This is a genomic window from Geobacter sp. (genome assembly GCF_030834625.1).
Lineage (GTDB): Bacteria > Desulfobacterota > Desulfuromonadia > Geobacterales > Geobacteraceae > Geobacter.
In genome coordinates this window covers 1-56,200 of the sequence record NZ_JAUQXO010000069.1, presented here as the reverse complement: position 1 = coordinate 56,200, position 56,200 = coordinate 1, and the positions used below count along the sequence as shown (strand labels likewise).

Sequence of the window (56,200 nt, the reverse complement as noted above, 5' to 3'; positions counted from 1 at the left end):
TTCTGGGTCTTGGTCATGGGCTGGGAGCAGCCGGTGATCGTTGCCATGGCGATGGTGAGTGCGCAGAGTGCAGTTCGTTTCATGATTCCTCCTTGGTGGATGGGGGTAGTGGTGCTCATTGATGCGGCAGTATACCACACGGGGACGGAGAGACAACCATAAGGACGAATCTGCTCCGGGATGGTCGTGCGTGGACGGCTTTGCAGAGTGGTTAACGGGGTAGGAGTAGGGCGCGCCCCTTCCCGGCAGGAAAAGAGGGGGCGCTGCGCCCTGATGCTCGCTATGCCGGGCTCTTGAGGGGAGCGGGGACGGCCTCTTCGGGCTTATGGTCCTCTTTCTCTCCGATGATGGAGGCAAAGCGGATGATCCCCGGGACAAGCTTGAGCGTGACAATGAGCGAGGCGAATCCGAGGAATCCGCCGGCAAGAAGGCCGTATCCCCCGGCTTCGGGTGCGGCCGCCTCCAGGGCGTAGGCTGCCACACTCAGGATGACGAGAAGGACGATGAGCAGGATGGCAAAACCAAATCCAAGATTTTTCATGACTGCCTCCTTTCGCTGCCGGGGACTGCATTATTAGTCAGGACCAATCATATCACCGTACATCATGTTTACAATATGCCTATTTTTTTCATGCGCCATTTATTTTTAGTTGGCTAAATGCCGCTTAATTGGGCAGATGTGTGCGCGGTCTGTTCAGAAGAGACGACCGCAGGGGAAATGATTGTGGAAGGGATGCTCTAAAAGTTAACTTGAATCGCATGGTTGCGACGGTGTCCCGATCAGGAATGGAACCTGCTAGGCAGGGGATATTCCGTAACGGTTTACATGTGGCGATGTCACGGTGTATGAAGGTGGGGGCAGCATGGTTCCCCGTTAAAAGGATGAGATATGAAATCCATAACTTCCCTGTGTGCCATGACGGTTCTTGGCGTGCTTCTCTTTGCCCTCCCTGCCCTGGCCGGTGAGCTTATGCTTGCGGTAGCCGCCAGCCTCAGGGAGGTCATGAACGACCTGACGGCGGAGTACGGGCGGAAAAAACCCGGTGTCACCTTCCGGATCAATTACGGTGGCTCGGGAGTCCTGGCCAGGCAGATCGAGCAGGGTGCCCCGGCCGATCTTTTCATCGCCGCCAACCGGGAGTGGGCCGGCTACCTGAAAGAGCGGGCTCTTCTGGATGCCGCAACCCTCGGCACCTTTGCCTGCAACTCCCTGGTCTTTGCCGGTACGACGAAGCAGCAGGTGGCGGGGATCAGGGATCTGGCGCGGCTCAAGAAGATTGCCATCGGAAGCCCCCGGAGCGTCCCGGCGGGGGAGTATGCCATGGAGGTTTTCCGGAAGGCGGGCGTCGAGAAGGAGCTTACCGGCCGGCTCGTCATGGCCAGGGACGTGCGGGAGGCGATGAAGTACGCCGAACTGGGCGAGGTGGACGGCGCCTTTGTCTACCGGACCGATGCGCTCCTTCTGGGGAAGCAGGCGCGCATCCTTTTCACCGTTCCCGAGGGACTCCACGACCGGGTGACCTACCCCATGGCCCTCACCGTGGCGGGGGCGAAGAAGAAGGATGCCCGGGAGTTTCTTCGTTTTCTCCAGTCGGCTGAGGCGAAAGGCGTCCTTGCACGATATGGCTTTGAGGTGAAATAATCCGCACATGCTCTCCTTCTCCCCCCTCGACATAGACGCCATCCTGCTCTCGGCCAAGGTCGCCGTGGCGGCTACCCTCGTCGCGCTTCCCTTCGGCGTCGCCGTCGCTTACGTGATGAGCTACCGCTCCTTCCGGGGGAAGACGGTCGTGGAGGTGCTCCTCAACTTGCCACTCACGCTTCCGCCGGTGGTGATTGGCTACCTGCTCCTTCTTCTGCTCGGGAAGAAGGGGTGGATCGGCGGAATGCTCGACGCGGCGGGGATCAGGATCGTCTTCACCTGGTACGCGGCGGTCATCGCCTCGGCCGTGGTGGGGTTTCCGCTCCTGGTCCGCTCCATCAGGATCGCCATGGAGTCCATCGACGAACGACTCATTCAGGCATCGCGCACCCTGGGGGCACGATGGAGCGATACCCTTGCCACCGTCATCCTGCCGCTTTCACTGCGGGGGATCGTGGCCGGCTCGTCTCTCATGTTCGGCCGCAGCCTCGGGGAGTTCGGCGCCACCATCATCATCGCCGGGAACATCCCCGGCGTCACCCAGACCATCCCCCTTGCCGTCTACGATTACGTCAGCTCCCCCGGCGGCGAGGAGGCGGCGCTTACCCTCTGCCTCGTCTCCGCGGGGCTCTCGCTTCTGGTCCTCTTTTTTCACGAATACCTGGCGCGCCGCATGACGAGGAGGGACTAAGATGGAGCTGCGGGTGAGGGGGACCAAGTCCTTCGGGGAGTTCCGCCTGGAGGCCGACTTCACCGTCGAGGGGAAACGGATCGGCATCTTCGGTGAGTCGGGGAGCGGCAAGTCGACGCTGGTGAACATGCTGGCGGGGCTCGAACGCCCCGATGCCGGCGAGATTCTGCTGGACGGCGAGCCCCTGTTTTCCGCCGACCGCCGGATCAACGCGCCGCCGGAGCGGCGGCGGGTGGCCCTGGTCTTCCAGCATCCCCACCTCTTCCCCCACCTTTCGGTCCGGGGGAACCTCCTCTACGGCTGGAAGCGGTGCGCCGTGGCGAACCGGCAGGTGGGGCTCGACGACATCGTTGACGTGTTGAAGATCGGCCACCTCCTGGACCGGGGGGTGACCAACCTCTCCGGCGGTGAGAAGCAGCGGGTGGCCCTTGGCCGCGCGCTCCTCTCCAACCCCCAGCTCCTCCTCATGGACGAGCCCCTCTCGGCTCTGGACGACACCCTCCGCTTCCAGATCATCCCGTACCTGCGGGGTGCCTGCGAGGCCCTCGCCATTCCGTACCTCTTCATCTCCCACTCACTGGTGGAGATGCGGCTCATGGCCGACCGGGTCATCGTTTTCAGCCAGGGATGCCAGGTGGCGGACACCACGCCGGACGCCCTGGCCCGCAGCCGCATGGAGGTCAATCCCGTGGGGTACATCAATCTCCTGCGGCTCGCCGATCCCCGCGACCATGACGGCCTCACCTCCTACGCCTGGGGGGGGAACCGGCTGTTCCTCACCGCCCCGCCGGGGGAGGGAGAACTCCTCTTCGAGCTTTCGTCAAAGGATATGATCCTCTTCAAGAAGCACCCCGAGGCGATCAGCGCCCGGAATCTCTTTCATTGCACGGTAACCGGCACCTTCGAGGCGGGACGAAAAGCGGGGGTGGAGCTGGAGTGCGGCACCGGGCGGCTGGTGGCCGAGGTGGCCGCCGAGGCGGCCCGGGAGTTGGAGTTGACGGTGGGGAGCGAGGTGTTCGCCGCGGTGAAGGCATCGGCTTTCCGGCGGCTGGGGTAGGGGCGGCGTCGGTTACTATTCCTTCGCAGCGCCGCAGGAGCAGGAACAGGAGCATGCCATGCCGTCTGCCTTGCCGAAGGCCTCACGCCCCTCCCGGAAGGAGAGCCATGCAATGGCCAGGGAGCCGAGGGAATCCAGGTAGCCGATGCCGGTCAGCTCGTAGCCTGCGCTTGATGCCAGGAGCGCCACCGACAGAAGGAGGCAGGCCCGGCTGCAGGCGGCGTCGGCCAGAATGGCCGGGGAGTTCAGGGCCTTCCCCACCCGCGTCTTGTGGTGGAGGAGAAGCCACATGAATGAGATGGATACCAGAGACACCACGATCCCCCAGACGGTGGTTTCCGGGCGGTGGCCGCTGTAGATGCTGAGCCCCGCCGTCACCACGAGCCCCGCCGCCAGAAGGTAAAACGCCCCCCCCGTGATCCGCAGCGCCCGCCGCTCGAAGGAGTCCCGCCGCTCCTCTTCTCCCCGCTGGAGCCGCCGCACCATGTGCCAGATCCCCACCCCCGAGATAACCTCCACGAAGGAGTCGAGCCCGAAGCCGAAGAGTGAGAGGGTCTCGTCCGCCGCGCCAAAGCCCACCGACACCACCCCCTCCACGATGTTGTAGATGATGGTGATGAGGGCCAGGAGGGCGGCTTTCCGATACAGTTCCTGGAGTCGAAGGAATTTGTCGCAGAGCATGCTTAATAGGTCTCCTTGAGTTTATTGTTAAAACGCCCGCCAGATGAACCATCCCCCGGCCAGGGCGATGATGAGGCCGCTCAGCCGCTTTCCCCAGAGGGAAACGCTGGCCATTCCTCGCGAGGCGGCGAAGGCCTCCACAAAACCGGTGAATGTGCCGGCCGCGAGCATGAGGAGGCAGTGACCCAGGGCGTAGGTGAAGAGGAGGAGCGTTCCGTACAGGATGGTCCCTTTCAGGGCAGCGAAGGAAAGGATGACGACGAGGACCGGCGTGGCGCAGGGTGATGAGGCGACCCCGAAGAAGAGTCCCAGGAGGAGAGCCCCCGCGAGCCCGCCCCGCTTCGGCCTGAATTGCGGCAGCGCCGGCAGCTGCAGCTCATAGAGCCCCAGCATCTGCAGCCCCATGGCCAGCGCCACGACGCCGACGGCCACGTACCACCACCCACCCACGGTGCCGAACATGGTGCCCAACAGGGCCGCCGCCGCGCCGAAGATGGTGAAGGTGAGCGACAGCCCGATGATGAAGGCAAGGGAGTAGAGAAACGCCTTCTTCCGGTTCCCCTCCGCATACCCCCCCACGAACCCGACCACGAGCGGGATGGTGGCCAGGACGCAGGGGGAGGCCGACGAGAGTATCCCTCCCAGAAAGACTGCGCCGAATGCCAGAAGCGGTTCTGCCGCGATAACCTGCTCGATGTTGTCGAGAAGGCTCATCGCACCCCCAGGGCGCTCAGTTCCTTGACGATATCGGCCTTGTCCATGAAGCCCATGTGCCGCTTCACTTCCTTTCCCCGGGCATCGAAGAAGATCTGGGTCGGGATCAGCTGCACCCGGAACCGCTTCGCGGCAGTCTTGTTTTCATGGACGTCGATGAACAGAATGCCGGCTTTGCCGCGGTATTGCGTTACCAGTGATTCGAGGATTGGCGCCATCTTCTTGCAGGGGATGCAGGACCTGGCCCCCAGGTCGATCACCGCGGGTTTGCCGGCTGCAAGGGTCTGGTTGATGGCGGCATCACTGGCAGAAGGGAGTTCCGCCCGGGAGACGGTTGCGGTGAGCACAAGGAATAGCGCGGCAAGAAAGCGCATCACAGCATTCCCCTGATCTCTTCCGGCGAGGCCACTTTGCCGGAGAACTTGACCACCCCGTCAACCACCAGCGCCGGTGTCGACAGTACCCCGTACTTCATGATCTTCGGGATTTCCTCGACCTTGACGACTTCCGCCTCCTTGCCGCTCATCTCGACGGCCTTGATCGTGTTTTCGTAGAGGGTCTTGCATTTGGCGCATCCGGCGCCGAGCACTTCGATCTTCATTGTCGTCTCTCCTTTCCTGTTGGCTACAGAATCGCGTTGAACAGATATCCCACAATGACGATGGCCGTTGCAACCGTGCCGAAAAAGACCGCCAGGAGCCGATTCTTGAGGACGTTCTTCAGGATGATGGCCTCCGGCAGCGACAGGGCCGTCACCGCCATCATGAAGGCGAGCACGGTCCCCATGGCCATTCCCTTGGCGGTCAGGGCCTGGACGATGGGGATCACCCCGGCGGCGTTGCTGTAGAGGGGCACCCCCAGGGCCACGGCCACCGGCACCGCAAAGGGGTTGTCGCGGCCTGCCCACCGGGCCAGGAAGTCCTGGGGGACGCAGCCGTGGATGAAGCCGCCGATGCCGATGCCGATCACCACGTAGGGCCAGATCTTCTTCAGGAGCCCGATGGTGTACTCCCGGGCGTAGCCGAACCGCTCCGGCCAGCTCTGCTTGGCTATCTCTGCATTCCCCACCTGCATCTCCCAGACATAGTCCTGTACGTACTTCTCCATCTTCAGCCGGCCGATGACTATGCCGGCCACGATGGCCACCAGGAGCCCCGTACCGATGTAAATGAGGGCGATCTTCCACCCAAACATCCCCCAGAGCATGATGAGGGCCACCTCGTTCACCATGGGGGAGGAGATGAGGAACGAGAAGGTGACACCCAAGGGAACCCCCGACTCCACGAACCCGATGAAGAGGGGGACCGCCGAGCAGGAACAGAAGGGGGTGACGATCCCCAGGAGCGCTGCCATGACGTTCCCCACGTACTCCCGTTCGTGGGAGAGGATGCGCTTGGTCCGCTCCGGCGGAAACCAGGAGCGGATGATGGCCACGGCGTAGATGATGACCGCCAGGAGGAAGAATATCTTGAGGGTGTCGTAGACGAAGAAATTGAGGGCCTCCCCCAGGTGGGTCCCGGGGGCGAGGCCGAAGAGGTCGAACACCAGGTAGTCGGCGAGCGGCTTGAACACGAAACGCTCTCCTCTCAGGCAACGGTCCGGAACCAGCGCCGCTGGAACCAGAACGCCACGTTCACCAGCGCGATCATCACCGGCACCTCCACCAACGGGCCGATGACCGCGGCGAAGGCCGCCCCCGAGTTGAGGCCAAAGACCGCCACCGCCACGGCGATGGCCAACTCGAAGTTGTTGCTGGCCGCCGTGAAGGCCAGGGTGGTGGTCTTCGAGTAGTCGGCCCCGAGCCGTTTCCCCATCCAGAAGGAGATCAGGAACATCACCACAAAGTAGATGAGGAGCGGAATGGCGATCCGCACCACGTCAAAGGGGAGCTGGACGATGAGATTACCCTTGAGGCTGAACATGACCACTATGGTGAAGAGGAGCGCGATGAGGGTGAGGGGGCCGATCCGCGCCACCACCTCCCGGTGGTAACGTTCCACTCCCATGGTTTTCACGCCGATGAGCCGCGTCAGGGCTCCAGCGATGCACGGAATCCCCAGATAGATGAAGACGCTCTCGGCGATCTGGCCGATGCTCACCTCAACGAGGCTGCCGGAAAGGCCGAAGAGTGGCGGCAGCACCGTGATAAAGAACCAGGCGTAGACGCTGTAGAAGAGCACCTGGAAGATGCTGTTGAAGGCCACGAGGCCGGCGGCGTACTCGGTGTTCCCCTTGGCCAGCTCGTTCCAGACGATGACCATGGCGATGCAGCGGGCAAGGCCGATCATGATGAGCCCAACCATGTACTCGGGCTTGTCGGGAAGGAAGGCGATGGCCAGGACGAACATGAGCACCGGTCCGATGAGCCAGTTCTGGGCCAGGGACAGCCCCAGGATCTTTTTGTTGCGGAAGACCTCGGGCATCTCCTCGTACTTCACCTTGGCGAAGGGGGGGTACATCATGAGGATGAGGCCGGCGGCGATGGGGATGTTGGTGGTCCCCACCTGGAAGCGGTTGATGAACTGCTCCACGCCGGGGACGAAGTAGCCGAGGCCGACGCCAAGGGCCATGGCGGCGAAGATCCAGAGGGTCAGCCAGCGGTCGAGGAAGGAGAGGTTGCGGGATACGTGTTCACTCATGGCCGACTCCTGTCAGGTGGGCAGTCAGTATTTTCCGCATTTCGTCCCGCACCCGGCGGAACTCGGCCATGATCTCCTCCTCGGTGCCCGTGGCCCGGGAAGGGTCGTCGAACCCCAGGTGCTCGCGCCGGACCCCGCCGACGAAGAGGGGACACTTTTCGTCGGCGTCGCCGCAGAGGGTGACGATCCGGTCAAAGGTCTGGCCCTCGAACTTGGCGAGGTTCTTGGAGCGGTGGCCGGAAATGTCGATCCCCAGCTCGGCCATGGCCCTTATCGCCCGCGGGTTGACGACGGTTGCCTCCGTGCCGGCGGAGCTGGCCTCCCACCGGTCGCCGAGGAAGTGGTTCACGAGCCCCTCGGCCATCTGGGAGCGGTTGGCGTTGTGGGTGCAGAGGAAGAGGACGCGCTGTTTCATGGTATCTCCTGCGTGGTGTATATGCGGATAGGCGGATGAATCTGTGCAAAAAAAAATCAGGCGCAGCGATTCCCCTGGCCGAAGCCGTTGAGCCGCTGGCGGTCGGCGCTGGCGACCGGTTCCGTGGCAAGGTGTTGTGCCAGGATAGCCTGAAGTTCCCGGCGCAGGGGAGAGTCCGTTGCGACCAGGGAGTAATAGACCCAGACCCCTTCCCGGCGGTCGTCCACCCAGCCGGCGTTCTTGAGCTGGGCCAGGTGCCGCGACACCGTAGACTGGGGGAGTTCCAGGGCCGCCATGAGATCGCAGACGCAGAGCTTCTCCTCCGCCAGGAGGAGCGCCAGGATACGGAGGCGGGTTTCGTCGGCAAGGGATTTGAAAAGGCGCGTCGCTTGTTTCATGGGGAAAACATATCCGGATAAGCGGATGCAGTCAAGGGACAATGTTGGGGCCGTTCCGGCACATGTATTGCTGATAAGCCGAATGCACCGAGATTACAGAAAAAATTCTCAAGTTGAACCGAATCTGTCCGATACCATCAATAGTCGGCAGTGACACGGCCGTTACCGGCCGGATTCGACAATACACCCGAGGGAGGATGGAAATTATGGGGAAGAACACTTACGGAAAAATGTGTCTGAAGATCGCGGCGGTTTTCGGTGCTGTTGCGCTGCTCGGAGCGGCGCCCTGCATGGCTGAAACCGTGAAGCTCCACGGCTCCACCACGGTCCAGAAGCGGATCATGGAGCCGGGCAAAGATGCCCTCAAGAAGGCCACCGGCATTGACCTGGAGCTGGTGGGCAACGGCACCGGCAACGGCCTGGAGGACCTGGTGAACGGCAAGTGCGATGCCTCCATGGCATCCGAGGAACTGGCCGACGCCGTCGACAGCATGAAGAAGGCCACGGGGAAGGATGCGCCGGCAAGCCTGAAGCCCAACGTCATCACCAGCGACGTGATCAAGGTGATTATCCATCCCTCCAACCCGGTGGCCAAGCTCTCCAAGGAGCAGCTGAAGGGGCTCCACACCGGCGCGGTGGAAAACTGGAAAGACGCGGGAGGCGCGGACTCGCCGGTCATCGTGGTGACCTCGCATCTCGGCTCCGCCACCCGGAAGGTCTTCCAGAAGGTGATCATGGACAACGAGAAGTACGTTGACGGCGCCATCGAGGTGAAGACCACCCGGGAGGAGATCGACAACGTGGGGCAGCTTCCCGAAGCCATCGGCGCGGTCAGCATGGGCTTCATCAACCTCCCCGGCAACAAGGAGAAGGTGAAGATCGTGGAGACCCAGGAGATCAGCCGGCCCCTCATGCTGATCACCAACGGCGAGCCGTCCCCCAAGGTGAAGAAGGTGCTCGATTTCTTCACCGGGGAAGGGAAGAAGTACATCAAGGATTAGACGCAGACCGTAGGGGCAATTCATGAATTGCCCCTACATCCATGCCTCACATTTTGCGACGGAGATTCCATGAAGGTCAAAAACAAGCTCTTTGTCAACATGATCGTCACCGTGGCCGGCATCGCTGTCATTGCCGGGGCGAGCCTCGTCGGCATGCGGTTCGTGCAGGGAAAGCTTGCGCTGCTCACGGAACGCTCGACCCCCTTCCAGCTGAAAACCATTGAGCTCCAGCGGTCCGTTCAGGAGCACACCGCCAACCTGCTCAAGGTTGCCTCGTCGGTGACCATGGCCGAGTTGACCGCAGGCCGGGGCGACGCCGAGAAGTCCCTGGCCGAGGTGGGACAGTCTTCCGCTGCCCTTGTGGCCCTGAAGGGGGGAGAAAGCGGCTCCGGCGACAGTGTGGCCGAGTTGACCGCCATAACCGGCGAGATGGTGAAAACCACGGAAAGCCGCATCAGGGCCGAGGCTGGGGCAAAAGAGGCGGGAGTCCAGATGAAGGCGAAGCTTCAGGGTATCTCCCAGAAGCTCCGCAGCCTCGACGCCAGCGTGCGCAAGGTGCAGAAGGGCTCCATGGCCCAGCTGAACTCCTCCAACGAGGGGGTCAAGCGGGTCACGGCCCGGGTGAAGAACGCCCAGGCGACCATGGGGGCCATCAATGACGTGAAGATTGCGATCCTCGAGATTGCCGCCGCCGAGAACAAGGCGGGGGTCACCCTGGGGCGCAGCCATTTCACGGTGGCGTCCCGCTGGGTGAGCCAGGGGGAGCTGGCCAAGGCGGAGAAGGATTCCTCGTCGGTCAAGCAGCTGATCGACAGCATGGCAGAGATCACCAAACGGGTCACCGGCGCCGGCGGGCTCGTGGAGCTGAAGAACAGCCTCATTGCCAAACCCGACGACGAGACGAAGAAGAAATTCAGCGAGACCCAGGCCCTGGCCATGCAGACGCTGGCCCAGATGTCGGTCCTCATGGGCGATATGGTGGAAAAGTCGGCGGATACCGTTGCCGCCGAAAACAGGAAGTTTGAGGATTCCCTGAAGGGGTCGGAGAACGCCGGAACCAAGCTGTCGTCCAACTCGGAGCTAGTGGCCCTGGGGGCGGACATCAACCTGACCGCCAACGAGATGTTCAGCGTCCGGTCCCTCCAGGAGCTGGAGTCGTTCCGCACCGCCATCACCGGCAAGTTTGCCGCCGCGGCCGCCATTCAGTCGAAAATCGCCGGCAGGGGAGCCAAGGGGGAGGACGCCCGCCTCATTGCCCAGGTGTCGGCATCGTTGAACGACATCAAGGGAGTGCTCTTTGCCACGGATGGTGCCTACGACAAGCTGCGGCTGAAGCTCCAGACCGAGCAGCAGGCCCTGGCCCTGAACCAGAAGCTCAAGGATCTGGTGGCCCGGGAACGGGAAGAGGGGCGCAAGGGGGTGACCACGGCCCAGGCCGAGCAGGAAAAGGCGGTGGGGTCCGTGAACAGCATGGTCAAGACCTTCGTGGTGGTGGTAAGCGTCATCGGGGCCGGAGTCCTCGGGTTCGGCATCCTGTTCAGCCTGTTCATAGCCCGCTCCATAACGGGCCCCATCGGCGAGCTGAAGGTTATTGCCGAGGGGTTTGGCGCCGGCGATTTCACCCGGCGGATGAGCGCCCGGAGCAAGGATGAATTCGGCGAGCTGGCGGTCCACTTCAACCAGGCATCGGACAAGCTGTCGGAGATTACCGGCAGGCTTTCCGGTGCGATCCGCAACCTTACGGAACATTCCCATCAGCTGTCGGAGACCGCCGAGGGGCTTGCCCAGGGGGCACGGGACCAGGCCATGCAGACGGCGCAGTCGGCATCGGCCATGACCGAAATGACACAGACGATCACCGAGGTGGCCGGCAATGCCATGGCTGCCGCGGATGCCTCCAAGGATGCCCTGAGTACGGCGGCCCGAGGAAATGCAGTGGTCGCCGAATCCGTGACCGGCATGGAGCAGATTGCCGCGTCGGTGCGGGAGTCCGCGGAACTCATCCAGCAGCTGGGGGCCAGCTCCGAGAAGATCGGCGAAATCGTGAGCGTCATCAACGATATTGCGGACCAGACCAATCTCCTGGCCCTGAACGCGGCCATCGAAGCGGCCCGGGCCGGCGACATGGGGCGGGGGTTCGCGGTGGTTGCCGACGAGGTGAGGAAGCTTGCCCAGCACACCACCGAGGCAACGGCCGAAATCGGCGGCATGGTCCGCGAGATCCAGTCCGGCATGTCCCGTTCGGTGAGCGCCATGGAGGCAGGCAATACCAAGGTTGAGGAAGGGGTTCGCAAGGCGGACGAGGCGCGGCAGTCCCTGGAGGCCATCGTTGAGGCGTCGAATCGCGGCGCCGACATGGTTGAGCGGATCGCCACGGCGGCCGAAGAGCAGTCGGCGACGGCCCAGCAGGTATCCTCCAGCGTCGAGAATATTGCCGAAATTACCCGTCGCAACGAGGCGGATACCACCGAGGTCATGCGTTCATCGGAAGAGCTGAAACGCATCGCCGATGAGCTGGCGCGGATGGCGGAGTGGTTCAGGGTAGAGGGGCAACGGGCGGCCTGACCTGCGCGACAGCCTTGTTTCTTTCTATGGTATAAAAAAGGCCGCCTTCGGGCGGCCTTTTTCAGTTGAGGAGGATAGTGACGCTGGCACTCACCTTCACCACTAACACCTTCATCGGGCTTCTCTTCTGACCAGTAGAAATCCGAGACGCATAGACCGGTCCGTTGAATATTTATACAACGATTGGACATAACGCGGCTGCAGTGCGTTCAGATCTGTGGGGGCAAGTCGAGTTGCAAACTCCCGCAATCTGTCGGGCATCTCTGCTCTTTTCGTCGCATCCCAAACTATGAGCCAGTCAGATTCGGTCTGATACCGGAAGAGCGGGACCTCCGGGGCCAGAACAACGCTTCCCGGGAAGAACATCTTCAGGTTGCCACCCATCAGCCTGCTTTGGGCAACAATAACGCCCTCCTTGAACCCCGCGTCCCGCAGTTGTGCTGAAAGGGCCGAATAGGGTGAATTCAGGCGATTGTATGTATCCAGTTGGGAGGCAAATATCGTACGCCCCGGCATCAACAGGAGCACAGCCATCGCAATGAGCACGGTAAACTGGGCGTATCTCCGGGCATTTACCGGAGTTAGCCGTGCCCAGGGGAGCGTCGCCAGATACACGGGAGTTGCGAAAAGAACAGGCTGCATCCAGCGGTCTTTAAAAAGGGTGACCTTAAAGAACAGAATCATCAGAAGGCAGAGCACTAAACCTGCAAGGAGCGTCCGTTGAATCAGTAACGGATAATCCCTGTCATCAGTGGCAACCGAGAGCGTCGTCCCTTTCCGATAGAAAAACAAGGCATAGACCGGAAGCAGTAACCCCACGAAAGATGCAACCGCCCTGATCAATTTTTGCAGTCCCAACAGATATGACGGGAGAAGCCCCAGTGATCGACTGATCTGGAACTTGTCCACCTGTGAAAGGGTCGCCTTCACGTTGGTAATCGCCCAGTACAGATGGGGGCTCGTGACCAAAAGCATACAGATAATACTGATTAATATCTTTCGATTCAGTAACTGCGCCCGCAAATTTTTCAGGGAGCAGAGAGCGAGCAGGAGCGCAACCAAGAAAACAGCATAATTATATTTGGATACTATTCCAAACCCGGCACATAAGCCCAATAATACATAGTACGCGGGCTTCCCCGTTTTGAGGAGCCGCATAGTAACAAACAGGGTACAGGACGCAACGGTGGTTCCCAGTACTGAATGGGTAAGATCGCGCTGCGATTCCCAGAAAATTTGCGGGATAAGCAACAACGACACCATCGCTATTATGGCGCGGTTATTGTCGTTGGTGATTTCCTTCGTGCTCGAATACACAAAGAAATAGGTCAGAAAAAGCAGGATGTTCTTCACCACTGCGAGAGCAAAGACGTTTGTCCCTAAAAGAGAAAAAACTCCCGCCTGCAGCCAGGTATACAGGGGCGGCTGTGATCCGTAGCCAAGACGCAGTTCCTGAGTGAGTAGAAGCTGTTCCGCCTCGTCAAGCTCAATGCTGTCGGACACGAAACAGCGAAATAGTAAATGGAGGGCAAAATAACCGGCCAGGAGCAAAAAAACATGCCGGGGGTTCACCTCTGACTTCAATGTACCTGTAGCGTCCAAAAATGACCCTCCCGGGATAATCGCAAACGAGACATGGCAATCTGGATCATTCCAGGCAACGACTCAATCAAGGGGAGGATTCGAGTATGCTTTCAATTTCTTTCTTTCACGCAGAATGAAATAAAGATTACGGAGATAGATAAAGAGTCCCGAGGCCTGTCCGACAATGAACACCGGGTCGCGCCGATGAATCGAATAGGTAAGCAGCGTAAGCCCTCCGAATATACTGAAATACCAGAAGGCTTCAGGCACAACGCTCCGACGCATCCGCTCACTTTGCAGCCATTGCACAACGAAGCGCATGGTAAAAAGAGCTTGACCCAGAAAACCAACCACCAGCCACACCTTATTTGTTTCCATTCGTATCTTATTCCTCGATTATTTTCGGAATTCTGGAACGACGCTGCAACCAGGCAACGCCGAGGATATCGACAATGCCGACCCAAAGACGATTGAACAAGCCATATTTCGAGGTCCCCCGGGTTCGCTCCCGGTGATTTACCTCTACGGAAACGACCGCTCCTCCACTACGCAAAAACAGTGCCGGCAGAAACCGGTGCATGTGGTCAAAATAAGGGAGAGAGAGAAATGCCTCCCGTGAAAACACCTTGAGACCGCACCCCGTGTCGGGGGTATCATCCTTGAGCAATGCGCTTCGAACACCATTGGCAACCCTTGAAGAAATTCGCCTCAACCAGGTGTCCCGGCGCGTACGCCGATACCCGCACACACAGACAAGGGGCTTCTCGCCGTGTTCCTTGCCACCCTTCACTTTCTCGAACATCTTAGGGATGTCCCCAGGATCATTCTGCCCATCACCGTCAAGGGTCGCAATCCAGGGCGCCCGAGCATGCCGGACCCCTGTCAGCACTGCGGTACTCTGACCACAACTGCGCTCATGGCGGATTACCCTCAACTGAGGGAATGATCTGGCAACATCGTGCAGACGGAGCAGCGTGTCATCGGTACTTCCATCATCGACATAGACAATCTCATAGGCTATCCCCTGCAGCGCATGACGGATTTCATCGATAAGAGGATCAATGTTTTCATCTTCATTTTTTACGGGGACGACGACAGATAATTCCATAGCAATTCCTTAACAGCTTTTGTCAGTCAATTACCTTCCCCCATTATTGGGCAAGGTTGGGGGAGGTCAGAAAGTAGCTGCAAATTCTTCAGGGGTCAAGTCGTAAACTGTGTAGTCTTTTTGAGGTGTAGATATGCCGCCAGTTCAAGATAATTCGGTTTGGGGCAGCTTCTCATCGATGGTTTGCTGGCGGGGTTCCGTTTCGTGGTTTCTGCTGGGGAGAAACCGCCTGAGGCCGAGGTAGAGCCCCAGTGCTGCACTCCAGCATATGCCGGCGGACCAGACCGTGTGGGAGAGGAAGTGGGCCCCCCTGGCCATCTGGGCGTAACCGTAAATGGTGCCGAGGGCAAGCCCCGCCGCGAGGCCGGCCCGGGCGATTGTGATGCGGCGGTCCCTCAGGGCGAAGTAGATCCCCATGAGGGAGAAGCCGCCCGCCGCGTGTCCCGCCGGGAAGCAGCGCCCCTTCTTTTCGCCGGGGGGATTCCCCTCCAGGAGCCGGGTATAGGGGACGGAGCCGCCGTAGCGCTCCATGGACCACGGGCAGTGGCGGCCGGTCATGTCTTTGCCGAGGGTGACGAGGCCGGTGCCGAGGCCGATGGCCAGGACGAGGTAAAGGGCGGCCCAGCGGAAGGGGCGCAGCCGCGGGACCTGGAACGACAGGATCCAGGCGATGAAGGAGAGGGATGCGGTAACCGCCACCAAATCCCGGCCCCGCTTGTGGATGAGCCACTCGGCCCACCACGACTGGCGGGCGGGCCAGTTACCGGCGGCGAAATCATAGAACCGGTCGGCCAGGACCAGGTCCATGTGGGTGATTTCGCAGGCCGTGGCAGCGAAAACGAAGAGAAGGAGCGGCACGGCCCCGTGCCACAGCCAGAAGGGGGCATCCAGGGGAGCGATTGAACGTGGTTTCATGGTTACGGGAGCCTGTTGAGCCTGTTTTTGTAGACGTAGGTTGCCCCCTGGTACCAGGCAAGGGCATTCTGCAGGAGCCGCTCGTCCATGGGGAGCGGCTCCGTGTCGCCGGTCTGACGGTCGAACCGGGAGAGGGTTGCCGTTTTTTGGGGACCCAGGATCAGCAACCGGTCACCCTCGATGTAGCCGAGCTTCTGGTAGGTGGAGATGAAGGCCCGCTCGGTCCGGGTGTCGGCCTTGAGGATGTCGCGGCCGAGGAAGTCGGTGGTGTAGCTCATGTTGAGGAGCCCGAGAACCGTGGGGGCCACGTCGATCTGTGCCATCATCCGGTCCACCGTTCCCGGCTTCACGTGGTGGGGGGAGTAGACGAGGAGCGGGATATCGTACTTCTTCACCGGCAGTTCGGTCTTGCCGGCGCTGTTGGCGCAGTGATCGGCCACGAAGACGAAGACCGTGTCCTTGAACCACGGCTCCTTCCGTGCCTCTTCGATGAGCTTCCCGATGGCGTAGTCGGCATACTTCACGCCGCCGGAGCGTCCTTTCTTGGGGGGGATGTCGATCCGCCCTTTCGGGTAGGTGTAGGGGCGATGGTTGGAGGTGGTCATGACCATGCTGAAGAAGGGGTGGCCCGCCTCGTAAGACTCCCGCGACTCCCGGATGGTCTTGCGGAAGAGGTCCTCGTCGCAGACCCCCCAGATGTTGGCGAAGGTGATTTCATCCTTGGCGAAGTTGTTGCGGTCGACGATGTCGAAGCCGTTGGCGGAGAAGAAGGCGTTCATGTTATCGAAGTAGCCGAACCCGGCATAGATGTAGCGGGTGTCGTACCCCTTCTCCTTCATGATCTCGCCCCAGGAGCGGAAGCCGCCGTTGTCGGGGCGCTTCACGATGGAGGTGCCAGGAAGCGGCGGAATCGAGAGGGTGAGGGCTTCGAGCCCCCGGACGGTCCTCGTGCCGCTGGCGTAGAGGTGGGAGAAGACAAGGGATTCCCGGGCAAGGCGGTCGATGTTCGGCGACAGTCCCCGCGTGTCGCCCCAAGCCCCGAGGTATTCGGCGCTCAGACTCTCCTCCACCACCACGATGACGTTGAGCCGCTTCTCCTTTCCCTCGCCGGCGATCAGTCGGGTCATGCGGGGGGCAGTGGTGGCGAAGTGGTTGTTCCGCTCTTCCACGAGGCCACGGAGTCGGGCCATCACCTGCCGGTCGTCGCGGCTCACATAGAAATTCTTGAAGTCCAGTTCGTTGTTGCGGAAGGCCGCGAACAGGCCGTACATACCGTTGCCGGCCAGTTCATTGGCGTAGCTGTTGGCGGAGATTGTCGTGCCGGAGATGTTCACGAGGAGAAGGGCCGCCAGGGGTGCTGCAAGGAGTGTGGCGCCGAGGCGGCGCCGGCGCCCCGTAAAGGTTGCGGTCGCAGCGCGGTCAATGGTGGTACGCAGCAGATAGATACAGGCCAGGGATGCGGCGAAGATTGCGCCGAGGATGGGGAAGAGGGGGTATGACTCGCGGATGTTGCCGATCACCTCGCCGGTGTAGATCAGGTAGTCCACGGCGATGAAGTTGAAGCGGGTGGCGAACTCATCGAAGAAGAAGTACTCCGCTACGGCGCCGAAGATAAGGGCGTAGAGGATGACGAAGAAGGCGACGCGGACCATCCAGCGGTGTCCCCTGCTTTCCACGAGCCGCCGCGGAGCAATGATCAGGTAGAGAGACGCCGGGATGAGGAAATAGGCGAAGGTGGCCGCGTCGAAGAGGAGGCCCGTCCCGTAGGCCTTGGCCACCAGGGGAAGCGTGAGCCCCGACCCGGAGGGAACCATGGTGAGGAGAACGGTCCGGGTGACGGTGGAGATGGCCAGGTAGATGAGTGCAAAGAGGGTGATGATGCCACAGGTACGGCGCAAGGTCATGGGGTGCTCCCGGTGCGGGCTATGATACGCTAACGCAGGATCATACCCGCGGGAACCTGACCGGACCATGACGGGAAGATGACAATTTCGTCATCTTCAGTGGGAATGGGGGATGTGAGGTGGCAGGAGGGAGAGCCCCCCCCTCCGGTACTTTCAGTGGTGACGGAATCCTATGCGGGGGGCGGAAACCGCAGCATTACGGAGGTCCCCCGGCCCGGCTCGCTGGATATCGCAACACTCCCCCGGTGGAGCTCCATGATGGACCGGACGATGGCAAGGCCGAGTCCGGTTCCTTCGGTGTTCAGGGTGCGGGCCTCATTGCTGCGGTAGAAGCGGTCGAAGACCCGGGGGAGGTCGTCCGGCACGATACCGTTGCCGGAGTCGGTGACGGTGAGGCGGGTGCCGCCGTCGGCGTCCCGGGTGAGGGTGATGGTGATCGTTCCCCCGCCGGGAGTGTAGCGGATGGCGTTTGAGAGGAGGTTCCCGACGGCCCGCTGGAAGAGGAGCGGGTCGGCCAGGAGCTGTCCTCCCCCGCTGCATGAGATGGCGATTCCCTTCTCCTCGGCCAGGGTGCCGTAGTAGTCCTGGAGCAGTTCCAGTTCACGCCCCGCGTCCAGGGGGATCGGCTCGATGCGCTGCTCGGCCCGGGCCAGGAAGAGGATGTTGTCGATGAGCCGCGAGAGGCGCTCGTACTCTTCCAGGCTCGACTCGATGACCCGCCGGTACTCTTCGGGTGCGCGGGCGCGGGAGAGGGCCACCTCCGCCTCGCCCCGCAGGATGTTGATGGGGGTCCGGATCTCGTGGGCCAGGTTGGCGGAGGAATCGGCGAGCCGGTCGAAGGAGGCTTCGAGCCGGTCGAGCATCCCGTCGAAGGCGGCGGCGAAGCGGGCCAACTCCCGGGGCCATACCCGGGCGTCGATCCGCTCGTTGAGGTTCGTCACGTCGATGCGGCCGGCCGTTGCGGTGATCTCGGCCAGGGGGCGCAGACCCCGCCTGACCACTACCACGCTGAGCCCGGCCGAGAGGAAGAGGCCGGCCAGGAATACGAAGGCCATCTTCTGTTTGTACCCTTCCAGCAACTCCTCTTCTTCGGTCACGTCGAGGGCCACCTGGATAAGGCGGGAGCCCGGGGCATTCACCTCCCCTGTCCAGGCGGCGTTTACCAGGAAGGTGCGTCCTTCAGGCCCCCGGAGCTTTTTCCCCCGACCGATGGCCTGGGTGTCCCGGGCCGGCGGGGGGAACACGCCGGCGGGGGCCATGCGGTCCATTCCCCGTGTCTCCATGACCTCATTCTCCTGGCGGTCGACGATGCGGACCAGATACCGGGTCTCTTCCCGCATGGTCCCTTCCCAGTGGACTTCCTGCTCAAGATGGGCTCTGTCGTCGGGGTGCCGGGTGATGATTGCCTCGATTACCCGTATTTTTTCGATGATGAAGTCGTTGTCCTCGAACTCCAGGTCGTCCACCAGGGCGAGGAACTGGAAGACGATGGCGAAGATGAGGACGCCGGTGGTGGCGAGGGTGGAAAGGATGGCGAGCCGCGCGGTGAGGGAGAGCGTCCCGGGGCGGGTTCCATCATGCATCGTCAAGGACATAGCCTGCTCCGCGGACGGTCTGGATCAGTTTGCGCTCGAAAGGGTCGTCCACCTTGCGCCGCAGCCGGCGGATGGCCACGTCGACGATGTTGGTGTCGCTGTCGAAGTTGATCCCCCAGACCTGCTCGGCGATGAGGGTGCGGGAGAGAACTTCCCCCTTGCGGCGGAGCAGGAGTGACAGGAGCAGAAACTCCTTGGCGGTTAGATCGAGGGGGGTCACTCCCCGCCGGGCCTTGTGACCCACGAGATCCATCTCCAGGTCATGGGCCCGAAGCCGCTCCGGCTGGCGCGCCGGCCCCCGGCGGAGGATGGTGCGGGTCCGGGCCAGCAGTTCCGAGAAGGCGAAGGGCTTCACCAGGTAGTCGTCGGCTCCCAGCTCCAGGCCCCGCACCCGGTCCTGGACCGCGTCCCGGGCCGACAGGTAGATGACCGGCACCTCGCTTCCGCCGGCCCGCAGCTCCTCCAGCACCGACCAGCCGTCCCGGCCGGGGAGCATGATGTCGAGGATGATCAGGTCATAGGCTTCGGTACGGGCCAGGTGGAGGCCATCCTCGCCGCTGGCGGCCGTGTCGGCCGTGAAGCCGTTCTCCGTGAATCCCTTCTGGAGGTAAGCGGCGGCCTTTCTTTCGTCTTCGATGATCAGGATGCGCATGGGAATCCCGGGGTGAAGCCGGTGGATAGGGGATTGATTTCCTGCTGATTCTATCGTTCGCACGGGGATGCCGCAACTGTTTTCACGGACAGGTCAGGACACCCCAAACGGCAGCGGGCGGGTCCGTGGACCCGCCCGCCGGCGAAGCGACATGAAGAAGGGAGTGATCACTTCCAAGTGAATTTCTCCAGGGGGAAACGGATGTCGCGGGAGAATTCCTGGGAAGAACCGTCGTACATTGATACGTTTTTGTAGCCGAGCGTTTCGGAAAGGACGAACCACCAGGCCGAAGCAAGCCGGCCGGTATCGCAGTAGACAACGATCTCCCTGCCGGTGTCCGTGCCCACGACGCCGGCCGCCATGGCCGTGATCTCATCGGCGGGGCGCAGGGTCCCTTCCTTGGTGAAGAGCCAGGCCGTGGGGAGGTTTACCGCACCCTTGATCCGTCCCGGGCGCTCCACGAAGGGGAATTTTGCCGCACCGAAGAAGAACTCCGGGAGTCGGGCATCCACGAGGACTGCCTTTTCCCGCTTGGCCAGCACCTGCTCCTTGTCGGCCTTTATCTGCTTTGCAAAGGCGGGCTTGTTGTCAGCGGCCTTCACCACCACCGCATCGGTGGAGAGGGGTTTCTTCTCGGCGCTCCACTGGTTATAGCCGCCGTCCAGAAACGCCACGTTCCCGAAACCTGCGTAGCGGAGGGTCCAGGCGACCCGGGTGTTGTTGGCCTGCTCGGTGGGGTTGTCCACCTTGCCGGCCACGACGATGAGCGATTTCGGGGTGAGGCCGGCGCCGTTGACGATGTCGAGGAGGTCGTCGTCGGCCGGCAGCTCGTTGTCGAAATCCGGGGTCTTCACGGCCCAGCTGCCGTAAAAGACGTTGACCGCCCCGGGAATGTGGCCGGCCTTGTACTCTTCAAGTTTTCGGATGTCGATCACCTTCAGGTCAGGGTTGGCGAGGTTCTTCTCGAGCCAGTCGGTGGAGACCACGGCGGGGATCTCCCGGGCCAGGAGCATGGCGGGGAGGCAGAGGATGGCCGCCAGCATCAGCGCGAAAAGTTTCGGGTGTTTCATTTCTTTTCCTCCTGGTTTTCCAGTTTCCTGGGGGTGTGGATGAGGCTCCGGTTTGCCGTCGAGCCGTCCTTGATGAGAGTCTTTTCCGTCAGAAAATCCTTCTGGTCCCTGTGGCAGACGTCGCAGGACCGGGTCCGCTCGGTCCGCTTCTTGATGTTGTGGGGCGCCGATGGCCAGTAGTTGGGGAGGGCGTCGTAGCTCTCCATGGCGATGCCGGCATTCTTGAAGGTGTCCCGCACGGTGGGGATCACCCGCAGGGTGGTGACCTCCTTCGGGTTCCGTGGATTCTTGCCGAGGATGAAGCCGGGTTTTGCCGTGGCTCCCGCTCCCAGGTGGCAGTCAGTGCAGTTGCGGTAGGGGGCGCCGGAGTGGCAGGAGGCGCAGCTGAGCTTGCCGGCATGGGGGCCGTGGGCCGCCCGGGATTTGTCGCTCTTCTCGCTGCCGGCAGGGTGGCAGCCGATGCAGGCAGGGCGCCCCTTCACTTCGTGCCGCGACAGGGCGGTGGTGCCGTCGCCGTGGAGCTCGTTCTGCCTGTGGCAGTCGAGGCAGATCATCCCCTTCTGGTAGTGGACATCGGGGGTGCCGCCATACTCGCCGGTGAACTCGGGATAGACCCGGCCGCCGTGGCAGAGGGCGCAGGTTTTCCCCTCGTCCTTGCGCACAAAAGCGTGTCCCTTGATGAGACCCATATTCACCCCGCCGATGACCGGGCTCTTCACGTGACAGTCACCGCAAGTGGCGTGGCAGCTGTTGCACGCCTTGGGGAAGACCTTTTCGTTGAAGATTTTCTTCTCCGACGCCGAGAAGCGGGGGGAGACGCCATGCTTCAGGCCGCTGGTGGTATAGTGGAGCGAGGCCCCGTACCTCTTGGCGATTTCCCCATGGCACCGGCCGCAGAGGGTCAGGTCGTCCGACGGCCGCTTCACGAGACCTTTGTGGGCCGCATCCTTGTCCTTCACCTTTTCGTTGCCTTTGTGGCAGAAGGCGCACCCCTCGGCGAAGTGGGGGTCCTTCTCCAGAAGTGCCCGGTCCACCAGGAACCCCTTGTACAGTTCATCCGCCTTGACCGGCGGAGGCGCCCCCGCTCAGCCCTCGCCTTCGGAATGGGTATCCTTCGGGGGCGCGAAGAGCGCCTTGATGGCTGCGTCGCTCGTGTGGCACGAGATGCAGCCGCTCTCGGCTGCGGCCAGAAGCGGCGCGGCCAGCAGAAACGCCAGTGCCAGTGTTGCCGTTGAGAGTCTCATGGTCAGGCACCTCCTTTGAGATTTCATATAGTCATATATCGGGCTGAAGTCGCAGTTCTTGAGTATAAATTTCGTGAATCGTGTTTTTTTATGTGTCTCGGACTCTGCGGATATTCCGGGGGGCGGGCAGTTCGGCCAGACCGAGCGGTCCATGGAGGACGTGACCCGCTCGGCCGAGGAACTGGCCCGGATTGTATCGCGCCATGCGTATACAAAAGCAGGCCACTAAAAAAAGGAGGTACGTCATGCGCGGGGGAATCATGCTGCCGGTGGTGGGGGTTGTCCTCTCCGCGACACTGTGCGCGGGGGCAGGATCGGTTCAGGCCGGTCAACAGGCCAAGAAGGCCGGGCCGAAAAGCGAGTTCGTCGGTTCCGAGCAGTGCAGGAAGTGCCACAAGATTGAGTACGACAGCTGGAAAAAGACCTTCCACAGCAAGATCGTCATGCCCAGGAAGGGGGGCATCCTGAAGGAGGCCGTCGAGAAATGGGCCGGCGACGGCGCAAACCCGGGGCCGGCGGTGGGGAACGTAACGGGGAAAGCATACAAGCTGGAGGATGTCCAGTATGTGGTGGGCTCCCGCTGGAAGCAGCGCTACCTGGTGAAAAACGAAGAGACCGGCAATCTGCAGTTCATGAACATGCAGTTCAACCGGCTGACCGGCAAATGGGAGAAGTACGGCCAGAAGAACGACTGGAACACCCAGTGTGCCACCTGCCATTCAACGGGCTATCGGATCACCGCCTACGACGACAAGGCGGGCAAGACCCTGAAGAGCGAATTCGTCGAGTTCGGCGTCGGTTGTGAGGCCTGTCATGGCCCCGGCGCCAAGCATGCCAGATCGAAAAAGAAGAAGGATATCTTCAATCCGGCCAACGTCGACGTCAAGGCCCAGTCCCTGCTCTGCGGCTACTGCCACATCCGTCTTGACAACGAGCAGTGGAAGACCGCCCAGGGAAATCCCCGGGAGGATTTCCCTGCACCCAAACTCGGGGAGACCTTCCGGGCGGCGATGATTGGACGAAGTGGTACCCCGAGCATGTCGCCATCCCCAGGGTCCAGCCCGGCAACCCGTTTGACAAGGAGTATGCCGGCGATCTGAAGGGGCTCTTCAAGGTTGACGAGCACGCCAAGTCAAACGGCTACTATGATGAAGCCAAGCACCACCAGCAGTACCAGGGCTTTATCCAGTCATCCCACTACAAGAAGGGGGTCATGTCGTGCATCACCTGCCACTCGCCCCATGGCGGCAAGGGAAAGCTGAAGAAGGTTGCCAAGGACGCCTGCGGCTCATGTCACGATTCCTCATACACCGTCGAGAAGTACATGCCGAACACCGGCAAGACCGCCGACAACCTCTTTGTCCGCAGCCATACCTTCCCGAAGAATCCGCGGCAGGGGGGGCAGGGGGCGCCAGACATGGGCGCTCCCAATTACTATGAGTGACGGGGAGGTTTCTGTTCCTGGTTCACCTTTGCATCCGGAATGAATTGGTTGGACGAAAGGCGGGGGATGACTCCCCGCCTTTCGTTGCTATGGGTGCGTCGGACAGGGCAGGAGGGAATGGTTCCTGAGGGTGGTATCCGCGTTTCTACGTCCCGAAGTGGGCGGCGATCTCCTTATCCATTTTGTCGATGTGGCGGGTGAGCCACTCGATCATCATCCTGTTCGTGGAGATGACCAGCGTCAGGCCGGCCCCCTCGTCCCGGAATTGTCGCTTCAGTTCTTCGAGCCTGCGGACGAACCCCTGGTGCTGCTGCTTGTGCTCCAGGTAGTCCCGGTAGCCGCACAGGCGCATGATCCGCTCCTCGGCGGTGAAGTGGGTCACCACGTACTCGTCCAGGAACGTGAAGAGCCGGAGCACTTCTTCGTTTCCCTTCCCCTCGTTGCAGGCATTCAGCAGGTCGTCAAACCGCCTGAACAGCTCCTTGTGCTGGGTGTCGATCTCTTCGACCCCGGTCAGGAGGTCGTCGCGCCATCCGATTGCCATGGCTGGTACTCCTTTGGTGTTAGTGACTGCTTACATTCTTTTCGTCCGCCGCACCGAAATCTTGAACTTTTTTCGTTGCCCCTCAACGGCGTTCCGTCCGGATCAGGGGAATGCGGAACCGCCTCCCCACGATGGTGCGGTGCCGGCCCCGGAGTTCCGCGAGGGTGCCGTCGAGAAAGGCGAGGAGCTCCGGCTTCCCGTGGTCTGCCAGGTAGGCGTCCACGAGCGCTCCCATGTGGGCGTTGTACTTCCTGGTGGAGCTGCCGTGGGCGTAATTGCGGCCGGCAAAGCGGCGGATGTCGCCGTCGAAGGAAGGGGAGATGTGGTAGAGTTCGTGGAAAACGGTGACAAGCTTCTCCCGGAGGGTGAGGTCGAAGAAACGGGGAACCAGGAAGTAGATGACGTAGAGGATTTCCCTTCCCCGGTGGGCGACCGACGGCATGGTGCTCAGGTAGGTGTGTCGTCCCCGCCGCCGCTGGCAGGTCTTCGTCCCTCCGGGGAACCGCAGGGGGTGGATCTTTGCGTAGGTGCCCCGGATGCCGCCGCCCCGGGTGGAGGAGATGCAGAGGAGTATCCGGCCCGGATCGATGTGGGCAAGTTCGGCGACGTGGCCCGTCACGTGGGCCACGAGCCGTTCCAGTTCACCGGTTAGGTTGAGAACCTGTCCCCCCATGGTCCGGTGGCTACTTCGCTTCCTTGAACTTGTGGCAGAAGAGGCAGCGCATGGGGCCGTCGGCCGGCTTTACCGGGTGCTCCTTGGGGAAGGGGACGCCGCCGGGGCCTTCGAAGTGGCACGACGGGCATTGAGCGTCGAGGTCGATCTTTGAGGCACCGCTGTTGAAAGCATCATAGAACCGCTTGTGGCTGTCGTTGTAAGGGACTTTCTTGGTCTTGACCTCGCCGGAGATGGCCCAGAAGGTGCCGAATACGGCGATGATGAGAATGATGAAGAACCAGTCTTTCTTTGCCAGCTTCATGAAACCTCCAAAATCCGGGACTAGTCAGTTCCCAGTTCCCATAAATGCGCAGCCGATTGCGCCGTTGTGCTGGGGATGCTCCGGCACGACCACCGCGAGTCCCGTTTCTTTTTCCAGCAGCCGGACTACTCCCCGGTTTCGGGCCACGCCGCCGGTGAGGACGACGGTCTCCGATGCAAACCGCTTGAGCATCGGCATGACCCGTTTGACCAGGGTCTGGTTCACCCCGGCGCAGAGCCGCTCCACGGGGTGCCCCCGGAGGATCTGGCCGATGAGCTCCGATTCGCCGAAGATGCCGCAGGTGGCGTCGAGCTTGACCGGATCCTCCCAGTGGAGGGAGAGCTCGTCGAGGGACAGCTCAAGGATTGCCGCCATGTTTTCCAGGTAGCGGCCGCTGGAGGCGGCGCACTTGTCGTTCATGACGAAGTCGGTGAGCTTTTCCCCCCGCACCAGCGCCACCTTGGTGTCCTGCCCCCCCATGTCCAGGAGGGTAAAGTCCCGAAGCCCCGTCTGGAGGAGCGCTCCGGCCACGTGGGCCCGGATCTCCGAGATGATCCGCGCCCCCCTGAGGGCGAGGGTGTTGCGGCCGTAACCGGTGACCACCACCGTGGCCCCGGCCAGCTCGTCGGGGGTAAAGATGCCGCTGGCCGCCAGGTCCAGTTCCAGTTCATCTCCCGCAAGCCGGCCGTAGCGCTTGTAGAAGGTGACCGTGTCGTGGTCTGCTAGCCGCAGGATCCGCTCCCCGTCCAGGAGTGCGAACTTGGCCTTTCTGCTCCCCAAATCTATGCCGATCTGCATGGTGCGTTACCCTGCCAGCATTTCGAGGAATCCCTCGATCCGGATTTTCGTGCGGGCGTCCAGCGCTGTCGGCTTGTCCCCCTCCAGGGTCAGGATGGGGAGCGGCACCTTCTGGCGAACGATCATGTCCTCGATCTGCCGGAAGCAGAACGACTGGACATAGTGGATGACGGCGTCCACCTTGCGCCGCTCCAGTTCCATGAGGATGTCGGCGAGGCGATGGAAGATGTCGTAGGGATAGGTGTAGGTCCGGTACTGCTCCACCATGTCCGGCGTGTCGTAGGGCATGGCGAATTGGCGCTGGGTCTCGTTGAATACCACCCGTGCCCCCAGGCTCTCCGTGAACTGGTAGAGGTCGTCGAAGATGGGGGGGACGCCGATGTAGGCGAGCCGCAGCGTGTCATTGAAGGGCTTGCGGGCCCGGGCCTCGGCCAGGAAGGCGTCCACATCGGCCTCGAAACGGTCCGGGTCGCTGTTCATGTCCGAGGTGCATACCTGGTAGTAGTGGTTCTCGGCGCCGGTTACCCGGTTCTCCTCCCAGGTGAGCCGGTCGAGTTCCCGTACCTTCCGCCGGATACGCCCCAGGCGCTCCCGGGAGAGGTTCACCGCGTCCCATCCCACCCCGAAGTGGCGCATGAGCTTCTCGATCTCGAAGCGGACGCTCTCGGCATCCCGATCGTGGGGGTAGGCAAAGGGAACCGTCTCCACCCCCTTGAGGGAAAGCACCTCCATGAGGGCCCGGGTATTGCTGCAGTCCCCCTCGGTCACGGCCACCAGTTCCTTGATCCCTTCTTCGAGAACCGATGCGTAGATCCCCTTGATCCAGCCGCAGGTGCTGCGTGGGAACCCGTCCACCTCAGCCTCCTCGATGAGCTGGTGGCTCCGGGGGCTGGTGATGAAGACGTTGTTCAGGTCCACGGGGATCTTTCCCGCTGCGAGGATCACCTCCAGCGGGATGGTGGTGGTAAAGCCGACACGGTGCACGGGGGGCTACTCCGATTTGATGAAGAGGAAATAGATGAGGAACCCGCCGATCACGAGCCCGCCGAAGGCGAAGGGGAGGGTGGAGCCGAGGGAAAGCTCGTTCCCTCCGCCCGTGGGGAGGGTCAAGCGGATCAGAAACGTGATGGAGATGACGGCGAAGAGAAACGCCAGGACTGCCTTCGAGCGCTTGACAACGGCATAAAAAACCAGAATCACGAAGATGCCGATGATCCATGGGTTCTCCATGGCCCCCTTGAGGGTGAGGTTCTTCACGAAGGCGACGATGTTCTGGGTCTCGAAGGGGGTGAGAACTTCCTTCCCCTTGTTGAGCATTTCCTGTTTTTCCATGGGGGCTCCCGACGGATTTTGGTTGGTGCCGTGATTTCTCTATATAGCAGATTTTTATCGGAAAATGAAGCATTCGCGCAGCCGTTGCGCAAGGGCAAATGCCTTGACATTTGCCCAGCGGCTCACCTAGTATATACATTTTTCATTATTCCAACAACCGAAAGCACCGGCCGTTTCCGGACACTCCGGGGGCGCGCGGAGAAGAAACCTTGCCCTGGAAAGCCATCGGCATCTTTGACTCGGGGGTCGGCGGCCTCACCGTCCTCAAGGAGATCATCAAGGCCCTCCCCCAGGAGGACACCATCTATTTCGGCGACACGGCCCGGGTTCCCTACGGGACCAAGTCCCCGGAAACCGTCACCCGCTACAGCCTCGAAATCGCCTCGTTCCTTGTTCACCGCGACATCAAGCTCCTCGTGGTGGCCTGCAACACTGCGTCGGCCTGCGCCCTCGAGGCCCTGCAGCAGACCCTTTCCATCCCTGTGGTCGGCGTCATTGAGCCGGGCGCCCGCCGGGCTGCTTCCGTGACCCGCAGCGGCAAGATCGGCGTCATCGGCACCGAAGGGACCATCCGGAGCAGCGCCTATGCCAAGGCCATCAAGCGGATCAATCCCGAGGTGGAGGTGGTGACCCGGGCCTGCCCCCTCTTCGTTCCATTGGCCGAAGAAGGGTGGACCGACAACGAGGTGGCGCACCTCACAGCCCGCATCTACCTGACGGGTTTGCGGGAGGCGGGGGTCGACACCCTGGTTCTCGGCTGCACCCACTATCCCCTTCTCAAGAGGGTCATCGGCGAGACCATCGGCGAGGATGTGAAGCTTGTGGACTCGGCCGAGGAGACGGCCCGCACCGTGGCCGAAATCCTCCGGGGGCGCGATCTCCTGCGCCCCAGCTCCGAGCAGGGAAACCACCACTACTTCGTGTCCGACGTGCCGGCGGGGTTTATCCGGGTCGGCAACCGGTTCCTCGGCGGCAGGCTCGGCGACGTCTATCAGGTAAGCCTTGACGCGGAGAAGGGATAGAAGCCCATGAAACGAACCAAGCCCCACGGCAGGGAGCAGATCGTGCTCGCTGCCTTCCTCATCGCGGCGATTATCCTCGGCGTCCTGATTTTCGGCAAGTACCGGGAGAGCCGCGACCTTCCCACGACCCGGCCCGAGCCGAAACCTGCCGGCACTGTCCAGGTGACTCTCTTTTTCGCCACCCCTGACGGCGAGGGGCTTGGCCGCGAGGGGCGGCAGGTGACCGCCTGCGAAGTCCTGCCCGAATGTGTCCGGTCCCTCGTGGACGAGGTGGCCAATGGCCCGGTCGGGGACCTTCACCCGACCCTCCCGCCGAACGCCGTTGTCCATGACGTGCGGATCGAGGGAGAGACGGCCGTGGTCGACTTCGGCCGGGAGTTGTTGGCGGGTCTGCCGGGGGGGAGTTCCGCCGAAATGGCCGCGGTCTACTCGGTGGTCAATACCATTTGTCTCAACTATCCCCAGATCAAGGGGGTGAAGTTTTTGATCGACGGTGCGGAGGCGGAGACCCTCACGGGGCACCTGGACCTGCGCCTCCCCATTACTCCTGATTTTTCCCTGGAAAAGAACCAAGAAAAGGTGACGACGCCATGAAAATTTCCTTCCTGCAGGCGATAAAAGAACGGGTCCTCGTTCTCGACGGGGCCATGGGAACCATGCTCCAGGAGCGGGGCCTGCGCCCCGGCCAGTCCCCGGAGGAGCTGAACCTCACCCTGTCCGACGTGGTGGCCGGCGTCCACCGGGAGTACCTGGAGGCGGGGGCCGACATCATCGTCACCAACACCTTCGGCGGCACCCGCCCCAAGCTGGAGCACTTCGGCCTGGAGGCAAAGGTTCGCGAGATCAATGCCCGGGCCGTGGAGATCGCCCGGGAGGTCTGTGGTGACCGGGCCTACGTGGCCGCCTCCATGGGACCCACGGGGCTCTTCGTGGAGCCGGTGGGAGAGGTGACCTTCGACGCCATGGCCGCCTTTTTCCGGGAGCAGGCCGCAGCCCTCATCGACGCGGGAGTCGACCTCATAACCCTGGAGACCTTCCTCGACATCAAGGAGATCCGGGCGGCGGTCATCGCCATCCGGGAGCTCTCCCCCACGATTCCCATCATCGCCCAGCTCACCTTCGACAACGAGGGGCGCACCGTCCTCGGCACCTCGCCCGAGGCGGCGGCCGTGACCCTGGCGGCGGCCGGGGCCGACATCGTCGGCTCCAACTGCGGCCTCGGCCCCGACGGCATCTGCGCCGTCATGGGGGCCATGCGGGGTGTGACGCGGCTGCCCCTCATCTCCCAGGCCAACGCGGGGCTCCCGAAGCTGGTGGACGGCAAGACCGTCTTCCCCGGCACCCCTGACGACATGACCGCCTTCCACGACCGGATGCTGGAGCTGAACGTCCGGGTTATCGGCGGCTGCTGCGGCACCACGCCGGCTCACATCCGGGCCATCAAGGAGGCCCTGGCGAGCCGCGACCAGACGTGGCGCGACTGCGGCCCGCCGGCCGGTGTCACGTACCTTTCGAGCCGCACCGGCGTGGTTCCCCTGGGCGGCGGCCGCCCCACCGCCATCATCGGCGAGCGGATCAATCCCACCGGCAAGAAGGTCTTTGCCCAGGAACTGCGGGAGGGGAAAATCTCCACCATTCGCCGCGAGGCCATGGAGCAGGTGGCTGCCGGCGCCCACCTCCTCGATGTCAACGTGGGTACCCCGGGGATCGACGAGCCCGCCGCCATGGAACGGGCGGTATTCTGTGTCACCGGGAGCGTCGGCGTCCCCATTGTCCTCGACTCCTCCGATCCGGCTGCCTTGGAACGGGGGCTCAAGGCGGCCGACGGCAAGGTACTCGTCAACTCCGTGAACGGCGAGACAAAAAGCATCGATCGGGTTCTCCCACTGGTGAAGAAGTACGGCGCCGCCGTCATCGGCCTGGCTCTGGACGAAACCGGCATCCCCGAGACCGCCGAGGGGCGCCTGGCCGTTGCGGAGCGGATCGTGGCCGCGGCGGAAGGGCTCGGCATCCCCCGCAATGACGTGGTGATCGACTGCCTGACCCTCACCGTGAGCGCCGAGCAGAAACGGGCCATGGAGACCCTGCGGGCGGTGCGGCTCGTGAAGGAGGAACTCGGTTGCGGCACCGTCCTTGGAGTCAGCAATATCTCCTTCGGCCTCCCCCGCCGCCCCCTTATCTCGTCGGCCTTCTTCGCCATGGCCCTCGCCGCGGGGCTCGACGCCGCCATCGTCAATCCCAAGGAAGAGGAGATGATGGCCGCCTGGCGCTCTGCCATGGTGCTCCTGAACCGTGACCCTTCCGCCGCTGCCTACATCGCCGCCTATGCCGGGACTGCCGCGGCTGTTCCCGAACCCGCCGCAGCCGGCGAGGCCCTCGACATCCGCGAGCGGCTGAAGCGGGCCGTCATCACCGGCGACCGGGAGAACATCGTGGCACTGGTGGAAGAGGCCTTCGGCGCCGGCCTCGAACCGCTCCAGGTGAGTGGCGAGGGACTCCTCCCCGGCCTTGAGGAGGTGGGACGCCGCTTCGAGAAGAATCTCGTCTTCCTCCCCCAGGTGATGCAGTCGGCCGAGACCATGCAGGCCGCCTTCGGCCGCCTCAAGGAGGCCATGAAGGGGGCCCCTGCTGCCAGCCGGGGAAAGATCCTTATGGCCACGGTGGAGGGGGACATCCACGACATCGGCAAGAATATCGTCTGCACGCTCCTGGAAAACCACGGCTTCGAGGTGATCGACCTGGGCAAGAACGTGGCCGCCGACAGAATCGTGGCACAGGCCCAGGAGTTGGCCGTCGATGCCGTGGGACTTTCGGCCCTCATGACCACCACCATGACCGAGATGGAGAACGTCATAGCGCGGCTGAAGGCTGCCGGGATCCGCACCTTCACCATGGTTGGGGGAGCGGTGGTGACCCAGGAATACGCCGACCAGATCGGAGCCGACCTCTACGCCAGGGACGCCATGGAGGCGGTTGCGCGGATAAAGGCCATGCTGGAAAAGTAGTCATAACTCTCTGATTCTTCTGGCTATTTAGTCCTTGCAACCATCCGGCATCCGTGCTAATTTTATCCAGTTACGTCATTTGACGGACGGGTGCCCATGGTCGTCGGATTCAACCACAACGTAATGTACAAGGGAGAGGTCTTCCACATCCAGACCGAGGACAGTGGAGTCGCCAATCCCCATATCGTCTCGCTGATCTACCGGGAAGGGACGATCATCTCCTCCCGTAAGACCAGTTACGCCGACATCATCAAGGTGGAGAACCTCGAACGCGTCGTCGAGGAGCTCATGAAGGAGCAGCACAAGGATATGCTCCGACGGCTCAAGAACGGCGAATTCGACAGCCGTGCGTTCCCCACCGCCCGCAGTGTCCCGGCGGCTCAGTCCGCGCCGAAATCCGCCGCGCCCCAGGCCGCTCCTCCCTCCCTCCCGAAACCCTCTGCACAACCACAGGAAAAACCGGCCAGTCTTGATGAGGTCATTCTCGACTTCCTCCTGACGGACGATAAGTGACTATCAGCACGGAAAGGAATATCGTGGACAGCGAAAAGATTGCTCAACTCCAGGAGAAGGCCCGGCTGCTCCGGGTCGACATCGTCAAGGCTCTGCACAAGTCCCAGTCGGGGCATACGGGAGGGTCCCTCTCGGCCATCGACATGGTTGCCGCCCTCTACTTCCACGTGATGAAGCACGATCCGGCCGACCCGTCGTGGCCGGGGAGGGACCGCTTTGTCCTCTGCAAGGGGCACGCGGCCCCGGCCCTCTACGTGGCCCTGGCCGAGGCGGGGTACTTCCCCAAGGAGGACCTCATGACGCTGCGGCGCCTGGGGTCCCACCTCCAGGGGCACCCCGACAGCAAACAGACCCCGGGCGTCGAGGTCTGCACCGGCTCCCTGGGCCAGGGGCTTTCCATGGCCAACGGCATGGCCCTGGGACTTCGCCTGGACGGGAGCGGAAGCCGCGTCTATGCCCTGCTGGGCGATGGCGAACTCCAGGAGGGGCAGGTCTGGGAAGCCGCCATGGCGGCCGGGCACTACAAGCTCGACAATCTTTGCGCCTTGGTGGATGTGAACCGTCTCCAGATCGACGGCGAGGTGGCGAAGGTCATGGCCGTGGAGCCGATCACCGACAAGTTCCGGGCTTTCGGCTGGAACGTGATCGACATCGACGGCCACGACATGGGAGCCATCGTTGCCGCCCTGGGGGAGGCCGCTACTGCCAAGGGGAAGCCGACGGTCATCGTGGCCCGCACCGTCAAGGGGAAAGGGGTTTCGTTCTTCGAGAACAAGGCCTCCTACCACGGCGTTGCCCCCAGCGACGAGGAGCTCCCCAAGGCCCTGGAGTGCCTGGGAGAGCAGTGCTACCTGTAGGGGCGGGGATTCCCCGCCCCTGGGCGCGGCAACCGCGCCCCTACACAAACGAACAGAAAGGACATTGACATATGAGCACCATGATCGCTACCCGCGACGCCTATGGACAGACCCTGGCGGAACTGGGGGAGGAGAACGGCAGCATTGTTGTCCTGGAAGCCGACCTTTCCGGTTCCACCAAGACCTCCGTCTTTGCCAAGAAGTTTCCTGAGCGCTTCTTCAACATGGGGATCGCCGAGGCCAACATGGTCGGCACCGCCGCCGGCCTCGCCGCCGCCGGGAAGATTCCCTTCGTCTCCACCTTTGCCATTTTCGCCGTGGGCCGGGCCTGGGAGCAGGTCCGCCAGTCGGTTGCCTATCCCAAGGCCAATGTGAAGATCGTCGCCACTCACGGCGGGGTCACCGTGGGCGAGGACGGGGGCTCCCACCAGTCGGTGGAAGACCTCGCCATCATGCGGGCCGTGCCGAACATGACCGTCATCGTCCCGGCCGACGGCCCCGAAACCGCCAAGGCGATCCGGGCGGCCGCCGCGTATAAAGGGCCGGTCTATGTGCGGCTCGGCCGCAACAAAGTGCCGACCGTCACCGCTGTCGACGCCCCCTTCGTGATCGGCAAAGGAGCCCAGTTGGCCGACGGCACCGACCTGACCTTCGTCACCACCGGCCTCATGACCGCCCAGGCCCTGTCCGCTGCCGAAACCCTGAAGGCGGAAGGCGTTTCCGCCCGGGTGGTGCATCTGGCCACCGTGAAGCCCCTGGACGGGGAAATCCTCCTGAAGGCGGCCCGGGAGACCGGTGCCATCGTCACCGCCGAGGAGCACTCCATCGTCGGCGGACTGGGTGGCGCCGTGGCCGAGTTCCTTGCGGAAAACTGCCCCGTTCCCCTGAAGCGGGTCGGCGTCAACGACCGCTTCGGCACCTCCGGCAAGGCGGAGGAACTCCTCAAGTATTTCGGGCTCATGCCGGCCGATCTCGTGGACGCTGCGCGGGAGATCCTCGTCCGCAAGCGGAAGTGAAGTGATGGGCCATGGTGAGTTAGCGAGATGGTGAGACAGATGAATAGATTATTCGTTCTTTACTCCCTCGCTCCCTCACCATTTCGACGTGTCCTGCGCTCTTCTGCCGGCTTCACCTATGTCGCTGCACTCATGATCGTCGTGATCATGGGGATCATGCTCGGCATCGCCGGAGAGTCTTGGCGGATGAGGATGCACCGTGAGCGGGAGGCGGAACTTCTCTTCCGGGGACTGGAGTACCAGCGTGCCATCAGGCGTTGGCACCAGTACCACCTGACGGAGGGAAAGCCGCTCAAGACAACTACGCAGGCCCGGCGGCCCCTGAACGAGCTGAAGGATCTCCTGAAGGACCCTGGCTCCCTGGGTAAGGAGCGTTACCTGCGACGGCTTTACACCGATCCGTTCACCGGCGATGAGTTCGAGGTGGTCCGCAACCCCCAGCAGGGGATCATCGGGGTCCGCAGCACCGCCGAGGACGAGCCCCTCAAAAAGGGAAACTTCGACAAGGAGTTGAGCCTTCTCGAGCAGAAAAATATGTACAAGGAATGGGTCTTCGGCCTCCCCGAGGCCGTGGCGCCCGCTGCCGGCACCGTTAATCTGGGCTCCCCCGCGGGCCCCGGATCGTCCGGCGTCCCCTTGGGTCCTGGTTCCTTCGGGAGCCAGGCGGGCGATGGCGGGCCGGCAGTCCCGTCAACAACTGAAGACTGAGCTGCGCGACTCCCATGCCGAGGTTTTCCCCCGGAGGTAGGTTGATCTTCAAGAGCCTGACAATGAGAGTTATCGTTACCCTGGTCGGCCTGCTGTCCGTGGGAATCGGTACCTTTACCTACCTCAACCTCAAGCGGGAGAAGAGCCAACTCATCAAGGGTGCCCGCGAGAACTCCCACCTTCTCCTCAACACCATCGAGCGCAGCATCTACAAGTCCATGAGCATCGGCGACACCCAGGACGTGCAGGTCATCCTGCAGATGGTGGGTTATGGCCACAACAAGCTCGTGGGGGTCCGAATCTTCCACCCCCAGGGGATCATCCTCAAGTCGTCCCGCCCCAACGAGGTGGGAACGCCGGTTCCCGACGGCGATTACCAGCTCTTCATCAACAACCGCAAGGAAGGGGTCTACACCAGTGACGCCTTCGGCGAGGTTCTCGGGGTCATCAAGCCCATATACAACGACCTGCCGTGCCAGCGCTGCCACGGCACCAAGCGGCGGATCATCGGCGTCCTCAACGTCAATTACTCCCTGGCCGAGACCAACCGCCGCATCCTGGAGGCGACGCGGCTTTTCCTTTTCTCTACCGGGGCGGTCATCCTCTTCTGCGCGGCGGCCATCTCCTTTGTCATCGTCAGGTTCGTCCGTCAGCCCCTGAACAACCTCATCGGGAACATGGCCCGGGTGGAGGAGGGGGACCTGTCGGTCCGCATGACTCCCCGGGCCAAGGACGAGATCGGACGGCTCATCGTCAGCTTCGACTCCATGGTCGGCAAGCTCGACAAGGCGAAGCAGGAGCTGGAGGAGTACCACTTCCAGCAGATGGAGCGGGCCGACCGCCTTGCCTCGGTGGGGGAAATGGCTGCGGGAATAGCCCACGAGATCAAGAACCCCCTGGCCGGCATCTCGGCGGCCATGACCATCATCCGCCAGGACTTCACCGACGACGACCCCCGCAAGGAGATCATCGGCGAGGTGGTCGAGCAGGTGAACCGGCTCGACAAGACCGTGAACGACCTCCTGTTCTTCGGCAAGCCGACTCCCCCCGAGCCGACCCATGCCGACATCAACGAAATCCTGCGCAAGACCCTTCTCTTCGCCCTCCAGCACAAGGGGGGTAAGAATATTGCCAAGAGCCTGGAGCTGACGGAAGAGCTTCCCGGGGTTTTCGTCGATCCGAAGCAGGTGCAGCAGGTATTCCTGAACCTGATTCTGAACGCCATCCAGGCCATGCAGGCGGAGGGGGGGACCCTTACCGTCGGGAGCAGCCTGGTGGAACATGGCGGCAAACGCTGGGTACGTACCACCATCGGGGATACCGGCCCCGGGATTCCCGCGCCCATCATCGGCAAGATCTTCACCCCCTTCTTTACCACCAAGGCCCAGGGGACGGGGCTGGGACTCGCCATCTGCCACAAGCTCATCAGCCAGCACAACGGCATCCTCACTGTGGTCAGCGAGGACGGCAAAGGAACCGTGTTTACCATCGACCTGCCGGTGGCGTGGGATGTGGGGGCTCAGTAGTCTGGAGGTTTTATACTGGATTCTGACCCTTGGCTTCTGTATTCTTTGTCCGCTGTAATGTTGCGAACTCGATTGGATGCCATAAAGGAGTAGACGTGAGAAAGACGAAGATACTGGTTGTCGACGACGAGCATCTCATTCGCTGGTCCCTGGAGCAGAATCTCAAGAAGCAGGGATACGAGGTTGTCTCGGCCGGCAACGGCGAGGATGCCCTGCGGATCGCACGGGAGGAGCAGCCGGACCTGGTGCTGCTCGATATACAGCTCCCCGGCATCAGCGGCCTGGAGGTGCTGGAAAAGATCAAGGAACATGACGAGGAGATCATCGTCATCATGGTCACGGCCCACGGGGCGCTGGAGACGGCGGTCCACGCCATGCGGCTCGGGGCATATGACTATATCAACAAGCCCTTCAACCTGGACGAGATGGCCATCGTCATCCGCAAGGCCCTGGAGACCTCGGACCTGCGCCGGGAGGTCCAGCGGCTGCGGGGCGAACAGGCGAAGAAGTTCGGCTCACCCGACATCATCGGCACAAGCCGCCACATGAAGAACGTTCTCGACATGATGGAGAAGGTGGCCAAGAGCGACGCCTCCACGGTACTCGTCCAGGGGGAGTCGGGGACAGGCAAGGAGCTGGTCGCCAAGTGGATCCACTACAAGTCGGCCCGGGCAGAGCGCCCCTTCGTCGCCATAAACTGTGCGGCCGTGCCGGCGACACTTCTCGAAAGCGAGCTCTTCGGCCACGAAAAGGGGGCCTTCACCGACGCCAAGGTCATGAAAAAGGGGCTCTTTGAGCTGGCCGACGGCGGCACCGTCTTCCTTGACGAGATCGGCGACATGGAGATGGGGATGCAGGCCAAGCTCCTGCGTTTCCTGGAGGAGCGGACCTTTCGCCGCATCGGCGGAACCAAGTCGTTCTCCGTGGACGTCCGGATCATCTCCGCCACCAATCGCGACCTCCTCAAGGCCATCGAGGAGAAGAGCTTCCGCAACGACCTCTACTACCGGCTCCAGGTGATTCCCATCTTCCTTCCCCCCCTGCGGGAGCGGCGCGATGACATTCTCACCCTTACCAACCACTTCATCGAGACCTTTAACGGCGAGTTCAACAAGCACGTCACCGGCATCTCCAAGATGGCTGAGAAGCTCCTTCTTGACTACAACTGGCCCGGCAATATCAGGGAGCTGAAGAATGTGATCGAACGTGCCATCATCCTCGGCAACGACGAGACGCTGCTCCTGGAGCACCTCCCCCTGGAGATTGTCGCCAAGGCGTCGTCCCAGTCCGGGGGGATCACCACCTTCAAGCTTCCCCCCGAGGGGATCGATATCGAAGAGGTGGAGAAGGAGCTTATCCGCCAGGCCCTCGAGATCAGTGAGTGGAACCAATCCAAGGCGGCCAAGAAGCTCAATCTCGGCATCGATGCCTTCCGCTACCGGATGAAGAAGTTCGGCTACCTGAAGTAGGTTTCTTTCCCCCCTCATTGCATACCTTGTCATATGACGGAATCCCGGCAGCTTTTCGTACCTGCCGGGCACGTCCTTCCTCCCGTTTTTCACGACAATTCCCTTGGTGATAGTCAAATAAATGTCACGGCCCCGGGTCGCCATGGCCGCCACCTGGCGGGAAGTACGTCCGGGTGCGGTGTTGCGGTTTTCCTTCCTTGATCTCCTGAAGTGCCGGGTGGGTGGTTCTGTGGGGAGTGGTGTCAAATGCCTGATTCATCGTATGTTTGGCACTGATATTGCTCTTTTCTCATGCAGGAGCCCCAGGCGAATCGAAAGCAGCCCCGATTCGACCGGTTACCTGCACTAAAATGCGGAGGCATTATCATGGTATTCAGATCGCCGAAATGGATGGTGTCCGTCGCCTTCTTCCTGGCGTGTCTGGTTATTTCACTGGCCGCGGTGACATTTGCCGCCCCAGTGCCGACCGTTCAGATACAGGATTCAGTGTCCGAGGGAATACGTTCTCCGCTGAGGATTTCCGGAGATTCCCTGGGTAACGCATACGTGACGGACTCCCTTGTCAGGGGTGTCCTGAAATACGACTCATTTGGTCATTTGGCGCAGGTAATCAAGACCGCCGTGACGCCCCAGGGGGTTGCCGTTGCCTCTGACGGTACGCTGCTCGTGGGACAGGGAACCTTCGTGGCGATGATCAACACCGCCGGCGAGGAAACCGGACGGCTTGGCGCCGGTACCGGGCAGTTCAAGATGGCCAACGGCATCACGGTGGATGATGACGGCTCCATTTACGTGGTCGACAGCCTCGATAACAGCGTGCAGGTCTTCAATGCCGCCGGTGCCTTTGTCCGCAAATTCGGCTCCTTCGGCACCACGGCCGGGAAGTTCTCCACCCCCAGCGGCATCGCCTTCGAAAAGGTTGCTAAACAGGTGGCGGTTGTTGACACACGGACCGGCCGTATCCAATTTTTTGACAAGAGCGGTGTCTATAAGCGGACCATCGGCGGCTTCGGCACGAACCCGCTCCGCTTCACCGCACCCCAGGGTGTATCCTTCGAGTACACCAACGACCCGACGCCGGTACTCAAGCGGATGTACGTGGTCGATACCTTTCAGAGCACGGTTCAGGCCATCGATCCGGCGACGCCGCCGGTGTTCCTTTCCTACATAGGCAGCTACGGGAGCACCAGCGGGAAGCTTATGGTCCCCTCCGACGTCCACTTCGACCAGTCAAGCGGCCGACTCCTGGTGGTGAACGGTTTTGGCAACGTGACCGTATACGGCATCGATGGCGGCGGCCTTGCCGTCGACATGATCCCGCCAGCCCTCTCCATTGCCCCGATCATCTCCCCCTTCACGAACCCGACACTGGATATTTCAGGTACGGTGGAGGCGGGGGCGACCCTGAATGTAGCGGCCAGCGGTTCGGTCACGGTGGGGGCGATCACCTTCCCCACCCCCTCCACCTGGCAGGCTACCCTGAGCGGCTTTGCCGCGGGGGGCTCTACCATTACGGTGACTGCCCGCGACGCGGCCAAAAACGCCACCACCCAATCGGTGACGGTAAGCTACCTGCAAGCGGGGCCCATGCTGACCCTTGAACCGCTCCCCGTCTTCACGGCCGACGCCAATCATCAGCTTTCCGGCCTGGTGGATCCGGGTTCTGTCGTGACCGTGACCAACACCACCACCGGCAAGAGCGCCAAGGCCCTGGTCTTTGGCGATACCTGGAGCTGCCGGGTGCCCCTCGTTGCCGGTGCCAACGCCATTTCCGTGAAGGCTGAGAAGTCCTTGAGCGCTGCCACGACGGCGACCGCCACGACGACCCTCGACGCGACCCCGCCGTCAATCACCGTCTCGACCCTGGCCGACGGCAGCTACACCAGCGAGCAGGTCCAGAACATCCAGATGGTGGTGACCGACACGAACATTGACGTGGTTGCCCTCAACGGTCAGCCGATTGTCCCCGTGAACGGCTCATTCAGCACTGCCGTCACCCTGAACCCCGGCCCCAACGTCATCATGGTCGCTGCCGTCGACCTGGCGGGTAACGTGGCGACCGACATCCGGACCATCATCTTCGACGCAACCCGGCCTGAGGTGACCTTTACCGCCCCCGCCGACGGCTCCTACGTCACTGCCGACCACGTGACCGTGAGCGGCACCCTCGACCAGACCGCCACCATTTCGGTGGGTGGAATGCCGGCCCGGATGGACGGAACCTCCTGGAGCGCCGATGTGACACTCTCTCCGGGAATCAATACCATCGAAGTAGTTGCTGTTGATCTGGCAGGGAACGTCACCTCCGTCAAGCGGACCGTCACCTACGATACCGGCTCTCCTGCCCTGGTGATCAGTTCCCCAAGCCAGGACCTGGTGACCAACCTGAAAACCATCGGCTTTGCCGGCCACGTAACCGATCCGAGTCCCGTAACCCTTGTGGCCGATGTGGATGGCACGCCGGTTGCTGTGACGGTAACCGACGGGTCCTTCACCCTGGCGGCGACCTTTGCCGGCGAGGGGAGCCACGCCATAACCTTTGCGGCCACCGACGCGGCCGGCAACGTGAGCCGGGTAACCCGGACCGTGATCTACGACGGCACACCGCCGGCGCTTACCCTTGATGCGGTCAACACCCCCTATCCGTCGACCCTTTCCGGCACGGTGGAGGCGGGGGCAACCGTGACGGTGGAAGACCGCAACGGTTCAGCAGGGACGGTCACGAGGGGGGCCGGCACCTGGAGTGCGATCCTCGAACTGGGTGGCTACGACGCGGACTCCCTTGCGGTGCGGGCGGCCGACGCCGCCGGCAACAGCACGGTCCGCAGCCTCGTGGTGAACGCCCCCGACGGCGACGTGAACGGAGACGGCACGGTGACGATCCATGACGTGCTCCTGGCCCTGAGGATATTCACGCAGCAGACGGCGCCGACCGTGAGCCATCTGGCCCACGGCGATATCGGACCCCTCTACCAGGGGAAGGCGCGGCCCAACGGCGTGATCGATCTGGTTGACGCAATCCTGATCATGAGAAAGGCCCTCGGCATGCCGAGCTGGTAGACCCCCTCGGGGTGGGATGCAGGACGCAGCGCGGCGTAACGGACTACACGCAACGAGGTTTTCGGAATGAAGAAACTTTTCCTGGCAGTGACAGTGATGGCGGCCATAACGGCCTGGGGGGCGATCGTGAACGCGGGACCCGGCAACATACGCTGGACGGTGCACAACCTGTCGAGCGACGCACCGCTCGCGGGACGGCACTGGGAAAGCTCCGACACGGACCAGATATGCATCTTCTGCCACACGCCCCACCACGCCCAGCCGGCAAATCCCCTCTGGAACAAGGTGAACCCTACCCAGGCGTTCCAGATGTACACCTCGTCGGCAACCCTCTCCAGCGTAGCCAAGGGAGTGACGCAGCCGGGTCCCGAATCGCTTCTCTGTCTCTCCTGCCACGACGGCCGGACCGCCATCAACGTGCTCCATAACGGCGATATCGGCATCGACGCCCAGCCCGCTGACGGTGGCAGGCGTGTAGTTCAGTTCTTCGGCAGGGGTGACGACGGATACTACGACTCGGCCAACCCCAACAACCAGGCCCTGGCCATGGACATCAACGTGTTCGGCGAGCCCTACCGTGCAAACCTGGGCGCTAAGAGCTGGACGGGGGATGATCGCTACGCCGGCACCAACCTCATGAACGACCACCCCATCTCGTTCTCCTATGCAGCGGCCCAGAGCGAGAAGGGGGCAGCGGCACTCCATCCCATCGAGAACGCCAGGAGTGCGGGGCTCAGGTTCTTCGGGGGGGGGCGCGACCGGATCGAGTGTTCCACCTGTCACGACCCCCATGTGGACTTCGGAACCACCTGGGGTGGGCAGCCGAGCGGGAGCGGCGGGAATACCGCACTGAGGCCGTTTCTGGTGCGGGACAACGTGGGCAGCGCCATGTGTCTGGCCTGCCACAACAAATAGAATGCACGTGTGAATGTTCAGGAGTGTGCCATGAACGTAATGACGATGAAGACCTTTGTCGCGATCATAGTCGCGTTGGTCGTCCCCGCCGCGGTGTGGGCCATCGATGCGCCCCACGAAGTCGCCGTCGGGTCCCCAAAGGGGTATATCTGCAACACGTGCCACTCCACCCACAACACCCTGGGGGCCACCGGTTTCAACAACGTCTGTCAGACCTGCCACAAGCCCGGTGTTCCTTACGGCCAGATGAAGCCGTTCACCCTGGCTGACTTCGCCAACCCCTTCGGCACCTGGACCAGCGCACGCCCCGGCGTCGTCTACCAGACCTCCCACAACTGGATCGGCAGGGACAGGGTCCCCAAGGCGGGGGCGCTTCCCCCCACCGAACCTACGTTCAATACAAACATTCTGTCGGGCACCATCGTCTGTGCCCGGTGCCATTCGATCCACTACTCCTATTCGTCAGCCTTCAACACGAAGCCCTTCCTGCGGGTCCGCAACGAGAATGACCAGATGTGCCTCGACTGCCACCGTCCCCGCAATACCACGAACCATACCCTGGGTACCCACCCGGTGACCATGAACTACGCGGCAAGGGCTGCGGCCCGGCCTGACGAGTTCTACGCCACGCCCCAAAACAGCAATCCGGCAAACCCCACCTCGGCCATGAAGATGTCCCGCAGCGGCGCCGTGGTCTGCACCACCTGCCACGGGGTCCACTACACCGACTCCAACAGCCGGACCTTCGACAACGCCTCCAGCGCCCGGATGGGGCTCCTCTCCACCTCCCGCGGTTTCCTCCTTCGCACCGACCTGAAGGGGAGTACGGTCACCGACCCGAACGTCTGCACCAACTGCCACAAGTCCGCCGACAACCCGGCCAACACTTTGGCCCGGGTGAAGAACCACAACGGCACCAAGAACCAGAACGTCCAGTGCGCCGATTGCCATGGCGGTCACGTGGACGAGGCTGACGGGACGACGCCCAACGCCTACCTCATCAACCGGTTCATGAATATCTCGACCCAGTACGGAGCGGTGCGTAATGCCAAGGTCATGTACCAGTACACCTCCGTCGCCCAGAAGAACTACAACAAGGACGGGTTTGGCGTCTGCGTGGCCTGCCACCCGACACTGCCCGGAACCATCAGCACGCACCTGACGAGCACCAACGCGGCGGACTGCCGCTCATGCCACACCCATTCCCAGGGATTCTCCGCCAACTGTACCCAGTGCCACGGTTTCCCGCCCCAGGCCAACTCGGCCGGCGGCACCTCCGGCTACGGGAAGGACGGCGTGCGCGACTACAGCACCTCTGGAGTCTTCAAGGACGAATCGGCCACACCGCACATCAGCCACGCCGGCGGCGGCTCCTACTACAGCTTTGCCTGCGACGAATGCCACAAGGGTTTCAGCCACAACACCGGTTCATTCCAGGATGTCTATCTCACCCCGGCCGGGACGAAGGCCCCCGCCAACGGCGCCAGCCCCGATTACAACGGCACCGGCTCCGGCACCTGCTCCACTACTTATTGCCATTCGGACGGCAATGGCGGCAGCTACAAGTCCCCCACCTGGGAGGGCGGCAAGGACGACATCATGGCCCTTGCCGGGGCCGCTCGCTGTGGAAGCTGCCACAGCGCCACTCCGGCCACCAACGCCCATTCGCGCCACATAGCCGGCGGCGTGAGCGGCAAGGCCTACGGCTGCGTCAATTGCCACGCCTCCACCGTCAGTGACGGCACCACGCTCCTGGCCGCGGCCCGGACCACCAACGGCACCCACGTGAACGCCGTTAAGGACAAGCAGTTCTCCGGGACCGTCGGAGACGAGACCCTCTCGGGAAGCAACTGCTCAACGGTCTACTGCCACTCCAACGGCAAGGGGGCCGCGCCGGTCGTCGCCCCGGTCTGGGGTACCGCCGCGTCGGGCCAGTGCGGCGCCTGCCACCGGGCCACCGGTGCCGATCCCATCAACTCCGACGGGCACCTGGCGCACCTTACCGCCGCCTACGGCCCGAATTTCGATGAAAACAGCGCTGCCTCCTGCGCGAACTGCCATACCTACACCAACGAGCTTGCGGCCACCCACGTGAACGGAGGCATTGAGGTCGTTGCCGCCAACTGCACCACCAACTGCCACAAGCAGAGTGCCGTCTGGACCGGCGGCCGGGTCACCTGTGAGAGCTGCCACACGGCGCCACTGTCGGTCATCGGCGGCAAGACGGCGCCGGCCAAGGCCAACTTCACCGCCAGCGGCCACGGCCAGGCCTTTGCCAACTACTCGTCAAGCCGGTATTGCTCCTCCTGCCATGACGCCACGAGCGGCCACATCGACGGCGTCTCCGGCAACCAGAAGCGGGTCGCCGTGAACGACAACACCCTCTGCGCCGGCTGTCACAACAACGCGGCCAAGGTGCCTACAGTCTCCCGGCAGAACGTTACCACCCATGCAACTGCCAGCGGCGTCTACGACATGAACTGCAAGGTCTGCCACGACGTCCACGGCACCGGCAACCGGGGGATGATCCGCGCGTTCCTTGCCTTCGGTACCCTCACGTCCACCATCAACTACGCCACTGTCACCGACCTGGTGCAGCTCGTGCCGCCCTATCGCGGCGTCTGCCAGAACTGCCACACCCTTACCAGCCACTACAAGCGCGGCGTTGACGAAGGGGTGAACCATCCGACATCGGGTTGCCTCAACTGCCACTCCCACAAGAACACTTACGCCTTCAAGCCGAAGGCCTGCGACGAGTGCCACGGCTACCCGCCGGCGCCCAAGGGCTTCGTGGCCTCCCAGGCCACCTACTCGTCGGCCAAGCTTGAGAACTACTCGGGCGGCGGCGGCGCCCACGTGAAGCTGGGCCACCTCATGGCCAACCTCAGGCCTAACCAGGGCTTCACGCCGTGCCTCGCCTGCCACAGCGACGGTCCGTCGGCCCATGTGGGTGACGAGACGGTCTGGTCCGGCGGCGCAACCCAGGCGAAGAAGGCGCCGGTGAGCGTAAAGGTCGACCCGACCTACAAGTTCAACGCCACCAAGGGCCAGTGGTACTCGAAACAGGCACCCGATGCCACCGGCAGTTGCTGGAACGTCAGCTGCCACTTCCAGCCGACACCGCGCTGGTCCAACGACAAGTAGCAGGGGAGGGGAGAGGGGAGGGGCCGTCAGGCTCCTCCCCTCTCGCTTTGGGGGTGGAAAATTGTGGACCGGCGAAATGTGTGGTACAACTTTCAGCAGTGCGAATTCATAGCGATATAAAGGAGTGGGAATGAAACGGATCTGTTCTCTCGTGCTGACTCTCGCTGTTCTCTGTACGGGGATTTCCGCACTGGCCGCCGACGCGGGGATGGGCCGCATCACGGGCACGCTGCAGAAAAAATCGGGCGAGCCCATGGCAAACGGAACGCTCTTCCTGTTCTACGAGAAGTCAGGTCCCCCGCCGGCACCGGAAAAATACTGGCGGGTGCCCGATGAGATCGTCCCCCTTGACGCCAATGGGAAGTTCGTCGCGGAGGTCCGTCCGGGCACATACTATCTGGGGGCCATAAAGAGGATTGCGGGCGAAGAGCTCGGCGCCCCAAATGAAGGGGATTATTTCCTGGCCAACCGTGACGAGAAGGGGAATCTGCGGAAGTACACCGTCAAGGCTGGCGAGACAAAGGATATCGGTACCCTTGCCCAGGGAAAACCGTTCAAAAGGGAGAAGGCTGCGGCAAAGGGGAGCGTTACGGCCATTGAGGGGACGGTGCTCGACGAAGGCGGCAAGCCGGTGGCCGGGGCGTTGGTCTTCGCCTTCGTCTCCCCCACCATGGTGGGGAAACCCCTCTTCGCCTCCGAGAGGACGGGGAAGGACGGGAAGTATCTCCTGAGGGTCGACGAGGGGGGTACGTACTACCTCAAGTCCCGTGAAGTCTATGGCGGCGGGGCACCGAAGGCAGGCGAGATCATTGGCGGATACGGCGAGAAGGAGCCGGCGCCGGTGAAGGTTGAAGCCGGCAAGACGGTAAAGGGAATCGACCTGAACGTCATCCATTTCAAGGGGCGGGGGCCGAACCAGTAGCATCAGTCACCCACGGCTGCCACAGCCGTAACAAAGGAGGAGAAACCGATGAAGAAGAAAAACTATGTCCGTCCGAGAATTGTCGGGAGCGCGGTGGTTCATCCCTGCTGATACCCGCCGCGACCCGCAAGAGAGGTGCCGATGATTCAGTTCGGCACCTCTCTTGCTTTTGGGGAACCATGACCATGTCCATGCCATTGTCCAGGATTGCTGCTTCATCCCTGGGGCTGATCCTTGCCCTGCTGCTGCTCGCCTCACCTCGGGGCGCGTCCGCGGGGGTCCTGACCGCAGATACGGTCTGGCAGGGGAGCGTCACGGTTGCGGAGGATCTGCTTGTTCCCGAGGGGGTCACCCTGACCGTCCGGGCCGGCACCGCCGTCACGGTTGCCGCGGCGGAGAGCACCAAGACCGATCCCGAATACCTCTCGCCCCTCACGGAGATAACCGTTCGGGGGACCCTGGTGGTGGAAGGGACCGAGAAGGCCCCGGTCCTGTTTTCCGGCGAGGAGAAACAGGGAGGGAGCTGGGCGGGAATCCTTCTTGACGGGGGCACCGCCACGATTCGGGGATGCCGGATTGCCCACGCCGATTCCGGTGTCTCCGTGGCGGAGGGAGTGCTCCGGCTTGCCGGATCGACGCTGCGGGAGAATCGTTATGGTCTCGTGGCTCAGGGCAGCAAGGCCCGTGTCACCGTGGCCGACTCGCGCATCACCGACAACGACTACGGGGTCTTCATCCTTCAGGGAGCCCGGGTTGATACCGGCACCACGGAGGTTGTCCGTAACCGGAAAAAAGACACCTACACGGCCCCGTTCCGGGCGTATCCGCAGCCGAAGGTGACCGCGGTCGACGAAAGCACGCCGGTAAGCCGCCAGTATCAGAACATGGTCCTCCTGGGCGAAACCGTCTGGCAGGGGAGGATCGAGGTGGACGGGACGGTAAGGGTCCCGGAGGGGAGCAGGCTGGTCATCCTGCCGGGAACGGTCGTGGAGTTCACCCGGCGGGACACCAACGGCGACGGCATCGGTGAGAACGGGATCATGATCCAGGGGCGCCTCCTGGCCAAGGGGACCCCCAGCCAGCCCATCGTCTTCCGCTCCGCCCAGAAGGAGCGGCGGATGGGGGACTGGGACGCCGTCAACATCATGAACAGCTCGGCAGGGCAGAACCTCATCGAGCACTGCCGAGTGGAGCATGCCTACCGGGGGCTCCATTTCCACTTCTCCACGGTGGCGATCCACAGCGCCACCCTCGTAAACAATTACCGCGGCATCCAGTTCCAGGAGTCGGTGGTGACCATGCGCGGCAACACCATCTGCGGCAACAAAAGCGGCGTCCAGGGGCGCGATTCCGACGTGGAGATGGTGGACAACCTCCTCTGCAGCAACCAGGTGGGGGGGAATTTCTTCCGCGCCGCCATCACCGCCCGGGGAAACAGGATCGTCGCCAACGGCAGGGAGGGGCTCCGGCTGCGGGAAGGGACCGTCACGGTCCGGGAGAACCTTGTGGACGGCAACCGGTTCGGCCTCATGGTGGCCGACCTGTATCTCGGCGAGTTGAACCGCAACAGCATCACCAACAATACCGAAACGGGTCTCTCTCTGAAAAATGTCGACACCATCGAGATTGCGGGCAATGTGGTGGCGGCCAACGGGCTGAACGGCTTCAATATCCAGGATTCCGGCGCGCTCATCAAGGCAAACCTGGTCTCCGACAATGGTGAACGGGGCATGGGGATCCAATCCTTTGCCGGGGTCATCACCGGGAACAACTTCGTCAAGAACGGCCTGTACGCCATCGACCTGGATGGCAGCGCCGATGTGTCCGCCCGTGCCAACTGGTGGGGGGGTGAGAATCCGGAGCGGGTCGTTTTCGACCGGCGGGACGACCCGGCACTGGGGCGTGTTCACCATGACACGGCGAGTGCCGTACCCCTTCCCTTTGTCTGGCCGGTGCAGTCCGTGGCCACCGATGCGGTCTGGCGCGGCGTCATCACCGTTGCCGCTCCCACGGCGGTTCTCCCCGGCGCGGTCCTGACCGTTGCACCGGGCACAACGGTGCAGTTCGCCAACGGTATGGGTCTTGAGGTCAAGGGCAAGCTAATTGCATTAGGTAACCGTGACAGCAGGATTGTATTTACCTCCGTGGAGCGCAAGGGGGCTTCCGACTGGAACGAGATTCTGCTGGAATACGCCACCGGCAGCGCCATTGCCCACTGTCTCATCGAATACGCCACGTGGGGTATCCATAGTCATTTCACGGACCTATCCGTCGCGGATAGCGTCATTTCAAACAATTACGGTGGTATGCGCTTCAGGAGCGGCCCCGTGGAGATTCGCCGCTCGACCTTCCGGGGCAACACCATCGGCATCCGGTCGTACATCGGCAACGCGCTCATCGCTGACAACCTGATCACGGAGAACGAAACAGGGATCTTTGTTCGGGAAAAGGGGGGCGGGCTGACGGTAACGGGCAACACCATCTCCGGCAACAGCGGCTACAACATGAGAATCGGCGATTTCAACGACGAAGATGTGAACGCCCGCGGAAACTGGTGGGGTGATGGGGACCCCGGTGCGACGATCTTTGACGGACGGCAGGAGCCGGGCATCGGGATGGTTCTCTACGAGCCCTATCTGTCCAAACCACCCTCCATCGGGCCCGGAAGAGGGGAAGCGCCATGAGGGGAGCAGCGTTCTGGGCGGTGGTTTGGCTGCTGCTGTTCGGTTCCGTGCCGGATGCCGCGAAGGCGGCGCTCCTCAGGGGGCGGGTGGCGGATATCGACGGCAAGCCCGTGGCGGGGGCGAAGCTTTTTGTCTATGACACGGCAAACGTCAGGCGGCCCGCAACCTTCATCTCCCCCCCGTCGGCCGGGGACGGAACCGTCGCCATCACGGTGCCGCCGGGAACCTACTGGGTGGTGGCGCGGCTCAAAAAAGATGAGTCCTACGGTCCGCTCATGCCGGGCGAAAAGCATTCGGGGGAGCCGGCAGTCATGGACCTGACCGCCGAGGCCGAGCTTGCGCAGGAGTTCACGGTGGCCGACATTCGGGACATGGGGCGGAAGCGACAGGCCATCGCCGCGGAGTTGGTGAGACTTACGGGACGGGTTCTTGACAGCGGGGGGAAGCCGGTGGCCAATGCCTATGTCTTTGCGTCGGCCATGAAAGAGGGGAGCCAGATTCCCGACTACATCTCGGCATGGACTGGGGCTGATGGCAGTTACACCCTCATGATTCCCGCGGGACAGAGATACTATGTGGGAGGTTCCACGCGATTCCCGTCGCCGGCATGGCGCGCCTCGACGGAGGTCATGACCCCCGTCGGCAAAACGGATGTTGCGTTGGATGTGGGCTTGGCGCTAGAGTGAATCAACGGCTGAAGCTCGTGCAAAAGTAACAAATAGTTCCCTCCCCCCTGGCGGGGGAGGGTTAGGGTGGGGGGGAAGCTGACCGGTTCTCAGCAGGTTGTTGCTTCACCCTCCCCCTAACCCCCTCCCGTCAAGGGAGGGGGAAATGACAGTAGCAACTACTGATTTACAGGGTGACCTATGAAAAAGCTTCTCTGCTGCATCGTGGTGATTTCGGCCCTCGCGGTTGCGCAACTGTCAGGGGCCTGTGTCGGGAGGACGCTCCACATCGGCGTTCCCAATTCTGCCAATGAGCGGCTGCTGGCGGAAATGATCTCCCTCCTCATAACCGAGCGGACCGGTACCTCGGTGAAGGTTCAGGTCTACCGGGACAACAGGGAGCTTTACGGCGCCGTGAAGAAAGGTGAAGTCAACCTGCTCGTGGAAACCCCGGACCGTGCCCTGGAGGTGCTGGGGAAGCCGAAAGAGGCAAACGGCAAGAATGTCCAGGACTTCATCAAGAGCAGCTACCGCTCGACCCTGCATCTTGCATGGCTCGAGCCCTTTGGCGGCACCCCGCAGTATGCCCCCGTCCTCACGGTCGAAACCCTGAGCAACTACCCGGCCCTCCCGAAACTGCTGACAAAGCTTGCCGGCACCCTAAACAACGACGCCTATGCAAAGCTGCTCAAATCGTCGGAAACCGGTGACAAGTCCCGGAAAGCGGTCCGGGAATTCCTCAAGACAAAGAAACTGATCTGATCCCTCCGTGCCCGTGACACTTGCTGATAGCCTGAAGCGGACAGCCCGCTTCCTCGCCTCCACGGAGCTGGCGGTTGTCCTGTTCCTGGCGGTAGCCGTCCTGGCCATACCCGGAACCTTCACCGAAAGCAGAACGCTCTACGCCCATCCGGTTTTTCTCTGCCTGCTGGGAGGGCTGGCCCTGAACCTCGTTCTCTGCACGGTGCGCCGGTTCCGGTCCATTTCGGTGCCGGTGCTGATTCTGCACCTGGGGGTGCTGGTGGTCTGCGGCGGCGTTATCGCCCGGGCGTTCGGTTATGTGGCGACCGTCAACATCTATGAGGGAACCACGGTGGACACGGTCTACCGGTGGGACCTGAAAAAGGATGCCCCCCTTGGCGCCGCGCTGACCATCCAGCGGATAAACCGGGAATTTTACCCGATCCCGGTCAAGGTGGGGGTCCTCAAGGGGGATGTCAAAGATGCTCTCCACACCCTGAAGACCGGCGACAGTTTCGGGGCCGGCCCCTACCGCGTCGCCGTGGACTCCCTCGAATTCCCTGCTGAAGTGCTCAAGCTTTCCATTTTCCACGATGGACGGTTGATCGGCTCCTGCGATACCGCTGGGGGACGCACGCTCCCGGCGAACTTCCCCTACGAATTCAAGCTGGTGGCGTTCCAGAATCCGGTCCTGAAGCGCCTATGGGTCGACCTTGCGCTCAGCCGCGATTCCGCTCCCGTGGCGGCCGGGACGGCGGAGGTCAACGCCCCCTTTATCTGGAACGGGCTCTATTTCTATAACACCCAAGTGGGTGCCGATAAGATGGGCATGTCTTTTGCTGGTATGCAGGTGGTCAGGGACCCCGGAAGACCCTGTGTTTTCGCCGGGTTCGCCATCATGGGGCTCGGGGCAATCCTGGCATGCGCCAGGCGACTGAGGAAAGATTTGTGAATAAATACGGTTTCGGGATAATCGGCATGGGCAGGATGCCATGGCGTTGAATCTGTTCGGATCAAAGCCCCAGGAGGCATGCGAGGTCCATGGGCACCATTCGGGGTCGGGGAACCGGATGCTGATCGCCATGATCCTTGTCTCCCTCTCCCTGGTGGTGTGGCACGTCTGGGGAACCGGCACGGGGGGGCACCTGACAACCTCCGAAGCTGCGCCGATCTCGTTTCCCGTGCTTCTTGGCAGCGAACTCTGGGACCTGTTTTTCAGCGACCACGGGGTAATGGCCGAACTCCGGGATGTGCTCCCGTACTTCCTCGTCGGCATCCTCATCGCCGGTTACCTCCGCACATACAAGATTGCGGTGAAGCTCCAGGCATCCCTCAGGAAATACGGGGTCCTCAGTGTCTTTCTCGCCTCATTCGTGGGGATCATCACCCCCCTGTGCGCCTGCGGCACCGTGACCACCGCCATCAGCCTTCTGGTGGCAGGCATCCCCCTGGCGCCGGTTATGGCCCTCATGGTGACCTCGCCGCTGTTGAGCCCCTCCACCTATCTCCTTACCCTGAACGATCTCGGTCCCGAGTGGACCGCCATCAGGACCATCTCCGCCTTTTCCATGGGGATCTTTGCCGGTCTCGTCACCCATTTCCTCAGCAAGCGGGCCGGCTTTCGGAAGGGCGAAATTTTCATCGAGGGGGCCCTGGTCAGGGGCGACTTTCACGACGAGGATTATCCGGACGAGCGGCTGCGGTGCAACTGCCGGCGCAAATTCGGCAACCGTATTGCCGTCAGGACCGGCAACAAATTCCTCATCTTCCTGGCAAAGTCCGTGGAGATGCTCTGGGTGGTGGGGAAGTACGTCCTCGTCGGTGTCGTGATCGGGGCCGTGGTCGAACGGTACATGCCCAAGGAGTGGGTCTTTCGCTTCTTCGGCCAGAAGGATCCCCTCAGTATCGTCTGGGTGACCCTTGCGTCGGTGCCGATGTTCCTCCATCAGATCAGCGCCTCCAGCATTGTCTATCACATCAAGGGCTCCCTGGGGGGGACCCTGGACGCCGGGGCAGCCCTGGCGTTCATGATCGGCGGGCCCGTGACGGCGGTTCCCACCATGGTGCTCTTCTGGACCTTTTTCCGGAAGCGGGTCTTTTCCCTCTACATGGCCGTCTGCCTCTCGGGGACGCTCCTCATCGCCTACGGGTTCCAACTCCTCGTGTTCATGCCCGGGGTGGATGTGGGCAACCCGCTGCTGAAGGGGGTAGCGACCCTGTCGGGCGGGCAGGCCGCCGCCATTCTCAAGCATGACCCCAACGTACGGATGGTCATGGATCCGGCGGGCAAAGGGATTGTTGCTACCTACACCAACCAGCTCGATGGCCGCGGGCCCATCGTGTTCGATGGCGCTCACGGGCGTTTCGTTGCAGCCACGGCCGACCGGTATGACAACCGGGCCTACATCGGCAACATCGCCGACTGGCTTGCGGAGAACTCCCTCTCCGCGGGCTCCACCAAGATTCTTGTCTACAGCGTCGGCAACGGTGCCGGCGAGGCGTCGGCGCTCCTGGGTGAGAAGGTGCTGGCCGAGCTGGGCACCAGGGGATTCACCGTCAAGGTGGTCGGCAGACATGAGGTGCCGCGGATTACCGAGGGGATGCTGACCGAGTGGGGCCAGGTGTGGCTCTTCTTCGGCGATGACGGCGCAGCCGGGCTGAACGATGCCGAAATGAATCTGATCGCGGACTATCACGCCAAAGGAGGCGCTGCCCTGATCGTGGCGGCCGCACCGCAGGCCGGCGGGGCGAGCCCGCGCGGGGCCAACCTTCTTGTTTCCCGCTACGGGGTGACCTTCTCCGGAGTTGTCGACAACGGCCCGGAGGTGCGGGTCTCCACCGCGTCAACGGTCCTCAACCGGACCGCGGAGTGGCTCGGCTCCGTTCTGAAACTTGTAAAGAAGGCCTGACGCGGGCGCCGCCCCCCTCATTATTCAGGATGACACCACCATATTCAGGAGGAATGCATGAAATCACAGGTCCTTGACGTCCAGAAGCTCAAGAAGTTCAGCGATGAGAAACGTCATCAGGAGACCATCTGGTCCGATGACCACGCCCGGGTGAGCCTCATCTGCATGAAGCCCGGCCAGGAGATCATCACCCACACCCACCACGGCAGCCACATCTGGATGGTCATGGAGGGGACCGGCGAGTTCCTCTCCGGCAAGCAGACCCAGTCTATCACCACGGGACAGATCGTCATCGTCCCCGCTTTCGAGGACCACGGCATCCGGAACGGGTCCCAGGAGAACCTGGTCATCGCCTCCATAACGGGGCAGGGGGATTAACCTTTTCCCCTCACCCCTGCCCCTCTCCCCCAGGGAGAGGGGAAAAACTGAAACCCTCGCCCCGGGGGAGAGGGTGGCCGAAGGCCGGGTGAGGGGATTTTGGCGCATAGCACAGGAAGGCAGGTAGCTTGATGCAAACGATCCATCGCAACCCCAACGTCATGTGGCGCGAGGAGACCGATGCCCTGGCCCAGGTGCAGGAAGCCCTGGACCGGGGCGACGAGGTGGAGGAGACCGGAACCTCGGTCCTCTTCTCCGGCGGGACCATGCTCTCCCTCAACTACCTGGGGACCGAGATCTGGAAGCTCTGCGACGGCCGGACCATGGACGGCATCGTGGCGGAACTGCTGCCCCAGTTCGAGGTGGACGAAGCGGTGCTCCGGGAAGATGTCCAGGCCTTCCTGGACGAGCTGGCCGCCAAGGGATTTATCAGCTATGCAGAGTAATATGGTTCTCGAAGCGCCACTCACCATCAACTGGGCCATAAACAACAGCTGCAACTTCGCCTGCCGCCACTGCTACAGCCGCGGCGACACCCACGAGGAACTCCCCCGGGACGTTCTCCTTGCCTGCCTGGAGAAGGTGGCCAAGGCAGGGGTCTTTTCCGTCAACTTCGGCGGCGGGGAGCCGCTTCTCCATCCGGGCCTCCTGGAGATCGCCCGCCATGCCAGCGGCCTGGGGCTCCGGGTCTCCATGAACAGCAACGGCTGGCTCATGGACCGGGAGATGGCCGCGGCCCTTCGGGACGCCGGTTTCACCAAGGTGGGGATCAGCATCGACAGCCACGTCCACGAGGTCCACGACCGGTTCCGCGGCGTTGCCGGGAGCCACGGCCGGGCCGTGGCGGCCCTGGGCCACCTGGCGGAGACCGGCATCGCCACCTCCATCTCCACGGTCATCTGCCGGATCAACTACACTGCCATCGACGACCTCGTCGCCTTAGCCCGGGAACAGGGAGTAGGGCAGCTCAACTTCCACAACTTCAAGTGCTCGGGGCTCGGCCTCTCCCACAAGGACGAACTGGATCTCTCGCCGGAGGAGTGGAAGGAGTTCTACCGGGGCGCCCTCGCCGCCAGGGAGCGGGAGAAGGGGCTCGACATCTCCCTCGACGACCCGATCATCGCCCTCCTGGGGGCCCGGGACGCCGGGAGCCTCGTCAAGGGGAGCGTCTGCGGCAAGCTCTCCCTCAACATCAAAGCCAACGGCGACATGACCCCCTGCGGTTTCATCCCCGTCGTCATCGGCAACATCGTACGGGACGACCTGAAGCAGGTCTGGCGGGATTCTGCGGTCCTGGAGAAAATGCGCAACAAAAAGCCCACCGGCAAGTGCTCCGGCTGCAGCAAGTACGAGGACTGCCTCGGCGGCTGTTCCGCCCGGGCCCTGGCCCTCACCGGCGACCTGAACAGCCCCGATCCCCACTGCTGGGCATAACCCTCGCTTCGCCCGCTGTCGAGTCAAGGATGATTCATGGAACTGGCATCACCCATAACCATCTACTGGGATATTCCCGCCGCCGCCGATACCTCCCTCCTTCAGCGGGTCGCTGCCGATATCCTCGACTGCCGGCCCCTCATGCTGCAGATCACCAGCACGGAACCTCGCCTTACTGAAGATATCCTGACGGTTCTGGAGCAGTTTCGGGACAGTCCGGTCAGCGTCATACTCACCATCCCTCTGGCCGCCTACGACGATTCGTGTCGGGATCATCTCCAAGGCAGTGGTGTCCAAGAGGTGCTCCTGGCGGTCAACCGTGCGGACCGGTCCGGAGGGGAGGGATGGCCGGTGTCCGGTCTGGTCGGGATATCGTTCCCGGTGACCTCCGGGAACTGGCGGGAACTCCCCGACCTTATGCACTCCTGCCTGGACCATGGGATCACTCGGCTCGTGCTCCCCATGCAACGGCTCTACGGAGGCGAGGCTCCCTTTTTTCTCACCGTCCGGGAGCAGCGGGAGCTGGCAGAGGCCCTGGACGCCGCCGGCGGAGTGGCCGGGCTGAACCTCACCATCCACGACCCCTTTCTCTGGCGGGCCTTCAACCCCGGGGTGCCGTTTCCCCAGGCAGGGTGCCAGGCGGCAAACACCATGATCGCCATTTCCCCCGATGGGGGCGTCTACCCCTGTCCCTCCCTCCCGGTGTGCCTCGGCACCGTCGGCAGCCAGTCCCTGAAGGAGATCATCGCCTCGGCATCAAAGAAGGAGTTGCGCCGGAAGCTTCTGGCGCACCCCGGCGCCTGCTGGGAGTGCGGAGAACTGGCGGAGTGCCGGGGGGGATGCCGCGGAAGGGCATACGTCATGCATCAGTCGCTGGAGGGTGAAGACCCCGCATGCTGGTAGTGTGAAATAACGACCACTCACCCACAATGACAGGAACCCGCTGATGATACGTTCGAACCTGACACGCATTTTTCTCTTGGCTCTCTCCCTTTTCATCCTCGCCGGCTGCAAGAGCGAGGGAAATCGTCCCGTCGTGAAGATCGGCTACATGCTCTGCAACAACGAGGAGGAGACCATGGCGCGCTTCCTCCCCCTGACCCGCTACCTGTCGGATAAATGCGGCGTCGACTTCGTGGCGGTGCCGGTGGATACCCACGATTTCGAGAAACGGTTCAAGGCCGGTGAGTTCACCTTCACCCACTCCAACTCCCTCATCTACGTCGTTCTTCGGGAGAACCACGGCGTCGAACTGGTGGCCTCGGAGAAGCGGGGCAAATTCGGCGCCCGCTCCGCCGGCGCCCTTATCGCCCGCAAGGGAAGCGGCATCGAAAAGCTTCCCGACATCCGGGGTAAGCGCCTCGCCTTCGGCCCCATGCTGGCCCCCACCGGCTATCTGGCCGAGTACGACCTGATGCTCTCCGCCGGCATCAACCCGGAGCACGACCTGGGGACCTACTCCATCCCCCCCGGTTCCTACAAACATGAAAAGCTCATCTACGGCGTCCTCCATGGCCAGTATGACGTGGCCGCCGCCCCGGTCCTCGATCTGGAGACCATGACGCGGGAGGGGAAAATTTCTGCCGACGATTTCGTCATCCTCGCCCAGAGCACGCCGATCCCCTACTGCACCTTCGGCGTGGCCAAGGGGACCGACCCGGCCCTGGTGAAAAAGGTGAAGGACGCGCTCTTGGCCCTGAAGCCCGAAGACACCGCCGAGGTGGACGGCGAGCGGCTCAAGGTGCTGAAGGCCGCCTGGGTCGACGGCTACGAGGAGCTTCTTGACAGCGACTATGACCCGATCCGGGAGATGGCGAAGCGGGTCAATATGCCGCCGTATCAGAAGTATTGAGGATTTTAATAACACGGAGATACGGAGGGCACGGAGAAAAAGCCAAAGCTCACAGGGGTTGTCTACCGAGACTGCGAGTGTCGTTCGTGGTCAGGGTGAATATTCGTTTTGATTCCTCCGTGTTCTCCGTTTCTCCGTGTTATTCATGCTTAGAGTGACTATGTTCCGCGACACCTTCGACAAAATAACCTGGGCACTTCTGCTGCTCGTCATCGCGGCCCTGGCAGCCCTTTTGATCACAAACCACGGCACAGGGGAGGGGAAGGCCGCCGGGCTCGGCAAGGCGGCGGAGCGGGAGATGGCTTATCGCGCCCGCATCGAGCTGATCGGTTCGCTCTACGGCCCGGTGGAGGAGCTGCGCAAGAAAGGGAGCAATCAGGAGGCCCTCCTGAAGTTGGACGAGCTGATCC

General features: G+C 62.4%; 56 protein-coding genes and 1 pseudogene (1 of these 57 cut by a window edge). 31 read left to right on the top strand and 26 right to left on the bottom strand.

The window, feature by feature from the left end; all coding sequences use genetic code 11:
• Positions 1-83: the beginning of an OmpA family protein gene (locus RCH91_RS16620; protein WP_306536120.1), read on the bottom strand. 574 nt of this gene lie to the left of the window's left edge; the window shows 83 of its 657 coding nt (coding positions 1-83); the start codon lies at positions 81-83; its stop codon lies off the left edge, out of view.
• A gap of 197 nt (positions 84-280) precedes the next feature.
• Entirely contained in the window at positions 281-541 is a 261-nt protein-coding gene (locus RCH91_RS16615; RefSeq protein ID WP_306536119.1) for a hypothetical protein, read from the bottom strand.
• A 348-nt stretch (positions 542-889) separates the two neighbouring features.
• On the opposite strand from RCH91_RS16615, the gene modA reads away from it, so the two are divergent.
• The 3 genes from modA to modC are packed head-to-tail and all read left to right on the top strand — an operon-like array spanning position 890 to position 3,390.
• A complete protein-coding gene (gene modA, locus RCH91_RS16610; RefSeq protein ID WP_306536118.1) occupies positions 890-1,642 on the top strand; it encodes a molybdate ABC transporter substrate-binding protein in 753 nt (250 codons plus the stop codon).
• A gap of 7 nt (positions 1,643-1,649) precedes the next feature.
• Positions 1,650-2,333, top strand: a complete 684-nt coding sequence (modB, locus tag RCH91_RS16605) for a molybdate ABC transporter permease subunit (protein ID WP_306536116.1) — start codon at positions 1,650-1,652, stop codon at positions 2,331-2,333.
• Between the two features lies 1 nt (position 2,334).
• On the top strand, positions 2,335-3,390 hold the full coding sequence (gene modC, locus RCH91_RS16600) for a molybdenum ABC transporter ATP-binding protein (RefSeq protein WP_306536115.1): 1,056 nt from the start codon (positions 2,335-2,337) through the stop codon (positions 3,388-3,390).
• 15 nt (positions 3,391-3,405) lie between these two features.
• On the opposite strand, the gene RCH91_RS16595 is transcribed toward modC, so the two are convergent.
• From RCH91_RS16595 to RCH91_RS16560, 8 genes are read right to left on the bottom strand one after another with little or no spacing between them, the layout of a single operon-like run.
• Entirely contained in the window at positions 3,406-4,071 is a 666-nt protein-coding gene (locus tag RCH91_RS16595) for a cation transporter (protein WP_306536114.1), read from the bottom strand.
• A gap of 27 nt (positions 4,072-4,098) precedes the next feature.
• Positions 4,099-4,785, bottom strand: a complete 687-nt coding sequence (locus tag RCH91_RS16590; RefSeq protein ID WP_306536113.1) for a cytochrome c biogenesis CcdA family protein — start codon at positions 4,783-4,785, stop codon at positions 4,099-4,101.
• Positions 4,782-5,159, bottom strand: coding sequence for a co-chaperone YbbN (locus tag RCH91_RS16585; protein ID WP_306536112.1), 378 nt, complete (start codon positions 5,157-5,159; stop codon positions 4,782-4,784). Before RCH91_RS16585 ends, RCH91_RS16590 begins: the two co-directional genes overlap by 4 nt.
• Positions 5,159-5,386: a thioredoxin family protein gene (locus RCH91_RS16580; protein ID WP_306536111.1), complete on the bottom strand. Its 228-nt coding sequence runs from the start codon at positions 5,384-5,386 to the stop codon at positions 5,159-5,161. Before RCH91_RS16580 ends, RCH91_RS16585 begins: the two co-directional genes overlap by 1 nt.
• A gap of 23 nt (positions 5,387-5,409) precedes the next feature.
• Positions 5,410-6,357, bottom strand: coding sequence for a permease (locus RCH91_RS16575; RefSeq protein ID WP_306536110.1), 948 nt, complete (start codon positions 6,355-6,357; stop codon positions 5,410-5,412).
• 14 nt (positions 6,358-6,371) lie between these two features.
• Complete coding sequence (gene arsB / locus RCH91_RS16570) at positions 6,372-7,424, bottom strand: ACR3 family arsenite efflux transporter (protein WP_306536108.1); 1,053 nt, start codon at positions 7,422-7,424, stop codon at positions 6,372-6,374.
• The gene (locus RCH91_RS16565; RefSeq protein ID WP_306536107.1) at positions 7,417-7,839 is read right to left on the bottom strand and encodes an arsenate reductase ArsC; all 423 of its coding nucleotides are present in this window, start codon (positions 7,837-7,839) and stop codon (positions 7,417-7,419) included. The genes arsB and RCH91_RS16565 overlap by 8 nt, the downstream gene beginning before the upstream one ends.
• 56 nt (positions 7,840-7,895) lie before the next feature.
• Entirely contained in the window at positions 7,896-8,237 is a 342-nt protein-coding gene (locus RCH91_RS16560; protein ID WP_306536105.1) for a helix-turn-helix transcriptional regulator, read from the bottom strand.
• 206 nt (positions 8,238-8,443) lie between these two features.
• On the opposite strand from RCH91_RS16560, the gene RCH91_RS16555 reads away from it, so the two are divergent.
• Together RCH91_RS16555 and RCH91_RS16550 are read left to right on the top strand one after the other, a co-directional pair.
• Complete coding sequence (locus RCH91_RS16555; protein WP_306536104.1) at positions 8,444-9,238, top strand: substrate-binding domain-containing protein; 795 nt, start codon at positions 8,444-8,446, stop codon at positions 9,236-9,238.
• Positions 9,239-9,307: 69 nt separating this feature from the next.
• Complete coding sequence (locus RCH91_RS16550) at positions 9,308-11,803, top strand: methyl-accepting chemotaxis protein (RefSeq protein WP_306536103.1); 2,496 nt, start codon at positions 9,308-9,310, stop codon at positions 11,801-11,803.
• A 111-nt stretch (positions 11,804-11,914) separates the two neighbouring features.
• On the opposite strand, the gene RCH91_RS16545 is transcribed toward RCH91_RS16550, so the two are convergent.
• From RCH91_RS16545 to RCH91_RS16500, 10 genes are all read right to left on the bottom strand, one after another.
• A complete protein-coding gene (locus RCH91_RS16545; RefSeq protein ID WP_306536102.1) occupies positions 11,915-13,405 on the bottom strand; it encodes a glycosyltransferase family 39 protein in 1,491 nt (496 codons plus the stop codon).
• 63 nt (positions 13,406-13,468) lie between these two features.
• Complete coding sequence (locus tag RCH91_RS16540; RefSeq protein ID WP_306536101.1) at positions 13,469-13,765, bottom strand: lipid-A-disaccharide synthase N-terminal domain-containing protein; 297 nt, start codon at positions 13,763-13,765, stop codon at positions 13,469-13,471.
• A gap of 7 nt (positions 13,766-13,772) precedes the next feature.
• On the bottom strand, positions 13,773-14,495 hold the full coding sequence (locus tag RCH91_RS16535) for a glycosyltransferase family 2 protein (protein WP_306536100.1): 723 nt from the start codon (positions 14,493-14,495) through the stop codon (positions 13,773-13,775).
• A gap of 144 nt (positions 14,496-14,639) precedes the next feature.
• Entirely contained in the window at positions 14,640-15,410 is a 771-nt protein-coding gene (locus RCH91_RS16530) for a phosphatase PAP2 family protein (protein WP_306536099.1), read from the bottom strand.
• 2 nt (positions 15,411-15,412) lie between these two features.
• Positions 15,413-17,314, bottom strand: coding sequence for an LTA synthase family protein (locus tag RCH91_RS16525; protein ID WP_306536098.1), 1,902 nt, complete (start codon positions 17,312-17,314; stop codon positions 15,413-15,415).
• A 170-nt stretch (positions 17,315-17,484) separates the two neighbouring features.
• Positions 17,485-18,909 carry a heavy metal sensor histidine kinase gene (locus RCH91_RS16520; protein ID WP_306536097.1) on the bottom strand — a complete coding sequence of 475 codons (1,425 nt, stop codon included), beginning with the start codon at positions 18,907-18,909 and terminating at the stop codon, positions 17,485-17,487.
• Positions 18,890-19,561, bottom strand: coding sequence for a heavy metal response regulator transcription factor (locus RCH91_RS16515; RefSeq protein ID WP_306536096.1), 672 nt, complete (start codon positions 19,559-19,561; stop codon positions 18,890-18,892). The genes RCH91_RS16520 and RCH91_RS16515 overlap by 20 nt, the downstream gene beginning before the upstream one ends.
• Positions 19,562-19,728: 167 nt before the next feature.
• The gene (locus RCH91_RS16510; RefSeq protein WP_306536095.1) at positions 19,729-20,631 is read right to left on the bottom strand and encodes a sulfurtransferase; all 903 of its coding nucleotides are present in this window, start codon (positions 20,629-20,631) and stop codon (positions 19,729-19,731) included.
• Positions 20,628-21,665: a cytochrome c3 family protein gene (locus RCH91_RS16505; RefSeq protein ID WP_306536094.1), complete on the bottom strand. Its 1,038-nt coding sequence runs from the start codon at positions 21,663-21,665 to the stop codon at positions 20,628-20,630. The genes RCH91_RS16510 and RCH91_RS16505 overlap by 4 nt, the downstream gene beginning before the upstream one ends.
• Positions 21,666-21,716: 51 nt before the next feature.
• On the bottom strand, positions 21,717-21,875 hold the full coding sequence (locus RCH91_RS16500; RefSeq protein ID WP_306536092.1) for a hypothetical protein: 159 nt from the start codon (positions 21,873-21,875) through the stop codon (positions 21,717-21,719).
• Positions 21,876-22,120: 245 nt separating this feature from the next.
• Here RCH91_RS16500 and RCH91_RS16495 point away from each other — a divergent pair, with 245 nt between their 5' ends.
• Positions 22,121-22,975, top strand: a complete 855-nt coding sequence (locus tag RCH91_RS16495; protein ID WP_306536091.1) for a multiheme c-type cytochrome — start codon at positions 22,121-22,123, stop codon at positions 22,973-22,975.
• A gap of 113 nt (positions 22,976-23,088) precedes the next feature.
• Positions 23,089-23,319, top strand: coding sequence for a cytochrome c3 family protein (locus RCH91_RS16490; protein WP_306536089.1), 231 nt, complete (start codon positions 23,089-23,091; stop codon positions 23,317-23,319).
• Between the two features lie 145 nt (positions 23,320-23,464).
• Here the strand turns inward: RCH91_RS16490 and RCH91_RS16485 are convergent, their stop codons facing one another.
• The 6 genes from RCH91_RS16485 to RCH91_RS16460 form a co-directional block, all read right to left on the bottom strand.
• Positions 23,465-23,863: a bacteriohemerythrin gene (locus RCH91_RS16485; protein ID WP_306536088.1), complete on the bottom strand. Its 399-nt coding sequence runs from the start codon at positions 23,861-23,863 to the stop codon at positions 23,465-23,467.
• Positions 23,864-23,945: 82 nt separating this feature from the next.
• Positions 23,946-24,536 carry a putative metallopeptidase gene (locus tag RCH91_RS16480; RefSeq protein ID WP_306536087.1) on the bottom strand — a complete coding sequence of 197 codons (591 nt, stop codon included), beginning with the start codon at positions 24,534-24,536 and terminating at the stop codon, positions 23,946-23,948.
• Between the two features lie 10 nt (positions 24,537-24,546).
• The gene (locus RCH91_RS16475) at positions 24,547-24,840 is read right to left on the bottom strand and encodes a cytochrome C (RefSeq protein ID WP_306536085.1); all 294 of its coding nucleotides are present in this window, start codon (positions 24,838-24,840) and stop codon (positions 24,547-24,549) included.
• A gap of 24 nt (positions 24,841-24,864) precedes the next feature.
• The gene (locus tag RCH91_RS16470; RefSeq protein ID WP_306536083.1) at positions 24,865-25,638 is read right to left on the bottom strand and encodes an acyl-CoA dehydratase activase; all 774 of its coding nucleotides are present in this window, start codon (positions 25,636-25,638) and stop codon (positions 24,865-24,867) included.
• 6 nt (positions 25,639-25,644) lie between these two features.
• Positions 25,645-26,622 (bottom strand): 2-hydroxyacyl-CoA dehydratase, encoded by a 978-nt coding sequence (locus RCH91_RS16465; RefSeq protein WP_306536082.1) that lies wholly within the window; start codon positions 26,620-26,622, stop codon positions 25,645-25,647.
• 6 nt (positions 26,623-26,628) lie between these two features.
• Positions 26,629-26,970: a hypothetical protein gene (locus RCH91_RS16460; protein ID WP_306536081.1), complete on the bottom strand. Its 342-nt coding sequence runs from the start codon at positions 26,968-26,970 to the stop codon at positions 26,629-26,631.
• Between the two features lie 209 nt (positions 26,971-27,179).
• Here RCH91_RS16460 and murI point away from each other — a divergent pair, with 209 nt between their 5' ends.
• From murI to RCH91_RS16340, 24 genes and pseudogenes are all read left to right on the top strand, one after another.
• Entirely contained in the window at positions 27,180-27,992 is an 813-nt protein-coding gene (murI, locus tag RCH91_RS16455) for a glutamate racemase (protein WP_306536080.1), read from the top strand.
• Between the two features lie 6 nt (positions 27,993-27,998).
• Positions 27,999-28,586 (top strand): GerMN domain-containing protein, encoded by a 588-nt coding sequence (locus tag RCH91_RS16450; RefSeq protein WP_306536079.1) that lies wholly within the window; start codon positions 27,999-28,001, stop codon positions 28,584-28,586.
• Entirely contained in the window at positions 28,583-30,997 is a 2,415-nt protein-coding gene (locus tag RCH91_RS16445; protein ID WP_306536078.1) for a homocysteine S-methyltransferase family protein, read from the top strand. Before RCH91_RS16450 ends, RCH91_RS16445 begins: the two co-directional genes overlap by 4 nt.
• Before the next feature lie 96 nt (positions 30,998-31,093).
• Entirely contained in the window at positions 31,094-31,510 is a 417-nt protein-coding gene (locus RCH91_RS16440) for a hypothetical protein (RefSeq protein ID WP_306536077.1), read from the top strand.
• A gap of 23 nt (positions 31,511-31,533) precedes the next feature.
• Positions 31,534-32,367, top strand: a complete 834-nt coding sequence (locus RCH91_RS16435; protein WP_306536076.1) for a transketolase — start codon at positions 31,534-31,536, stop codon at positions 32,365-32,367.
• A gap of 71 nt (positions 32,368-32,438) precedes the next feature.
• A complete protein-coding gene (locus tag RCH91_RS16430; RefSeq protein WP_306536075.1) occupies positions 32,439-33,383 on the top strand; it encodes a transketolase family protein in 945 nt (314 codons plus the stop codon).
• A gap of 39 nt (positions 33,384-33,422) precedes the next feature.
• Positions 33,423-34,091, top strand: a complete 669-nt coding sequence (locus tag RCH91_RS16425; RefSeq protein ID WP_306536074.1) for a type II secretion system protein — start codon at positions 33,423-33,425, stop codon at positions 34,089-34,091.
• A gap of 62 nt (positions 34,092-34,153) precedes the next feature.
• Positions 34,154-35,617: a nitrogen regulation protein NR(II) gene (locus tag RCH91_RS16420; RefSeq protein WP_306536073.1), complete on the top strand. Its 1,464-nt coding sequence runs from the start codon at positions 34,154-34,156 to the stop codon at positions 35,615-35,617.
• 95 nt (positions 35,618-35,712) lie between these two features.
• Positions 35,713-37,086: a sigma-54 dependent transcriptional regulator gene (locus RCH91_RS16415; protein WP_306536072.1), complete on the top strand. Its 1,374-nt coding sequence runs from the start codon at positions 35,713-35,715 to the stop codon at positions 37,084-37,086.
• A gap of 366 nt (positions 37,087-37,452) precedes the next feature.
• Complete coding sequence (locus tag RCH91_RS16410) at positions 37,453-40,146, top strand: Ig-like domain-containing protein (RefSeq protein ID WP_306536071.1); 2,694 nt, start codon at positions 37,453-37,455, stop codon at positions 40,144-40,146.
• Positions 40,147-40,212: 66 nt separating this feature from the next.
• On the top strand, positions 40,213-41,061 hold the full coding sequence (locus tag RCH91_RS16405; protein WP_306536070.1) for a cytochrome C: 849 nt from the start codon (positions 40,213-40,215) through the stop codon (positions 41,059-41,061).
• A 30-nt stretch (positions 41,062-41,091) separates the two neighbouring features.
• Positions 41,092-44,205 carry a CxxxxCH/CxxCH domain-containing protein gene (locus tag RCH91_RS16400; protein ID WP_306536068.1) on the top strand — a complete coding sequence of 1,038 codons (3,114 nt, stop codon included), beginning with the start codon at positions 41,092-41,094 and terminating at the stop codon, positions 44,203-44,205.
• 130 nt (positions 44,206-44,335) lie between these two features.
• Complete coding sequence (locus RCH91_RS16395; protein WP_306536067.1) at positions 44,336-45,127, top strand: carboxypeptidase-like regulatory domain-containing protein; 792 nt, start codon at positions 44,336-44,338, stop codon at positions 45,125-45,127.
• Positions 45,128-45,312: 185 nt separating this feature from the next.
• Positions 45,313-47,811, top strand: a complete 2,499-nt coding sequence (locus RCH91_RS16390) for a right-handed parallel beta-helix repeat-containing protein (RefSeq protein WP_306536066.1) — start codon at positions 45,313-45,315, stop codon at positions 47,809-47,811.
• Entirely contained in the window at positions 47,808-48,497 is a 690-nt protein-coding gene (locus RCH91_RS16385) for a carboxypeptidase-like regulatory domain-containing protein (RefSeq protein WP_306536065.1), read from the top strand. The genes RCH91_RS16390 and RCH91_RS16385 overlap by 4 nt, the downstream gene beginning before the upstream one ends.
• A gap of 180 nt (positions 48,498-48,677) precedes the next feature.
• Positions 48,678-49,238 (top strand): hypothetical protein, encoded by a 561-nt coding sequence (locus RCH91_RS16380; RefSeq protein WP_306536063.1) that lies wholly within the window; start codon positions 48,678-48,680, stop codon positions 49,236-49,238.
• A gap of 13 nt (positions 49,239-49,251) precedes the next feature.
• On the top strand, positions 49,252-50,169 hold the full coding sequence (locus tag RCH91_RS16375) for a ResB-like family cytochrome C biogenesis protein (protein WP_306536062.1): 918 nt from the start codon (positions 49,252-49,254) through the stop codon (positions 50,167-50,169).
• Between the two features lie 40 nt (positions 50,170-50,209).
• Entirely contained in the window at positions 50,210-52,126 is a 1,917-nt protein-coding gene (locus RCH91_RS16370) for a permease (protein WP_306536061.1), read from the top strand.
• Between the two features lie 57 nt (positions 52,127-52,183).
• Positions 52,184-52,504, top strand: coding sequence for a cupin domain-containing protein (locus RCH91_RS16365; RefSeq protein ID WP_306536060.1), 321 nt, complete (start codon positions 52,184-52,186; stop codon positions 52,502-52,504).
• A gap of 131 nt (positions 52,505-52,635) precedes the next feature.
• Entirely contained in the window at positions 52,636-52,950 is a 315-nt protein-coding gene (locus RCH91_RS16360; protein WP_306536059.1) for a GeoRSP system PqqD family peptide chaperone, read from the top strand.
• Positions 52,940-53,938 (top strand): GeoRSP system radical SAM/SPASM protein, encoded by a 999-nt coding sequence (locus RCH91_RS16355; RefSeq protein ID WP_306536058.1) that lies wholly within the window; start codon positions 52,940-52,942, stop codon positions 53,936-53,938. Before RCH91_RS16360 ends, RCH91_RS16355 begins: the two co-directional genes overlap by 11 nt.
• 36 nt (positions 53,939-53,974) lie before the next feature.
• Complete coding sequence (locus RCH91_RS16350; RefSeq protein ID WP_306536057.1) at positions 53,975-54,841, top strand: GeoRSP system SPASM domain protein; 867 nt, start codon at positions 53,975-53,977, stop codon at positions 54,839-54,841.
• Between the two features lie 43 nt (positions 54,842-54,884).
• Complete coding sequence (locus RCH91_RS16345) at positions 54,885-55,790, top strand: phosphate/phosphite/phosphonate ABC transporter substrate-binding protein (RefSeq protein ID WP_306536056.1); 906 nt, start codon at positions 54,885-54,887, stop codon at positions 55,788-55,790.
• Positions 55,791-55,935: 145 nt separating this feature from the next.
• Positions 55,936-56,200 (top strand): annotated as a pseudogene (locus RCH91_RS16340) (hypothetical protein); the annotation flags it as partial.

What these genes read in the sequence shown, in the direction of transcription:
- RCH91_RS16615 (WP_306536119.1), bottom strand. Translation starts at nt 541, where the DNA reads ATGAAAAATCTTGGATTTGGTTTTGCCATCCTGCTCATCGTCCTTCTC.
- modA (WP_306536118.1), top strand. Translation starts at nt 890, where the DNA reads ATGAAATCCATAACTTCCCTGTGTGCCATGACGGTTCTTGGCGTGCTT.
- modB (WP_306536116.1), top strand. Translation starts at nt 1,650, where the DNA reads ATGCTCTCCTTCTCCCCCCTCGACATAGACGCCATCCTGCTCTCGGCC.
- modC (WP_306536115.1), top strand. Translation starts at nt 2,335, where the DNA reads ATGGAGCTGCGGGTGAGGGGGACCAAGTCCTTCGGGGAGTTCCGCCTG.
- RCH91_RS16595 (WP_306536114.1), bottom strand. Translation starts at nt 4,071, where the DNA reads ATGCTCTGCGACAAATTCCTTCGACTCCAGGAACTGTATCGGAAAGCC.
- RCH91_RS16590 (WP_306536113.1), bottom strand. Translation starts at nt 4,785, where the DNA reads ATGAGCCTTCTCGACAACATCGAGCAGGTTATCGCGGCAGAACCGCTT.
- RCH91_RS16585 (WP_306536112.1), bottom strand. Translation starts at nt 5,159, where the DNA reads ATGCGCTTTCTTGCCGCGCTATTCCTTGTGCTCACCGCAACCGTCTCC.
- RCH91_RS16580 (WP_306536111.1), bottom strand. Translation starts at nt 5,386, where the DNA reads ATGAAGATCGAAGTGCTCGGCGCCGGATGCGCCAAATGCAAGACCCTC.
- arsB (WP_306536108.1), bottom strand. Translation starts at nt 7,424, where the DNA reads ATGAGTGAACACGTATCCCGCAACCTCTCCTTCCTCGACCGCTGGCTG.
- RCH91_RS16565 (WP_306536107.1), bottom strand. Translation starts at nt 7,839, where the DNA reads ATGAAACAGCGCGTCCTCTTCCTCTGCACCCACAACGCCAACCGCTCC.
- RCH91_RS16560 (WP_306536105.1), bottom strand. Translation starts at nt 8,237, where the DNA reads ATGAAACAAGCGACGCGCCTTTTCAAATCCCTTGCCGACGAAACCCGC.
- RCH91_RS16555 (WP_306536104.1), top strand. Translation starts at nt 8,444, where the DNA reads ATGGGGAAGAACACTTACGGAAAAATGTGTCTGAAGATCGCGGCGGTT.
- RCH91_RS16550 (WP_306536103.1), top strand. Translation starts at nt 9,308, where the DNA reads ATGAAGGTCAAAAACAAGCTCTTTGTCAACATGATCGTCACCGTGGCC.
- RCH91_RS16540 (WP_306536101.1), bottom strand. Translation starts at nt 13,765, where the DNA reads ATGGAAACAAATAAGGTGTGGCTGGTGGTTGGTTTTCTGGGTCAAGCT.
- RCH91_RS16535 (WP_306536100.1), bottom strand. Translation starts at nt 14,495, where the DNA reads ATGGAATTATCTGTCGTCGTCCCCGTAAAAAATGAAGATGAAAACATT.
- RCH91_RS16530 (WP_306536099.1), bottom strand. Translation starts at nt 15,410, where the DNA reads ATGAAACCACGTTCAATCGCTCCCCTGGATGCCCCCTTCTGGCTGTGG.
- RCH91_RS16525 (WP_306536098.1), bottom strand. Translation starts at nt 17,314, where the DNA reads ATGACCTTGCGCCGTACCTGTGGCATCATCACCCTCTTTGCACTCATC.
- RCH91_RS16520 (WP_306536097.1), bottom strand. Translation starts at nt 18,909, where the DNA reads ATGTCCTTGACGATGCATGATGGAACCCGCCCCGGGACGCTCTCCCTC.
- RCH91_RS16515 (WP_306536096.1), bottom strand. Translation starts at nt 19,561, where the DNA reads ATGCGCATCCTGATCATCGAAGACGAAAGAAAGGCCGCCGCTTACCTC.
- RCH91_RS16510 (WP_306536095.1), bottom strand. Translation starts at nt 20,631, where the DNA reads ATGAAACACCCGAAACTTTTCGCGCTGATGCTGGCGGCCATCCTCTGC.
- RCH91_RS16500 (WP_306536092.1), bottom strand. Translation starts at nt 21,875, where the DNA reads ATGAGACTCTCAACGGCAACACTGGCACTGGCGTTTCTGCTGGCCGCG.
- RCH91_RS16495 (WP_306536091.1), top strand. Translation starts at nt 22,121, where the DNA reads ATGCGCGGGGGAATCATGCTGCCGGTGGTGGGGGTTGTCCTCTCCGCG.
- RCH91_RS16490 (WP_306536089.1), top strand. Translation starts at nt 23,089, where the DNA reads ATGTCGTGCATCACCTGCCACTCGCCCCATGGCGGCAAGGGAAAGCTG.
- RCH91_RS16485 (WP_306536088.1), bottom strand. Translation starts at nt 23,863, where the DNA reads ATGGCAATCGGATGGCGCGACGACCTCCTGACCGGGGTCGAAGAGATC.
- RCH91_RS16480 (WP_306536087.1), bottom strand. Translation starts at nt 24,536, where the DNA reads ATGGGGGGACAGGTTCTCAACCTAACCGGTGAACTGGAACGGCTCGTG.
- RCH91_RS16475 (WP_306536085.1), bottom strand. Translation starts at nt 24,840, where the DNA reads ATGAAGCTGGCAAAGAAAGACTGGTTCTTCATCATTCTCATCATCGCC.
- RCH91_RS16470 (WP_306536083.1), bottom strand. Translation starts at nt 25,638, where the DNA reads ATGCAGATCGGCATAGATTTGGGGAGCAGAAAGGCCAAGTTCGCACTC.
- RCH91_RS16460 (WP_306536081.1), bottom strand. Translation starts at nt 26,970, where the DNA reads ATGGAAAAACAGGAAATGCTCAACAAGGGGAAGGAAGTTCTCACCCCC.
- RCH91_RS16450 (WP_306536079.1), top strand. Translation starts at nt 27,999, where the DNA reads ATGAAACGAACCAAGCCCCACGGCAGGGAGCAGATCGTGCTCGCTGCC.
- RCH91_RS16445 (WP_306536078.1), top strand. Translation starts at nt 28,583, where the DNA reads ATGAAAATTTCCTTCCTGCAGGCGATAAAAGAACGGGTCCTCGTTCTC.
- RCH91_RS16440 (WP_306536077.1), top strand. Translation starts at nt 31,094, where the DNA reads ATGGTCGTCGGATTCAACCACAACGTAATGTACAAGGGAGAGGTCTTC.
- RCH91_RS16430 (WP_306536075.1), top strand. Translation starts at nt 32,439, where the DNA reads ATGAGCACCATGATCGCTACCCGCGACGCCTATGGACAGACCCTGGCG.
- RCH91_RS16425 (WP_306536074.1), top strand. Translation starts at nt 33,423, where the DNA reads ATGAATAGATTATTCGTTCTTTACTCCCTCGCTCCCTCACCATTTCGA.
- RCH91_RS16420 (WP_306536073.1), top strand. Translation starts at nt 34,154, where the DNA reads ATGAGAGTTATCGTTACCCTGGTCGGCCTGCTGTCCGTGGGAATCGGT.
- RCH91_RS16410 (WP_306536071.1), top strand. Translation starts at nt 37,453, where the DNA reads ATGGTATTCAGATCGCCGAAATGGATGGTGTCCGTCGCCTTCTTCCTG.
- RCH91_RS16405 (WP_306536070.1), top strand. Translation starts at nt 40,213, where the DNA reads ATGAAGAAACTTTTCCTGGCAGTGACAGTGATGGCGGCCATAACGGCC.
- RCH91_RS16400 (WP_306536068.1), top strand. Translation starts at nt 41,092, where the DNA reads ATGAACGTAATGACGATGAAGACCTTTGTCGCGATCATAGTCGCGTTG.
- RCH91_RS16395 (WP_306536067.1), top strand. Translation starts at nt 44,336, where the DNA reads ATGAAACGGATCTGTTCTCTCGTGCTGACTCTCGCTGTTCTCTGTACG.
- RCH91_RS16390 (WP_306536066.1), top strand. Translation starts at nt 45,313, where the DNA reads ATGTCCATGCCATTGTCCAGGATTGCTGCTTCATCCCTGGGGCTGATC.
- RCH91_RS16385 (WP_306536065.1), top strand. Translation starts at nt 47,808, where the DNA reads ATGAGGGGAGCAGCGTTCTGGGCGGTGGTTTGGCTGCTGCTGTTCGGT.
- RCH91_RS16380 (WP_306536063.1), top strand. Translation starts at nt 48,678, where the DNA reads ATGAAAAAGCTTCTCTGCTGCATCGTGGTGATTTCGGCCCTCGCGGTT.
- RCH91_RS16370 (WP_306536061.1), top strand. Translation starts at nt 50,210, where the DNA reads ATGGCGTTGAATCTGTTCGGATCAAAGCCCCAGGAGGCATGCGAGGTC.
- RCH91_RS16365 (WP_306536060.1), top strand. Translation starts at nt 52,184, where the DNA reads ATGAAATCACAGGTCCTTGACGTCCAGAAGCTCAAGAAGTTCAGCGAT.
- RCH91_RS16360 (WP_306536059.1), top strand. Translation starts at nt 52,636, where the DNA reads ATGCAAACGATCCATCGCAACCCCAACGTCATGTGGCGCGAGGAGACC.
- RCH91_RS16355 (WP_306536058.1), top strand. Translation starts at nt 52,940, where the DNA reads ATGCAGAGTAATATGGTTCTCGAAGCGCCACTCACCATCAACTGGGCC.
- RCH91_RS16350 (WP_306536057.1), top strand. Translation starts at nt 53,975, where the DNA reads ATGGAACTGGCATCACCCATAACCATCTACTGGGATATTCCCGCCGCC.
- RCH91_RS16345 (WP_306536056.1), top strand. Translation starts at nt 54,885, where the DNA reads ATGATACGTTCGAACCTGACACGCATTTTTCTCTTGGCTCTCTCCCTT.